Raw genomic sequence first — 57671 nt, forward strand, 5'->3', positions numbered from 1 at the left:
GAGCACCTTTCTTCATGTACGACACCAACTCCGAAGGAATTACCGTGAAAGCGGCAGGTTAGTACAGGCGCTCATCGATTCGGACCGGCGACGATTCCGAACCTTGATCAGTCAGCTGTACAAGCGAACTGAGGCCGACCGCTTGTCGAACATCGGCCCTGGTGCGAATACCTCGCCTGCGGACTCGGCACGGGCATTGTTCGAGTTGGAAGGCATGGACGACCGCCCACCGACAGTGGCGGTCACCAGCGTCACAAACCCGGCGACAGGGCACATCTTCATCCGCTCACTGCGCCGACGCTCATCGACGACTATGGCGGCGGCAGGGCACGACACATGCATCTTCGAGGGGACCAGCCTGCAATTCTTGCGCCGAGTGCACGACCGTCCGTCGGAGATGATCTTCGTTTCTCAGGACTTCCTGCAACTTCCTCGGCCATCCACGCGATCCGACGGGACGTACGCCATCGTCACGGTCCGCGACGAAGCAATGATCCCGTGGTTGCGAGCATCCGCACGCGTGGGATCGGGGATATTCGCCGGCCTCCATACCGACCAACAATTTCCGGATCTCGTCACTGTTCACACCGAAACCGACGACGGCATAACGATGACGTCGAGGGTTTCGCACCACGCAGATACTGTCTTCGCCACGACGTGCGTGCTAAAAGACGAGACGGCAAAACGACGAGGACGCGTACCTGAGCGAATCGTCGCCACCACCCAGCCGACTCCGATCAAGAAGTGGTTCGCAACGACATATGGCGCCCTTGTCACTGTGTTCGCCCGATCTGCAGTGCGCGATCAGCCGGTTCGGTGGACGTCTGAATTCGTAGACGAGACAGAGGATTAGAACGATGGGACTTGACGCGCACGTGAGCTGCCGGTGCTGGCAAGACGGGCTTACCACGACGCCCCCGCCCGCACCGGTCGAATTCGACGAGGGTTTCGTCTGCTCAGTTGACTGCAAAGACTGGGAGCTTGTTCTCGATTGGACGGAAACTGCCGGCACCTGCCCGCACCACGGCATGGACTATCGACACGAGAGCATAGGCAATTGGGGCGCCGTGCGCGACATTGAAAAGCTTTTGATCCGCGTTGGTAGATCGATGTTTCCCACATTGCTCAGCACCATGGCGTCGATCTTGAACGGTGGCACAGTCGAAGTCGACCCCTGCAAACGGTGCATAGCTGAACTGGACCTACTCGAATCAGGTGTCATCGGAATGACGCGATGGGACATCGTCGACCAGCTCAACGGAGACATTGTCAGCTGGGCCGACGAAGTCGACATTTGGGGCAGCGGTTGGTATGGGCATTGCGTCGGCGGAGGCTTCTACCTTTCCGAGCTGGATGGACCTATTCAGCTTCGGAACGCCGGGCCGATCGAATTAGAGGCGTTCGAGTTCACCCAGATTCCGACCGGGCACGTCGACACTCTCGGCCGGCCTATCTACATAGTCCGATCCGTAGATTCTTCGCCCGAGGTTGCGCGAGCCTGGACTTCGTACCCATGCAAGGCATGGAATTCCGAAGCTGTCCCTGAACACCTAAAAATCCAACGGTCGTGGATGCCAGCGCGTGAGCACCGCGATTGGACCCGCGCAGCACTTCGCAATATCTTCACGGCCGCGGTCGAGGTCGGCAATCCTGTGGCGTGGACGTAGGAACGATCACATCTGTGCCAAGATTCAGACGAAAGGGAGGGTAACGACGTGGCGGGCAACTTCGACTTCTTGCAGACCGAGTGGCCGGCGCTACATGTCGAAGCGAGAGCAGCAGAACGCGATGCTCTATTTGATGCACGGACGACATGCTTCTATGCACGTCGCACAGTCGAGCACACTGTCGCCTGGATTTACCGCGTCGAGGGGATCCCCGAGTCGTACAAGACTGACCTCGCTGCCCGACTGCACCACGGCGCATTCGTAAACCTCGTTGGCCATTCCCTGCAGCGCAAGATGGATCTGATTCGCAAGCTGGGCAACGCAGCCGTACACGAGAACAAGCCGGTGCCGAAGGACAAGAGCATCGTCGCGCTGCGCGAATTGTTCCATATTCTGTCGTGGCTCGGGCGTACGTACGGCAAAAACGTTGCCAGCAGGCCCGATCCAGCCTTGCAATTCGACCAGAACCTGCTGCCCCGACCTGCCGGCCAGATGATGGCCAAGTCGGTTGCGCAGATAACGAAGCTGAGTAACGACCTTAGCGCGAAGGACGCCGCTCTCGAGTCGGCGACAGCGCAGAACCTCACCCTCACAGAAGAACTCGCACAGGCCCGTGCTGAACTTGCCGCCGTCAAGGCTGCGAACCTCGCGATGCCGGATACGCACAACTACAACGAAGCGCAGACGCGTACCGAGTTCATCGACGCTGACCTGCTCGAGTCGGGTTGGAGGTTGGAGGACAAGCGTGATCGTGAGTATCCGGTTGTCGGTATGCCCAACGATCGAAAGGGCTACGTCGACTACGTGCTTTGGGGTGCCGACGGCAAGCCCCTCGCCGTGGTCGAAGCCAAAAGCACTCAGCGCGACGCCAACGCGGGCAAACAGCAGGCCAAGCTGTATGCCGACTGTCTCGAGAACATGTACGGCCAGCGACCGATCATCTACTACAGCAACGGATTCGAGCACTTCATCTGGGACGACACGCGATACCCAGCGAGGGCAATTCAGGGATTTCACACCCGCGACCAACTGGAGTTGATGATCCAGCGGCGGACAACTCTGAAGACGCTCGCCGATTTGGAGATTCCGAAGCACATCGTGGATCGTCCCTACCAGGAGCGAGCGATCCGACGTGTGACCGAACGGTTCGAGGTCGAGAATCAGCGTGAAGCTCTACTCGTCATGGCAACTGGGTCAGGCAAGACTCGAACTGTGATCGCGTTGGCCGACATACTTGCCCGCGCCAATTGGGCGAAGCGGATCCTGTTCCTCGCTGACCGAATCGCGCTGGTCAATCAGGCGGTCAACGCCTTCAAGACTGTCTTGCCAGATTCGGCACCGGTCAACCTGCTGACTGACAAGAACACCGATGGCCGTGTCTACGTCGCCACCTACCCCACAATGATGGGGCTGATCAACGAAACCGACGACAGCAGAAGACGATTCGGTCCCGGTTACTTCGATCTGATCGTGATCGACGAAGCCCACCGCTCGGTTTATCAGAAGTACCGCCATATCTTTGCGCATTTCGATTCGTTGCTGCTGGGACTCACAGCCACACCCAAGGACGAAGTCGATCGAAACACCTACCGACTGTTCAACCTCGAAGACGGCGTGCCCACAGACGACTACAGCCTCAATCAGGCGATCGCCGACGGCTACCTGGTGCCGCCGCGCGGAATCAGGGTCGATCTGAAGTTTCCACGCGAAGGCATCCAGTACGACGATCTCACCGACGAAGAACGCGATGAGTGGGATGCCGCAGAATGGGGCGAGGATGACGACGCCGCTCCGGCAAGCATCGACCCCGAAGCAGTCAACAAGTGGCTATTCAACATAGATACGGTCGACAAGGCCCTGAAAGTCCTTATGACCCAGGGCCACCGCGTCGCCGGCGGCGACCGACTCGCGAAGACGATCATCTTCGCCAAGAACAACAACCATGCGAACTTCATTGCCGAACGGTTCGATAAGAACTACCCCGAGTACCGCGGCGACTTCGCGCGGGTGATCACCTATCGCGTCGACTACAGCCAATCGCTGATCGACAGCTTCACGCAGGAACTGAAGGCGCCCCACATCGCCGTTTCGGTGGACATGCTCGATACCGGGATCGATGTGCCCGAAGTATCGAACCTGGTGTTTTTCAAGCCTGTTCGGTCGAAGTCCAAGTTCTGGCAGATGATTGGGCGTGGAACGCGACTGCGCCCAGATCTATATGGGCCAGGGCTCGACAAGAAGGACTTCTTCGTTTTCGATCTGTGTGCCAATCTGGAGTTCTTCAACGCGGACATGAGCGAACCGGCGGGCGCCCTAGCAAAGCCGTTGTCGGAGCGGATCTTCGCGACTCGCGCCGAACTCGTTGCAGCACTGGACAAGCGCGACGCTTACCCCGACCTTCGTCGCGACACCGCCGATATCCTGATCGACCATGTTCAGGGAATGCGGCTCGACAACTTCATCGTCAAACCGAAACGCCAAGTGGTGGAGAAGTATCAGGAGCGCAAGAACTGGGAGTCGGTCGCCGAGCAGAGACTCGCTGAAATCGTTTCTGAGATCGCACCTCTGCCCACAACGGTCCGCGATACGGACGAATCCGCAAAGCGATTCGACCTCATGATCGTTCGGAGCCAACTCGCGATATTGTACGACGATCCGATCATTGCGCAGCGAACAGCGATTCAGAGCATCGCCGATGGGCTTCTCGAGCAGTTGCGAATTCCCGAGATCCAGAAGCGCGAACAACTGCTCCGCGAAGTGGCCGAGGACGAGTGGTGGGTCGACGTCACTCTGCCGATGCTCGACGACGCGCGCAAGAAATTGCGTTCGATTGTGGGACTTCTCGAACGGTCCAAACGGCCGGTCATATATTCGGATTTCGAGGACACTCTTGGCGATGTCAACGAAGTCGACATGCCGACGATGACGACCGGCACCGACATCGAGCGATTCAACGCGAAAGTGCACGACTTCCTTGTGCAGCAGCCCGACAACCTCGCACTTCGTAAGCTGCAGCGAGCACTCCCCCTTACCGACGCAGACCTTTCGTCGCTGCAGGAGTTGCTGATCCGAAGTGGCGTCGGCGGAGAAGCCGAGTTTGCGAAGGCCATCGAGAATGCGCGAGGACTCGGCCGATTCATTCGGTCGCTAGTTGGCTTGGACCGACAAGCTGCGACGGACGCTTTCGCGGAGTTCCTCGAAGGACGCACCGCCAACGCCAATCAGATCGAGTTCGTCGACCTGATCATCAAACACCTGACGCGCCACGGCAATATGTCGCCCAAGCTCCTGTTCGAACCTCCTTTTACAGACCGAGCACCCCGCGGGCTCAGTCAGATCTTCGAAGTCGCCGACGCGAATCGAATTGTCGCCGCGCTCAAGCGAATCAACGACTCGGCTGACATCGCCTGAACCAAGCCGTCATGCCGCCCAGATGATTTGGACCAACTTGTCTTCGACCGACCAGCTGTCGACGATGTCGATGTTGTGGTGAGGCAACGGTTTCGGCAATGCCGGCGCGGTCGAGCGGAAGTGATGCCCGGTCGGGGTGGTGATCCGGTAACTGTGCAACTCACCCGATTGATTCTTGTCGGGTGTTGTCGTCCAGCCGTCGGCTTCTTTGGCGTAGTTGCACGCTTCGCAGAGTCCGGCACTGTTGTCGAACGTCGTGTCTCCGCCGTTCGCAACCGATCTGACGTGATCACCGTGCCGGATCGGTGCGCCACACCACGGGGTCCGGCATATCTTGTCCCGGAACTTCGTCATCCGCAGTATCCCGGTCGGGAAGCCTCGGGATTTCGATTCCATCGCCGTCAACGCCCCGGTCTCGGGGTTGGCGTAAAGGCGGCGTAACTCGTTTTTGGCGTCGTCGTCGTGCAGCCACCGGATGACCAGATCCGTCGGAACGGGTCCGTAGCCCTCGACCTCGGCCGGTTCGGACCCGGTACCGAGCAACGCTTCGTCGGACAGAACCACATTGACGGTGACCGGAACCGCCGTCGCGGTGGACAGTCCGGTGACCCGTTCGACGAGCAGGTCGGCCATGATCTGACTTTTGGTTCGTTCGTCGCCTGCACCGAGGATCGCGGCACTGTCCCGCATCAGTGTTGCGTGCACACACACTGCTTGTTTGACCGGCAGCAACGCCGACAGATACGCCATCGTGTCCGGAGCAGGTCGGGAGGTGACGCGACGGTCGCCGACGGCCTTGCTGGCACGGCGGACGAGTGCTTCGGCATCGATCCGCACGACCGCAGCGCGAGCGGTGGCGGACACCTGACTATCGCTCTTACCCCTCAATGTGGCCGGGTCACTGCACAATTCGCGGTCGACGAGTGCCCGATCTTCACGGGAGAGTCCGAAGGTGTCCCGCACGATGACGGTGGCTCGCCATTCCGAGAGATCCCCGCACGCGAGTCGTGCGAGGGTGTTGGGCATTTCGTCGACCAATACCCGCGCGAAGCCGAGGTGACGGCCGCCTTTGTTGGCTGAGTCGCGGCGTGCCAACCCGATTTCGGACGCGACGCCGATGTCCCACTGCCGTTTCGGTAAGCCTTTCGCGGCGCGTTCGGCGCGACGCGAGGTGTGCAGATCGGCCGTCGCAACCGCTTGCGTCGCCGCACTTGCCGATTTCACCACTTCGAGTGCGGTGATGACGTCGGCCCTCGTGGTGTCGGTGAGGTCGCGCCTGATTTTTGCGATCTGGCCGGCAGTCTGCAACAGCCAGGCGACTTCCGTGTTGGACGATGTTTCTTCGATTTCCCCGGTATCGAACATGCGTTCTAGTTTACCAGAATGATCATGAAAGGCAAGCAGAAATATGCGTCTGAGCTGGGATGATTCCAGTTCTAGACGATTTGCCAATCAGCGCCGGTCGGGCCGCGTCGCGCGTTGTATCCGGCGCCTGAGTACAGGGTTATCGTCGTGGTTATGGAGATCGGTGAGGTTTCTACCGAGTGGGTCCCGACTGCGTGCACGCTTCCGACCGTGGACCAACCGCTGCGGGTAGCGGAGTTCGATGCTCTGTTCGCACAGGCAGTCAGCGAGGTGAGCAGACCAGAGCCGGAACGACTGGAGCTGACGATTGCCGCGAGCGACGAAGAATGGGCGCGCGAACTGAGTGCCAAGGAAAGTGCCTGCTGCTCATTCTTCTCGTTCGCATTCACACGGACGGATGCCGGCTCGCTGTTGAGCATTTCGGTTCCTCCGGCATACGTCGATGTGCTGGACGCACTCGCCCGACGGGTGACGCTGCTAACCTGAATTCGGGCGCGCAGGAACGCCCGATGTCCGCTCGAAGAGGCTCAGCCTCCCTGCTGTGGTTGTGTCCCGTACCGACCTCTTCTCACGCCTGACTTCGCGGACGCCAGGTTTATGAGAGGAGGCCGTCATGGCCAGCAGTCTGCCGAACAATCCCTCAATCGATCGCCTGCGCGACGATGCGCGCAAGCTTCAGCGCGGGGTCACTGCGTCGACAAGTCGAGCGATCAATATCGTTCGCCGCTACCACCCCCGCCCCGACGTCGCACTCGCCAACGCACCCGACCGGTTCGCGCTGCACGATGCCCAGCTCACCGTGGCGCGCGGCTACGGCTTCACCGGCTGGCCCGCGCTCGTCCATTACCTCGAGATTGCCAAAGCCATCAGCTTCGACCCGGACACCGTCGCCGAGGATTCGCTCGACTCGGCCGATCGGTTCTGCACCTTGTCATCGCTGTACTACAGCCAGTCGGACGCGCCGCCACGACGACAAGCGGCCGCAGACCTGCTGGCCGCCGACCCGAGATTGGTCGAGCAGCACGTGTGGGCTGCCGCAGCCGCGGCTGACCAGAATGCTCTAGCCAGCCATCTTGCTGCGCGCCCCGAACTGGCGACGACTCGCGGGGGTCCTTTCGGCTGGGTTCCGTTGCTGTACTTGTGTTTTGGACGCGCCCAGGTCCACCAAACCCAAGACGGGGTACTTGCCGCAGCAACGCTGTTGCTCGACGCGGGCGCCGATCCGAACTCGGGCTACCTCTGGTGCGGTCTGTCGACCCCGTTCACCGCGCTGACCGGTGTTTTCGGTGAGGGTGAACAGGGACCACGCAGGCAGCCTCGACATCCCTTCGCGTCCGCGCTCGCCACCCTGCTGTTGGAACGCGGAGCACATCCGGCCGATCAGCAGTCGCTGTACAACCGGATGTTCCGCCCCGACGACTCGCACCTCGTGTTGCTGTTCGCGCACGGCCTCGCCGATGCGGGACCAAGCCCGTGGGAGACGAAACTCGGCGAGGCAATGGAGTCCCGTGCGCAGATGTGGAAACGCCAGCGCGACTGGGCAGCGGCGCACGGATTCACCGACCGGCTCGAACTACTGGCGCGGCACGGAGTCGACGTCGCCGGCGTCGAGGTCGTCGTGCCTTCGATCCCGGACGACCCGAACCATCGCGACGAACGAGGCGCCACTCCCCTGCACCACGCGGCGTGGGCCGGCGATCTCGAACTGATCCAACGACTCCTCGACGCCGGAGCAGACACATCGATCACGGATCGACAGTTCGACGCAACGCCTTTGGGATGGGCCGAACACGCCTACCAAACCGAAGCCGCCGACCTGCTACGCGCGCTCGAGCTAACGTAATCGTGAGGCCGTGACTGGCGCTGAGGTGGACAACCACCGGGAAGCGGGCTCACCAACATCGGTTACGCCGTGCGCCTGGGCAATTCGTTCGAGTTACCTCGGGAGAAGCCATGCCCTCAGCGCAAGCCCAACTGATGAACGGAACCGATCTCGCACGCGCGCTCATCGACGACACCGCGCGACGTGCGGCTGCCCTCACCCGCGACCGACACGTCGTGCCAGCCCTGGCGACCGTCCTTGTCGGTGACGATCCAGCGTCGGTGACCTATGTCCGCATGAAGCAAAAGCGTTGTGAGCGTGCAGGATTACGGTCCGAACACGTGGCACTTCCGGCGTCGACGAGTACAGCGCAACTCGTCGACGCCCTCGGAGTGCTGTCTGCTGATCCCCGAATTCACGGCATCCTGCTGCAGCATCCGGTCGGCGAGCACATCGACGAACGTGCTGCCTTCGACGCAATCGCTCCGGAGAAGGACGTCGACGGCGTCACGTCACAGTCGTTCGCTGCAATGGCGCTCGGCAGCAAGGGCTTTGCATCATGTACGCCCGGCGGAATCATCCGACTCCTCGACCACTACGCGGTTGATCCAGCAGGTATGCACGCCGTCGTTGTCGGCCGTAGCCCAATTCTCGGCAGGCCGGTCGGGATGCTGCTACTCGGACGCAACGCCACCGTGACGTACTGCCACTCGCACACTCGCAACCTTGGCTCGATCGTCAGTGCGGCCGACCTGCTCGTCGCGGCCGTTGGGAAACCCAACTTCATTGTCGGAGAGGACATCAAACCAGGCGCAGTTGTGATCGACGCCGGCTACAACGCGGGCAATATCGGCGACGTCGAGTTCTCCAGTGCGCGAACCCGAGCGAGTCTGATCACGCCCGTTCCCGGTGGCGTCGGACCGATGACGATCGCTACCTTGCTCGCACAGACCCTCGACGCCGCGGAGCGCCAAACTACGGCAGGGGAATGATCGCCATCTCGAGTTCGGAGACTCCGGGCAAGCGCAGTCTCGTGACAGTTTCCTCGATTCCAGCGCCCGGCCATCCGGCGGCGATCGCCAACTCGTCGCTGTCGACGGATTCGAGAACGAACACCGATTCCTTGTAATACCGGTCTTCTGTGTTTCCTTCGCCTCGCCCGCCGTAGGGCATAAGCAATGTGACGGTGTTGTCGATTACGCGGAACGAAAACGGACCACCGTGTCCTCTCTGCATGGCCTCGGCGTAGATACCGACACCGACGACAACGACGGACAGGTGCAGCCCGGACGAATACAACACAGCCGAGCGCAAACCGAGGAAGCGGCCCCTGGCCTCCGAAAGGACCACCGGACCGTGCGCTATTGCGCCGAGCTCAGCCACTGTCAGCTGCTGATTCTTCGGTGCACGTGCCATTCCCGGAATATAGCTAGCTAATATCCTTCGATGATCAGAATGCGCGGAGCGGTCGGTTCCATAGCGTCGGTAGCTGCGGTACTCGTCCTTGCCGGATGTGGCCAAGACAGCGGCGGCGACGCGCAGACATCGGAAGCCGCCCCACGACCTGCGGCGGCGCCGTGCAGTCTGCTCGATGCCGCGGCAATCGAAGATCTCGCAGGTACTGCGCTGGAAGGTAGCGCGAACACAATTAATGGCACCGACTTGGCTGCATGCAGATACGGGAACTTGTCCGAGGTCGGAATCCAGGTTGCTCGGGTTCCCGCGAACGAGTGGGCCACCGCACTGCCTGCGGCGGTCGACGCGCTCAAGAAAATGCCTGCCGGCGCCATCCCACCAGGCGTAGTGACGCAGTTGGAGGACGCCGCCAAGCTCATCGACGAGGGAAAGTCCATTCCGGCCGACGAAGCGTGTGACTACTTCAGCACGTTACTCGAGGTGCAGAACCAGCCGCCGGGCTCGACCAAATCCGTAACGCTCTATCCGAGCGCCCGAGCGCCCAAGACGATCAACGGCCAGCAATGCGTGGACAACACCTACACGACCATCACCGTCGGCCGACCGGACATCGCAACAACGCCCGACCTGAAGACGAAGGTCGAGACCATCCTCGATCAGCTGAAGTAAGTCAGCCGAGCGTCAGATGATGCGACGCTCGCGCTGCCTTGCTGCGTAGTGCGCGGACCGCAGCGGCCGGATCGCTCGCGCCGTATACCGCCGAACCCGCGACGAAGCAGTCGACTCCCGCTTCGGCCGCTGCTTCGACGGTGTCGTCGTTGATGCCGCCGTCGATCTCGACGAGCAGCGTCAATTCACCGGAGTCGACGAGCTTGCGCACCGCACGGGCTTTGCTGAGCACCTCGGCGATGAACGACTGCCCACCGAAGCCGGGTTCGACGCTCATCACGAGCAACGTGTCGAACTGCTTGAGGATTTCGAGGTACGGCTCGATCGGGGTTCCCGGCTTGATGCTCAGACCGGCCTTCGCGCCTGCCGCGCGGATGTCGCGGGCGACGGCGACCGGGTCGTCGGACGCTTCCGCGTGAAATGTCACGTTGTGCGCGCCCGCCTCGGCGTACGGCGGCGCCCACCGAGCCGGGTCGTCGATCATCAGATGGCAATCGAGCGGGATATCGGTCGCCTTCAGCAGGCTCTCCACGATCGGAAGGCCGAGCGTGAGGTTCGGTACGAAATGCGCATCCATCACGTCGACGTGCAGCCAGTCCGCGCCTTCGACGGCTTTCGCCTCGTCAGCGAGTCGAGCGAAATCGGCGGACAGAATCGATGGGGCAATCATGGGTGCGGACACAGCGGGACAGTTTACGTGCACACACGAGCATGCTTAATCCCAGACGACTGTCAGCTCCTCGCCGGCAACATCGGCTACGCGCTGAGCGCTCTCCTCTGCATCGGTGCGATGCCGAGCAGCGACCTTGGAACGGCGCGATCGTCAACGTCTGGTCGTTGCGCCGGTACCGGCACACACCTGCCACCTCACCGTCGATCAGCAGCGCGCCGGGCCCTGATACGGCCTTCCACACCTGTTGTCGCAGCTTGCTGTCGCTGACCAGCAACGTCCGATCGACCTGCCGCAGGTACGCATCGTTCGGCGGGACGAGGACAACTCCCTCGGCGCGTGGCGCGTTCGTGACGTCGTCGACGAGCCTTTCGGGAAGGTCGAGACGCTTGTTGTCGACCTGCACTTTGACCACGTCTTCCAACTGGCCCCACTCCTGCGCCACGCCCGCCGTGCTGCCGCCGACCCAGTCGCGGAACAGCGTCTTCGAGGTCGGACCGTTGACGCGGAAGAAGGTGGTGAGCAACGTCAGGCGCGGATTGTCGATCGTTACCTGCGACGCCTTGGGAGTCGGCTTCAGCATCGTCGTCCGGCTGTCGTCGCCGAGCACGAGCTGCGCTTGGCGGCCGGCATCGCGGAACAGGCCGTCGGGGACGTGGTCTGCTCCGCAGCGTTCACACCACGTGACCAGCGACTTCGCGACTATTTGTGTCACCTCGGAACTTGCGTCCGATTTTGTAGTCGGCGATGTCACGACCTTCGTCAGCGCCGCTGCCACCTCGTCGACCGCCTCGACGTATGCGGCGCCACCCTCGTCGCAGTCCCGCGGCGCCAGCGCGTCACGGACGAAGTCGAGATGCGACGCACGATGGGTGTGCGGCGCCCCGCGAACGGACCACATCGACACCAGCCCGCGCGCAGGAGCTTTGCCCGTGCGCTGTCGCTGCGACTGCTCGGCACCGGACTGTCGACTGTCCTGAAACCCGAGCAAGAGCAGGTCGTCCAGGACCGCGTCGCGGTCACCGAACCCATGCCCCTGCCAGCGATAGCCGAGCCACTGTTCCCTACCGACCTCGATCGCGGCTGCCATACCGAGTCAGGTACCCGACTCGTCGAGTTCTCGAACCAGCTTCTTGGTCGCCTTGATGCGCCACGACTCTTCGATCAGCTCGACAAGCTGTTCTCGGTCGATGCGATCGAGGTCGACGAGGATCGCGCCGTAGCCGTCGTAGTGCGGCGTCGTGTAGAACGCGGCGTCGCCGGACGCGAGGAGCGCTTCCTTCTCCTCGATGCTGCACATCAGGACCAGGCCGCCCTCCGCTTCGGATCGCAAGCGCGCGAAGCCTTTACCTGCGACCTTCAACGACGGCGTGTTGTACCAGGTCGATTCCTCTACCGACGGTAGAGCGGTGCCGAGCGCCACGACCTCTTCCCAGGTGATTGCCATGGCAACAGTCTGCGACAAGAACAGACCTGCGCCTTGCACAAATGAGAACTCGTGCGAGTCAACTACATGGGCTTGCGGAGCGCCGCCATGAACATCGCATCGGTGCCGTGCCGGTGCGGCCACAACTGCACGCTCGGCCCGTCACCGAGGTCGGGCACGCCTGGCAGCAGTTCGCGGGTGTCCAGTTGCGTCACACCGAATCGGCGCACCGCATCGGCCACAACACCGACGGTCTCCGAAAGGTGGGGCGAACACGTCGAATACAGCACAACCCCGCCGGGACGCACCAGTCCGATCGCAGCCTCCAGCAACTCGCGCTGCAGGCGGACGAGATCGGCGACATCGGAAGCCGTTCGCCGCCAACGAGCTTCGGGTCGACGGCGCAGCGCGCCCAGACCGGTGCACGGTGCGTCGACGAGGACGCGGTCGTAGCCGGGAGCGAGTCCGGACTCACGACCGTCGGCGACGTGCACATCGACAGGTAGCTCGCGGGTCGTCTTACGAACGAGCTCGGCCCGATGTTCTGCGGGTTCGACCGCGTCGAGTCGCCACCCTTCGATACCGGCAAGCGCACCGACCAGTGCCGCCTTGCCACCCGGACCAGCGCACAGATCGAGCCAGCGTCCATCGTCGGCACCGTCGAGCGGTGCCAGCGTAAACGCGCGCGCGACAAGCTGACTGCCCTCGTCCTGCACACCGGCAAGCTGTTCGCGGACCGGCTCCAGTCGACCCGGATCGCCGCCGTCGAGATAGACGGCGTACGGCGAGTACTTCCCGATCTCACCACCGGTGATCAGCGCGAGTTCGTCGGCAGAGATCTCACCCGGACGCGCGACGAGATGAACGACCGGACGAGAATCGTCGGCCGCCAATACATCTCGCAGTTCGCCCGCCTTCGGACCGAGCGCGTCGGCAAACGCCTGCGCGATCCATTTGGGGTGCGCGAACTCGAACGCGAGATGACCCACAGGGTCTTTCGACGCGTCGGGGGCCAGTTCGGCCACCCACTGTTCAGCGGTTTTCTCGCTGACTCGACGCAACACCGCGTTGACGAAACCCGCCTTGCCGCTTCCGGCTTCGATGCGCACCAGATCGACCGACGTCGCGACCGCCGCGTGGGCCCCGATTCTGGTGCGTAGCAACTGATATGCGCCGAGGCGCAGTACGTCCAGCAGCGGACCGTCGATCTCGCCGATGGGCCGACCCGCCGCGCTCGCGATCACCGCGTCGAGCAGACCTTGCGCACGGCAGGCGCCGTACGCCAACTCCGTCGCAAGGGCGGCATCGCGTCCCGAAATTTTGCGTTCGCGTAAGAGGTTGGGCAGCACGAGGTTTGCGTAAGCATCACGTTCGCGTACCGCGCGAAGCACGTCGCGGGCGACCGATCGAGGTGCGTCGACAGCACCGACCGACGCTGGATTCTGCGGCCGTTTCGGTCGTCGTGATCTGTCGCCGGGGCGGGACCCCGCCGACTTCGAGGGCCGTCGGGATTCGTTCACTCCACCACCGCTTCCGGTTCTAGCCGTGCCCCACGCGCCCAGTCGAGCGCGCGCATCATTTTCTTTCCAGGTGGCTGAACCTGTTCCAGCACAATCGCATCGGTCACTGTGCCGATGAAGACGCCCGTCTTGGTGACCTCGATGCGACGCGGCGCGACGGCATGATCGGCGACCGACGCCTTGCCGACCTTGACCCGCGCTCCGCCGATCGTCGTCCAGGCTCCGGGGGCAGGTGTGACCGACCTGATGTGGCGATCGACCGCAAGGGCCGGTTCGTCCCAACGAATTCGGGCGGCCTCGACCGTCACCTTCGGCGCGTAGCTGACCCCGTCGCCCGACTGCGGTACCGGCCGCAACGCGTCGGCCGCGATGCCGTCGAGCGTCGATTCGAGCAGTGCTGCGCCGCCATCGGCAAGTCGGGCAAGGAGGTCACCGGTTGTGTCCGTCGACCGGATACGTTCGGTCAGCACGCCGAACACCGGACCCGTATCGAGCCCTTCCTCAAGCAGAAACGTTGCGGCACCGGCAAACTCGTCGCCCGCGTTGATGGCGGCCTGCACCGGCGCCGCGCCGCGCCAGGCGGGAAGGAGGGAGAAGTGGAGATTGATCCAACCGAAGCGCGGGATATCGAGCACCGACCTCGGCAGCAACGCACCGTAGGCAACGACGGGGCAGCAATCGGGTGCAAGGTCACTCAGTTGGGCAACGAACTCCGGTTCCGACGGTTTCCGCGGTGTCAGAACCGGCACGCTGTATTCGTCGGCAAGCAACCCAACGGGCGACCGCGAAACCTTGCGGCCACGCCCAGCAACCGCATCCGGCCTCGTGACGACGGCGACCACCTCGTGGTGTTCGGATTCGAGCAGACGCTGTAGCGACGGCACAGCAGGAGCGGGCGTACCCGCGAACACGATCCGCACTTCAGCGACCCAGCCCATGCAGACCGAGCGGGTTCGCCTTGACCACCGGCGGTGTAGCGCCGAACCAGTCGGACTCGCGAATGAATCGCATCGCTTCCTTTCGCGCGGCGGCGTCGAGTCTGTCGACGAACAGCACGCCGTCCAGATGATCGATTTCGTGTTGGATGCAGCGCGCGAGCAAATCGCTGCCTTCGACGACGATCGGCTCGCCGTGCATGTCGAAACCACGAGCAACGATGCTCATCGCTCGCAGGCAATCGGCGCGCAGTTCCGGGATCGACAAGCAGCCCTCGGACCCGAACTGTTCTTCGTCCCCGACGACCTCGAACGACGGATTCACCATGTGCCCACTGAAGTCGCCGACGTCGTAGGCGAACACCCGCAAACCGACACCCAATTGCGGTGCCGCAATGCCCGCACCGCCCTGCTCGTGCATCGTGTCTTCGAGATCTGCGACCAGTTTGTGCAGTTCCCGGTCGAAATCGGTGACCAACGCTGCTTTCGAACGCAGAATCGGGTCGCCGAACAGCCGGACGGGTTGCACGGACACTGGTTACTCCATGAGATCGAGAGACAATCGGGCAGCGACCAGTCTAGGGTCGGGGCTTGGTCGGCTCCAACGAGAACGGCCCTACCGGCACGACGTCTATGGAGGTTCACGTGGCAGGCATAGCGGACAAGTTCGACAAGGCATACGAGACTAAGCCCGTCGAAGAACTCGCGGCGGCACCCGTCGCTGCACTACAGGGCATCAGCGACGCCAAGGCGGAGCTCCTGACACAGGCGCTCGGCGTCAAGACGGTCGCCGATCTGGGTACCAACAAATACTTCCTGTGGGCTCAGGCAGTCGCAAAACTGGCCGAATAACTGCAAATGGCCGGGTGGGGGTTCATCGAGCCCCCCCGGCCTTCGCTTGTCCGGTTATTGCCGTATCCGGTTGTTACCTACTACGAATGCGCGGCGCCGACGACCTCGGGAATACCTGTGCCGAGCGGAACGGCAACGCATTGTGGCTGCTTCGCGGCCGCCGGATCGAGTGCATTGACGACCAGTTGCAACGCGTACGGATCGTAGGCGAGCTGGAAATGGCCGCTCATGTTGATCGGGCACAGGTCCTGCAGCACGAGATTCGTCGCGTTAGGTCCGTGCAACGCCATGTTCGTGAACGGCTGGATCATCTCGTCGACGTTCGAGGAGACGGTCGTGTAGTTGACACCGGCGACGGTGTCGCCACCACTGTTGAGAGCCGTCAGGAAGCTGGAGCCCTGCATCTGCTGAACTACAGCTGTCGTCAGGGTCGGCGTCAACATATCGACGGCACCTGGCACAGCCTGCGCTGCCGGACCGAGTCCGTAGAAGACTCCGCCGTAACTCGGTGATGCCATGCCGACCCAGTTGCTCACGTACTGCGCTCCGCCGAGTCGGTTGATGAAGTACCGCGACACGGTCGCGCCCTGCGAGTAGCCGACGATGTCGACCTTCTCGGCACCGGTCGCTGTTCGGACCTGCTCGACGAAGGTGGCGACCTGCACACCGCTGATCGCCATGTCTTCGGTTCCGTACGTTTGCCGCGCCGGGTCGCGTCCGAAGTTGAGCGCGAATACGCAGAACCCGGCATCGGCGAGCATCGGCGAAAGAGCGGCGTAGTCGGAGTATGCGCTGGAATCGGTCCCGTGTACCAAAACCACGGGTCTGGGGTGCGCTTCGGTTGGCCGGCAACCGAAATCGTTCGCCCCGACGGGCACGGCATCGAGATTCTTACGGACGTACTCGGTGGCGTAGCCGTGGACCGTTTGCACCGGGCCCGGCACTGTCGGCACGGACCACACGCTGACCGGACTCGCAGTGGCCGTCGACTGGGTGAAAATTTGTGCGACGCCGGTGACACAGAATGTCAGGAGAACGACCGCCACACGCCCCGGCCGACTCTTTCGAGAACGTTTCATGACTACTCATCAATCTTGTGACTCAAAACGTTTCGGTCTCGAGGTTACAAGATTGGGTCGATCGGATGACAGGTCAGCTCTGCGTGTCTTCGTTCGGCGCCACGTCGTCTTCGGCAAGGATCCGATAGAGCGACCGCCGCGCTTCGGTAAGCACAGCGCTGGCCTTCTCCGCCTGCGCCGGAGTGCCCGATTGGGCGACCTGAGCTGCGGCTGCCATCAGCTGACCGATCAGTCCGCGCAGATCGAGGGCTTGATCGCCGACCTCTGCGTTGATGTCGGCCCAAGGATCGCCGAGATCGTCCCTGTTCGCTTCGATGTACTCGCGGCCTGCGTCGGTCAGCTTGGCAGTCTTGCGACCGACAACCTTCTCGATCAGGACGAGACCTTCGTCTTCGAGCTGCGCAAGTGCCGGGTAGATCGAGCCTGGGCTCGGCTTCCAGACGCCGTTGCTGCGCTGCCGGATCTGTTGGATGAGTTCGTACCCGTGCATCGGGTCGTTTTCGAGCAGGAGCAAGATCGCCGCTCGGACATCGCCGCGGCGGCCACGGCCACCTCGACCTCGCCCGCGACCGAACTGAGCGTCCGGTCCGAAACCGCGACCGAAGCGAGCCTCCGGCGCGAAACCTCGCGGTCCGTGGCGGTGCTCTCGGCGGCGATCTCGACGATCGCCTGGCGATTCGGGCCTATCTTCGGAATCCATCGGACTCCACTGTACGAATGGGGCTCCGCGTCCGTGTGAACGCCTCCCCCGCATTCCGTGTTCGGCAGGTATGCCTTCCATGATTGCCTCCTATGGCTTAACTGGTTGAACACTATCGACGATATATCGGCAATGTGTCGACGTCAAGAGTCTTTCAGCGGATCTTCGAAGTGAGGTGCCACACTGGCTCCCATGATCCGGCTAGCTCGCACTTCCGACGGTCCCCGTCTGCGTCAGATCGAGGAGGCCGCGGGCGAGCCGTTCCGTGAGCTCGACATGGCCAGAATCGCCGACGACACTCCCCCGACGCTCGAAACCCTCGCGGTCTACATCGACGACGGCCGCTGCTGGGTCCACACCGAGGACGAGGTTGTCAGCAGCTACCTCATTGCCGACGTCGTCGACGCATACGCCCACGTAGAGCAGGTTTCGGTGCATCCCGACTACAGCGGCCGACGAATCGGCGCCGCGCTGATCACGCAACTCGACGGCTGGGCGCGCGACCGCGGACTAGCAGGTTTGACGCTCACGACCTATCGCGACGTGCCTTGGAACGCGCCCTACTACAACCGCCTCGGCTTCGAAACCGTCGACGAACCAACCGATGGGCTCGGCGCCATCCGACGCCACGAAGCACTGAACGGGCTCGACGAGTGGCCGCGGGTCGCGATGCGCAGGGCATTCACCTAGCCGATATCGACAGGATCTATCTGCACTCGCACCGGCAGGTCGTTTTTACGCGCGCTGCGGTTGGCCTGCGCATCAGCGAGCGCTCGTGAGAGGGCAGCACCTGCCGACCTCGGCACCCGCAGCAGCATCCGTTCGACTTCGATCGGCTCGACGGCGTCTCCCGCGAACGGTTTACGAGCGCCTTCCGGCAGTGGAACGGGTCCGAGTTGTTCGGTGTCCGTTGGTAGTTCGGCAATCTCGAGCAGGGCGGCGATCGCCGACGCACTGCCGTCGACCGCTGCCACCCGCACAGCCGGTGGCAGCCGCACTTCCGCCCGCTCGGCGAGCTGAGTTTGCGCGTGCCCGACCGGATCCCAGCGAACCAGTGCCTGCACGGTCGGGATACCTGGATCGGCGACGACGATCACCCGACCGCCGTCCGCGCCGGAGCGCACCAAGGCAGCTGCACTCATCCACCGCCGCAACGCTTCTTCGGTCGCACGCAGATCGGCACGGCTCAGCAACGCCCAACCGTCGAGCAGCAGAGCGCTGCCGTACCCGCCGACCGCGACGGGTTCGGCACCCACCGTCGCAACCACAAGCCGCGGACCAGCTTTCACCGTGTCGACGACCTCGGACCCACCCGAATTGACGACGACGACGCCAGGAAACGCCCTGCCGAGTTCTTCGGCGGTTCGGCCCGCCCCGATGACCAAGGCGCGCAACGCACGTGAACCGCACACCTTGCACCGATAGGACGGATCGGCGATCCCACACCACCGGCAGGTCGGGCTGGACGCGACATCGTCCCCACCCGACGGCAACGCCAGCGGACCGTTGCACCGCCGGCATCTGGCAGGTGCTCGACACTTCGCGCACGCCAACGACGGCAGATAGCCGCGCCGCGGAACCTGAACGAGCACAGGATGTCCCGCATCGAGCGATGATCGGACCGCCGCGAAAGCAACCGCAGGCAGCCGTGCCTGTGCCGCGGTCGGATCACGCTCCAGTGCGTGGTCGCTGTCGCCGGGGACGGTGATGTGCGGCGAGCATTCGCGGACCGTTCCGCGCGCGGCGACAAGATCGTGCGCCCAGCCGGATTCGACGAGCGATTGCACCTCGGCGGTCCGCGCAAAACCACCGGCAACAAAACCGCAGCCGGCTTCGTGGGCACGGAGCAACGCGACTTCCCGCACATGCGGATAGGGAGCACGCAGTTCGGCGTTGCTGTCGTCGCCGTCGTCCCAGACGACGACGAGACCGACGCGAGGCACCGGAGCAAAGACCGCGCTACGGGTGCCGACGACAATCGCCGCAGTCCCACGCAACGCCGCCAACCAACGGCGATAGCGGGCCGCGGGACCAAGACCAGCCGCAAGAGCGACTGCTCTGGATTTGCCGACCAGGTCGACGGACGCGGCATGCACACGATCGAGATCCCGCTGATCGGGCACGACGAGGACCGCTTGTTCGCCACGTTCGACGACCGTCGCAGCCAACTCGGCAAGACGTCGCGGCCAGTTCTCTCCCGGTAGCGCCTGCCACGCTGCTCGGGGCGCTCGCCCGGCGGCGAGCGCTTCGACAAAGGCCGAGCCGTGCGAATATCGGTCCCACGCCGCCGTGTCGATCGAAGTGACCTCCGCCGCCGGGACAGGCGCTTGTTCCTCGTTTTCCGTCCGCGCGTGTCGGGGCGGAATTGCAAGACGCAGAACATCCGAGCGCGTTCCGGCGTAGCGGGCCGCGACCAGCGTCGCCAACGTGGCGATCTCCGGCGTCAGCACCCGCTCCGACGAGACGACACGGTCGAGCGAACCCAGTTTGCCCTGATGGTCGCTCGACGGCACACGTTCGAGCAGGTAACCGTCGACCAATCTGCCCGCGAAGCGAATTCGAACCCGCACACCGGGTTGAGCTGCCTCGTCGAACTCCGCAGGAACGAGGTAGTCGAATTCCCGATCCAGGTGCGCGAGCGGAAGCAACGGCAGCACCCTGGCGATGGGTAGCTGCTCGGCGTTCACCCGTGCATGTTTAGCAGAACCAGGTGACGTCAGAGACCGGCCGCTGAGCGCAGCTTGTCCGCGCGGTCGGTGTGCTCCCACGGCAGATCGATGTCGGTCCGACCGAAGTGTCCGTACGCAGCGGTCGGCGCATAGATCGGACGCAGCAGGTCGAGGTCACGGATGATCGCGCCGGGACGCAGGTCGAACACCTCGATGATCGCCTGCTGAATCTTGGCAGGATCGGTCTTCTCGGTGCCGAACGTCTCGACGAACAGACCGACCGGTGCTGCCTTGCCGATGGCGTAGGCAACCTGGACCTCGATGCGGTCGGCGAGGCCGGCAGCAATCGCGTTCTTCGCAACCCAGCGCATCGCGTACGCGGCCGAGCGGTCCACCTTCGACGGATCCTTGCCGGAGAACGCACCGCCACCGTGGCGAGCCATGCCGCCGTAGGTGTCGACGATGATCTTTCGGCCGGTCAGACCGGCGTCGCCCATCGGTCCACCGAGAACGAAGCGGCCGGTCGGATTTACGAGAAGTCGAACATTCGACGTATCCAGCGACGGCAGATCCAGATCGCCGAGCACCGAGCCGAGGACCTGGTCACGAATGTCCGGGGTGAGCAGGTTGTCGAGATCGATGTCGGCAGCGTGCTGCGTCGAGATCACGACGGTATCGAGCCGGACCGCGGCGTCACCGTCGTATTCGATGGTGACCTGCGTCTTTCCGTCCGGGCGCAGGTAGGGCAGGATGCCGCTCTTGCGGACCTCGGTGAGGCGGCGAGCAAGCCTGTGTGCCAGCGCGATCGGCAACGGCATCAGTTCCGGGGTCTCGACGGTGGCGTAACCGAACATCAAGCCCTGGTCGCCTGCACCCTGGCGGTCGATCTCGTCGTCGGACGCACCGTCTACCCGTGCTTCGTGCGAGTGGTCGACACCCTGCGCGATCTCGGGCGACTGCGCGCCGATCGCGACGTTGACGCCACACGAATTGCCGTCGAAGCCCTTGGCCGACGAGTCGTACCCGATTTCGAGAACCTTGTCGCGCACGATCTTCGGGATGTCTGCATACGCCGAGGTCGTGACCTCGCCCGCGACATGTACCTGACCGGTCGTCACCAACGTCTCGACGGCGACCCGGCTGTACGGATCCGCGGTCAGCAGTGCGTCCAGAATCGAATCACTGATGGCGTCACAGATCTTGTCCGGGTGGCCTTCAGTCACTGACTCGCTGGTGAATAGGCGGCTTCCGGACTTGCTCACAGATTTCCCTCTCGGTATGCGGCTCTCGGTATGCAACTCTGGCTAACTGGCGGACTTACGACCTTAACGAGCGCAGGCGCTGTGTCCAGTGTTGCCATCAGGGTATTCGGTAAACCCCGCTACTTGGATGGGCGGTTCAGCAAGATGGTCAAGGCATCGAGCACCCGGCTGGCCATCAGAGCCTTGGAACCGTGGTCGAGCGCCTGTTCGCGGCCGTCGGCGGTCAGCAGCCAACCGTCGTTGCTGTCGACCTCGAAAGCCTTGCCGTCACCGACCGGATTGACCACGAGCAGGTCGCACCCCTTTCGTGCCAATTTGGCCCGTGCATGGGTCAGAACGTCGCCGTTCGCGTCGCCGGTCTCGGCGGCAAAGCCGACAATCGCTGTGGCAGCAGGCAAAACGCCATCGCGGCGCGCCTGCACGAGACCCGCGAGGATGTCGTCGTTGCGAGTGAGCGGGATCGTGTCGGGCTCGTCGGCGCCCTTCTTGATCTTCGACGTCGCAACGGTCGTCGGACGGAAGTCGGCAACAGCGGCGGACATGATGACGGCGTCCGCTCCGAGTGCCTGCTTGTCGACGGCTTCACGCATCTGCTCGGCGGTCTGGACGTGCACCACGTCGACAGCCGCCGGGACTGCGACGCCGGAGGTGATGCCAGAGATCAACGTCACATCCGCGCCGCGCTGCGCGGCGAGTCGCGCGATCGCGTACCCCTGCTTTCCTGAACTGCGATTACCGAGAAAGCGGACGGGATCCAACGGTTCGCGGGTACCGCCTGCGGAGACGACGACGCGGCGACCGACGAGGTCGCGCGGCAAGGCGTCGGACCGTTCGATCAGCAACGAGGCCAACGCAAAGATTTCTTCGGGTTCGGGCAACCTGCCCGCGCCGGTATCCGAACCGGTCAAACGCCCGGACGCGGGTTCGACGACGGTCGCACCGCGTTCACGAAGCGTCGCAACATTGGCGACGGTGGCTGGGTGCTCCCACATCTCGGTGTGCATCGCAGGCACGAACATCACCGGACAGCGCGCGGTCAGCAGCGTCGCCGTCAACAGATCGTCGGCGCGTCCACCGACGGCACGGGCCATCAGATCGGCTGTGGCGGGGGCAATCACGATCAGATCGGCTTCCTGCCCGATCCGGACGTGTGGCACCTTCGGAACATCGGTGAAGACATCGGTATGCACCGGATTACCGGACAGCGCCTCGAAGGTCGCCCGCCCGATGAATTCCAGGGCCGATTCGGTCGGGATAACGCGTACCTGATGTCCGCTCTCCGTGAAACTGCGGATGAGCGAGCAGCTCTTGTACGCGGCAATGCCGCCACCGACTCCGACGACGATTCGTTTCGCCGACGGCGTCCGCGTCACGGCAGTTGTAGGAGTCACCGCGGGGACTTTTCTTCGGTCACTCGCCTTCGGTGTGCTCGAGCAGGTCGCCGTGGATCTCGCGCATCGCGATCGACAGCGGCTTCTCCTGCAGGCCCGGCTCGACCAGGGGACCCACGTATTCGAGGATGCCGTCGCCGAGCTGGTTGTAGTAGTCGTTGATCTGCCGCGCGCGCTTCGCCGCGTAGATCACCAAGGCGTACTTGGACGACGTACGTGCGAGCAACTCGTCGATCGGCGGGTTGGTGATGCCGAGCGGGGTGTCGTACGCAGGCAGAACTCCACGGCCTTCGGCGTCGGACACTGCTGCTGAATTACTGCTCACTCGGTTGCTCCTGAGGAAGTGTTATCTGGTGTAGTAACTAGGGACCGACCGACTGAGACGGCCGTCCAACCAACAAGGATACCAACTCCTCGCAGGACTTTTGCACCTCGTCGTTCACTATGACCGCTTGGAACTCGTCCTGAGCGGCCAATTCGACCCGTGCAGTCTCGAGCCTACGCTCGATGACCGCCGCCGACTCGGTGCCACGCGAGGTCAATCGTGCGACCAGTTCGTCCCAACTCGGCGGCGCCATGAACACCAGCACCGCTTCGGGTAATGCGGCTCGCACCGCACGAGCGCCGGCGAGATCGACTTCGATCAGGACCGGCTTACCTGCACTCATCGCAGCCTCGATCGGTTTCGCGGGGGTTCCGGATCGCTGCAGGCCACCATGGATATCTGCCCATTCGAGCAGCTCACCCTCGGCGATCATCCGGTCGAACTCGGCTCGCGTCACGAAGGTGTAGTCGACACCGTCGACCTCTCCGGGGCGCGGCGACCGCGTCGTAGCGGACACACTGAACGTCAGGTTGGGTACCTGCTCGCGAACGCACCGGACGACGGTCGACTTGCCGACAGCTGAGGGGCCGACCAGAACTACCAGCCGGCCCCTCCGCACATCACTCACATTCGACGGTCGGCCATCACTGGCCACGTTGATCGTCAGGAGTCGAAATCGAACCTGGCGAGCAGCGCCTTGCGCTGCCGATCGCCGAGGCCACGCAAGCGGCGAGTCGGAGCGATCTCCAACTCGGTCATGATTTCCTGCGCCTTTACTTTGCCCACCTTGGGCAGAGCTTCGAGCAGTGCCGACACCTTCATCTTGCCGAGGATCTCGTCCTTCTCGGCGTCGGTGAGCACCTGCTTAAGGTCGGTGCCACCGCGCTTCAGGCGCTCCTTGAGCTCAGCCCTGGCGCGACGAGCGGCAGCCGCCTTCTCCAAAGCAGCAGCACGCTGCTCAGCAGTCAACTGGGGAAGGGCCACGGTTCCTCCGTCTCATCGTTTGCATTTGGTCTACGCCGCTGGCTCGTCGAATGATTTCGCCAGCAGCCTTTGCGACCGTACCCACGGCGAGCGGCGATTGCGAACCCACCCCCCTGGTCAGGCGGCATTTCCGGTGTGTTGTCCCGGCGAGTCGGCTCCCCGCGATACCCGATAATCCGACCCGAAGTTGGTTTTCGAAGCAGTTGAAACCCGTCGCCTCCGTGTCCAAACCCAGCGCTCTGACGTGGGCTTTCAGGCGTTACCGCGGCTGCGCGGGCGAGCCGGGCGAGCGGCCGAAGCTCACGGCGCGGGTCCCTGTCGCAACCATTTTCGAATCCCGCTCAGATGCGACACCCCGACTGACATCGCGACCTGCAAAATACGACGGTCGGCGCAGGTCGCGGGCGCGTCGCGGGGCTGCGGAGCCCGGCTACGGCGATCGGGGGCAGGTGACTAGCCTCGAATTCACCGAAGTCGGCCACCATCGAAAGGCGCAACAAATGAAGATCGGCGTGTTCGTGCAAGAGGGTCGGATCGACAAGGCGGTCGAGCGAATTCGCGACGCCGAGGAGCGCGGATTCGCCCGCGCGTGGATGCCGCAGATCTTTGCGATCGACGCCATGACGACGCTCGCGATCGCCGGTCGTGAGGTGTCCCGCATCGAGCTCGGTACGGCGGTCGTTCCCACCTACCCTCGGCATCCGACGTCGATGGCCATCCAGGCACGGACCGTCCAGCAAGCGTCGGGTGGACGATTCACCCTCGGAGTCGGGCTGTCGCACAAGGTCGTCATCGAGGGAATGCTCGGGATGAAGTGGGGCGAAGTCCGACACCTGCGCGAATATCTTTCGATCCTGCTGCCGCTGGTCCGCGGTGAGGCTGCGGAGTTCGAAGGCGAAACGCTGACCGGAAAGATTGCCCTCGACGTACCGTCGGACCCTGTTCCCGTCCTCGTCGCCGCCCTCGGTCCGAAGCTGCTTGACCTGGCAGGCCGCCTGACCGAAGGAACGACGACGTGGGTCACCGGGCTGGAAACCCTGCGTAACCACGTCATACCGTCCATTCAGGCGGGCGCAACCGCCGCTGGACGCCCGCAACCGCAGGTTGTTGCCGCGCTCCCCATAGCCGTCACCGACGACCCCGATGCCGCACGCGCCGTCGCGGCGAAAGCGTTCGCGGTCTACGGCCATCTGCCGTCGTACCGGGCCATGCTCGATCGCGAGAATGCCGGAGGTCCGGCCGACGTCGCGATCGTCGGCAACGAGGCGACCGTCAAGGACCGCATCGAGCAGTTCGCCGAAATCGGCGTCACCGAGTTCGTGGTCGTTCCGTTCTTCGAACAGGAAAGGACGCTCGACTTCGCTGCGACCCTGACCTGAGCAGGCACTTACTCCTGCAAGAACGCGAAACTGTCCGTTGTCCGCGCCAGCGCGTCGCGTAGTGCGGTCACCGACGGTCCCTCGCGCAGGATCTCGCGCGATGCACTCGGCACCGCGGCACGACCATGTGCGCCGACCAGTGTGCGGACCTCGTCCGGTCCCCCGCCCTGCGCGCCGACGCCGGGGAGCAGGATCGGACCGTTCAGCTCGGTCAGATCGGGCGCACTGGCAAGTGTTGCGCCGAGCACGATGCCGACCGACCCGAGTTGCTCGCCGACGTTGCACGCCGCGACCTCGTCGACGATCGTCTGGCTGACGCTGCGACCGTCGATGTTGCGTGCGAGCTGCACCTGCGCGCCCTCCGGATTCGACGTTGCCGCGAGGACGAACACACCGTGGTTGTTCCGACTTGCCAGGTCGAGCGCAGGCTCGAGTGATCCGAAGCCGAGAAACGGCGACACCGTGACCGCGTCGGAACACAGTGGCGATTCGTCGTCGAGCCACGTCCTGGCGTAGGCCGCCATCGTCGATCCGATATCGCCGCGCTTCGCATCCGCGAGCACAAGGGTCCCCGAGGCCCGCAGCACGCTGATCGTGCGCTCGAGCACCGCGATCCCCTGTGATCCGAAAGCCTCGAAAAACGCGACCTGCGGTTTGACGAGTGCAACCAGTCCGTCGAAAGCCTCGACACAGATCTCTGCGAACTGCTCGAGACCTTCGGCGGTGACCGGTAGCTCCCACGCTTGCATCAGTTCGGGATGCGGGTCGATGCCGACACACACCGGTCCGAGCTCGGCCATCGCGGCCTGCAAACGCGGTCCGAAGGTTTTCATTTTCCGACCGGCTCCCGGAGTTCGGCGTGTTGTTCCTGCAGCGATCTGACGCCGATGTCGCCACGTATCGTCGCTTCGATGCCCTGCACCGCCGCCGCGGCGCCCTGCACGGTTGTGATGCAGGGAATGTTCACCATCACTGCGGCACTGCGGATTTCGTAGCCGTCGATGCGCGGACCCGAGTTGCCGAACGGTGTGTTGAAGACCATGTCGACCTCGCCGTCCTTGATCTGGTCGACGATGTTCGGCTCGCCGTCGGGCAGCACGTCCGACACCTTGCGAACGTTCTCACACGGTATTCCGTTGCGCCGCAACATTTCCGCGGTTCCCTCTGTGGCAAGGATCCGGAAACCCAAGTCTGCCAAGCGTTTCACGGGGAATACCATCGACCGCTTGTCCCGATTGGCGATCGAGACGAACACCGCGCCTTCGACGGGTAGCGACCCGTACGCGGCGGTCTGCGATTTCGCGAACGCCCGACCGAAGTCGGAGTCGATACCCATGACCTCGCCGGTCGACTTCATCTCCGGGCTGAGCAGCGAGTCGACATTGCTGCCGTCGGCGCGGCGGAACCGGTTGAACGGCAGGACCGCTTCCTTGACCGCGACAGGCGCGGTCGCTGCGACCTGACCGCCGTCACCCGTCGCAGGCAGCATGCCGTCCGCGCGGAGGTCGGCGATGGTGGCGCCCATCATGATTCGAGCAGCAGCCTTTGCGAGCGGCACCGCGGTGGCCTTCGAGACGAAGGGCACGGTCCGCGAGGCACGCGGGTTCGCCTCGAGGACGTAGAGCACGTCGTCCTTCAGCGCGTACTGCACGTTCATCAGGCCCTTGACGCCGATGCCCTTGGCGAGGGCTTCGGTCGAGCGGCGGACCGCATCGATGTCGCTGCGGCCCAACGTGATCGGAGGCAGCGCGCAGGCGGAGTCGCCGGAGTGGATACCGGCCTCCTCGATGTGTTCCATCACGCCGCCGAGGTAGACCTCGGTGCCGTCGCAGAGAGCGTCGACGTCGATTTCGATCGCGTCTTCCAGGAAGCGGTCGACCAGCACCGGATGCTCGGGCGTTATTTCGGTTGCCCGCGAGATGTAACCCTCCAGCGACGCCTCGTCGTAGACGATCTCCATGCCGCGGCCGCCGAGCACGTAGGACGGGCGCACGAGCACCGGGTAGCCGATCTCGGAGGCGATCTTCTTGGCCTGGTCGAACGTGGTCGCCGTGCCGAACTTGGGCGCGGGCAGCCCGGCTTGGGCGAGCACCTCGCCGAACTCGCCGCGATCTTCTGCGAGATCGATCGCGGCCGGGCTCGTTCCGACGATCGGGACGCCCGCATCGGCGAGTCGCTGCGCGAGCCCGAGCGGGGTCTGCCCGCCGAGCTGCACGATCACCCCGACGACGCCCGGTCCACCCCGACCCGATTCGGATTCGGCGTGATAAACCTCGAGCACGTCTTCGAATGTCAGCGGTTCGAAGTAGAGCCGGTCGGCGGTGTCGTAGTCGGTGGAGACGGTTTCCGGGTTGCAGTTGACCATGACGGTCTCGTAGGCGGCCTGCGACAACGTCGTCGCCGCATGCACACACGAGTAGTCGAACTCGATGCCCTGTCCGATGCGGTTCGGGCCCGAGCCGAGAATGATGACCTTGCCGCGTTCGGTCTGCGGTGCGACCTCGGACTCCGCTTCCGGATCGAGCTCGTAGGTCGAATAGTGATAGGGCGTCTTCGCTTCGAACTCCGCCGCGCAGGTGTCCACCGTCTTGTAGACCGGCCGGACGCCGAGCCGGTGCCGCAGTGTTCGCACCCCACCCTCGCCAGCCAGCTCCGGTCGCAGCGCGGCGACCTGACGATCCGACAGCCCGGCGTGCTTGCACCGCCGCAGCAGCGCCTCGTCGAGCACCGGCGCGTCGAGCAGATCCTGCCGCAACTGCACCAGACCGTTGACCTCTTCGACGAACCACGGATCGATGCCGGACGCCTTTGCGACGGCCTCGACGTCGGCACCGAGGCGCAAGGCGCGCTCGACCTGATAGATCCGACCCTCGGTCGGCGTACGCAGGTCCTCGAGGATCGCTTCGGCTGCGGCGACGCGGGCGCTGTCGGTGTCGTCGGCGGGCGCCCACTTACCGTCGCCTGTCGTCCAGAACCCGGTCGACTTGGTTTCCAGCGACCGCAGCACCTTGCCGAGAGCTTCGGAGAAGTTGCGGCCCAACGACATTGCCTCGCCGACGGACTTCATGGTCGTCGTCAGCGTCGGGTCGGCACCGGGGAACTTCTCGAACGCGAACCGAGGTGCCTTAACCACGATGTAGTCGAGTGTCGGCTCGAAACAGGCAGGAGTTTCCTTGGTGATGTCGTTGACGATCTCGTCGAGGGTGTACCCGACAGCGAGCTTGGCTGCGATCTTGGCGATCGGGAAACCCGTTGCCTTGGAAGCCAATGCGCTCGACCGCGAGACTCGCGGGTTCATCTCGATGACGATCAGTCGACCATCGCTCGGGTCGATGGCGAACTGGATGTTGCAGCCACCGGTGTCGACGCCGACCTCACGCAGAATCGCGATACCGAGGTCGCGCATCTTCTGGTATTCGCGGTCGGTGAGCGTGAGAGCCGGTGCGACAGTGACGGAGTCGCCGGTATGGACGCCCATGGGATCGACGTTCTCGATCGAGCAGACGACGACGACGTTGTCGCGGCTGTCCCGCATGAGTTCGAGTTCGAACTCTTTCCAGCCGAGGATCGATTCCTCGATCAGCACGTTCGCGGTCGGCGACGCGGCGAGACCACCACCTGCGATGCGGTCGAGATCGTCGTCGTTGTAGGCCATGCCGGAGCCGAGGCCACCCATGGTGAAGCTGGGTCGAACGACGACGGGGAAACCGAGTTCGGCGACCGTCTTGTGGACCTCGTCCATCGTGTAGCAGACCGCGGACTTGGCGGACTCGCCGCCGACCTTGGCGACGATGTCCTTGAACTTCTGGCGGTCCTCGCCACGCTGGATCGCGTCGAAGTCGGCGCCGATGAGTTCGACGTTGTACTTCTCGAGAATTCCCCGCTCGTGCAGTGCCACAGCGCAGTTGAGTGCCGTCTGGCCGCCGAGGGTGGCCAGAATCGCGTCGGGTCGCTCCTTCGCGATGACCTTCTCGACGAACTCGGCCGTGATCGGCTCGACGTAGGTGGCATCGGCGAACTCGGGGTCGGTCATGATCGTCGCCGGATTCGAGTTGACCAGCGAGACTCGAAGACCCTCGTCGCGAAGGACGCGGCAGGCCTGGGTTCCCGAATAGTCGAACTCGCACGCTTGGCCGATCACGATCGGACCGGAACCGATCACGAGGATGTGCTGAAGATCTGTGCGCTTCGGCATTACTTGTGTGCCCCCTCGAGGATGCCCGTGAATCGATCGAACAGGTATGCGGCATCGTGCGGTCCCGCTGCGGCTTCCGGGTGGTACTGCACCGAGAAGGCGCGGTCGTCGAGCAGTCGCACACCTTCGACGGTGTTGTCGTTCGCACAGGCGTGGCTGACCACCGCGCGACCGAACGGGGTGTCGAACTGCTCCCCCGGTTCGCCTTCGAGCGCGAAGCCGTGGTTCTGCGCGGTGATGGAGATCCGACCGGTCTCGTGCTCGATGACCGGGATGTTCATCCCACGGTGACCGAACTTCATCTTGTAGGTCTCGCGCCCGAGCGCGCGGCCGAGGATCTGGTTGCCGAAGCAGATGCCGAAGAGCGGAATACCTTTGTCGAGAACACCTTTGGTGAGAGCAACCGCCCCGCCCGCGGTCGCCGGGTCACCAGGTCCGTTCGACAGGAACACACCATCGGGTTTGTATTCGAGGATCGCATCGAGGTCGGCGTTCGCCGAGACGACGTGGACCCTGATCCCGCGGTCGGCGAACATCCGAGGCGTGTTCGTCTTGATGCCCAGGTCGACGGAAACAACGGTGAAGCGCGCCTCGCCGACGGGCTCGATGGTGTAGCCGGAGGTTGTGCTGACCTCGGTCGCGAGGTCGGCGCCGAGCATCGAAGGCTGGTCCTGCACCCGCTGGACGAGTTGCTCACGCTCGGCAAGTGCGTCACCGGAGAAGATGCCTGCGCGCATGGAACCGCGCGTCCGCAGATGCCGTACCAGTGCCCGCGTGTCGATATCGGAGATGCCGACGACGTCTTGGCGGACCAGTTCGTCTTCGAGCGATCCGGTGGCCCGCCAGTTCGACGTGCGGCGGGATGGATCCCGGATCGCGTAGCCCGCAACCCAGATCTTCGACTCTGCTTGGTCACCGGTCGGACCGACCGATTCGTTGTCTTCACCGTTCCAGCCGGTGTTGCCGATCTGCGGTGCGGTCGCGACCACGATCTGGCGGTGATAGCTGGGATCGGTCAGCGTCTCCTGGTACCCGGTCATGCCGGTGCAGAAGACGGCCTCGCCTAGGGTCTGGCCAACCGCTCCGAATGCGGAGCCGGTGAAAACGCGGCCGTCCTCCAGGACGAACGCAGCCGGGGTACGGCTCATTCGAGTTCTCCGTTCAATACGACCGGGTCGACGACCCGATCGTTGGTGTCGGTGACCGTTGCGGTCCAGTTCGGGTAGACCGACTTGTCGTCGGCGCGGAAGCCGGTGTCGATCTCGGTGCCGGTCGGTAGGACCCAGCGGATGACGAGCAGGCCGTCCTTGGTCATCACTTTTCCGGCGAGCGCCCGATCGGTGCGTATCGCCTGGACCGACTTGGCCGGTATCCAGATGTTCGATGCTCCGGTGCGCTCGAGCAGCACGCCGTTTTCGAATCTCGTTATCTCGGCAGTCGAGCGAAAGCCGAGGTCGCCGACCGCAATTCGGTCCTGCCAGCTCGGCGCGATCGTGCTGCCGACGTAGAGACCCGTTGTCGGCTCCAGAAGTTGTGCGCCGAGGTCGCGCGGCACGGCGGGAAGTTCGCCGAGCAGCGGTGCCTGGCGGGCCGCTCGATTTTTCCAGCCTCGGTACATCAGCCAGAACAGGAACACACCGACTGCGATGCACGCGAGAACAAGCAGTGTTCTTTCCATGTCAGTCCCTCTTTCGAACTTGCCCGGCCTGCGCGGTCACCCGACCGCGCAGAAACGTCGCTGTGACCCGCGCTGGAAGCGTCATCGATTCGTACGGGGTGTTGGCGGAAATGCTTGCAAGGTCTTTGCTGGTGACGGTCCAGCTCGCGTCGGGGTCGACCAGAACGAGGTTCGCCGGCTCGCCGACATCGATCGGTCGGCCCTGATCGGGCAGTCCGACGATCTCGGCGGGCCGTTCGCTCAGCACCCGCGCGACGCCCCGCCAGTCAAGCAGGCCGGGAGCGACCATCGTCTCGACAACGATCGAGAGCGCTGTTTCGAGGCCGAGCATGCCCGGCCGTGCGACCGCGAATTCGCAGCACTTGTCCTGTTCGGCGTGTGGCGCGTGATCGGTTGCGACGCAATCGATCACACCGTCGGCGAGGCCTGCGCGCAACGCAGCGACGTCGGCCGCCTCGCGTAGTGGCGGATTGACCTTGTTGACGGCGTCGTAGGTCTGCAGCCTGGAATCGTCGAGCAGCAGGTGATGCGGGGTGACCTCGGCGGTGATCGAAATGCCTTGACCCTTGGCCCATTTCACCAACTCGACGGTCCCTGCCGTCGAGGCGTGGCAGATGTGGACCCGGGTGTTCGCATCCCGCGCGAGCAAGGCGTCACGCGCGACGATCGACTCCTCGGCAGCGCGCGGCCAGCCTGCGAGGCCGAGTTTCGCGGCGGTCGGGCCTTCGTGTGCGACGGCACCGACGGTCAGCCGCGGTTCCTCGGCATGCTGCGCGATCAGGACGCCGAGCGAACTCGCGTACTCCAGCGCCCGCCGCATGAGCAGCGGATCGTCGACGCAGTGCCCGTCGTCGGAGAACATCCGCACGGCACCGACACCGGCTGCCATGGTGCCCATTTCGGCGAGTTGCTTGCCCGCAAGACCCACCGTGACCGCGCCGACCGGATGGACGTCGACAAGTCCGACTTCCTGTCCGCGCCGCCACACATGGTCGGTGACGACAACCGAATCGGCGACCGGGTTGGTGTTGGCCATGGCGAATACCGCGGTGAATCCTCCGAGAGCCGCAGCCGCCGAACCTGATTCGATCGTCTCGGTGTCTTCGCGGCCAGGCTCACGCAGATGGGTGTGTAGGTCGACGAAGCCTGGCAGCAGCACCTGACCGTCGGCCTCGATGATCTCGTCGTGCTCCTCGGCATCGAGTCCGGTGCCGATGGCGACGATCTCGCCGTCCGCCAGTCTCAGGTCGACGTTGTCGCCCTCACCGTACGGACGAGCATTTCGAATGAGCACCCCGCTCACGCGACCACCTCGTCCGTGCCGACGAGAAGGCGGAACAGGACCGCCATCCGCATGTGAACTCCATTCGTAACCTGTTGCAAAACAGCAGTTTTCGATGAATCAGCGACCGACGACGCGATCTCCATGCCGCGCAGCATCGGGCCGGGGTGCAGCACGACCGCATGTTCGGCGAGTTGCCCGAGTCGCTTCTCCGACAACCCGAAGCGCACCGAATACTCGCGCGGGGAAGGAAAGAAGCCCCCGTTCATCCGCTCGGCCTGTACTCGCAGCAGCAGTACGGCGTCGGCGCCGGGCAACTCTGCGTCGATCGACGACGACACCGTCACCGGCCAGGTGTCGACACCGTTCGGCAGCAGGGTCCGAGGTGCGACGAGCACAACCTCGGCGCCGAGTTTCGCAAGCAGAAACGCATTCGACCGCGCGACGCGACTGTGCAGGATGTCGCCGACGATGACGACCCGCTTGCCTTCGATGCTGCCGAGCCGCTGCCGCAGCGTCAGCGCATCGAGCAACGCCTGGGTCGGGTGTTCGTGCGTGCCGTCACCGGCATTGATGACCGAGGGTCCGTTGCCGTCGACATTCGTCCACGCCGCGATCTGGTGTGCGGCACCCGATGCGGGGTGTCGCACGATCAGCGCGTCGGCACCTGCAGCGTGCAGGGTCATCGCGGTGTCGCGCAGTGATTCGCCCTTCGACACCGAGGAACTGCTTGCGCTGACGTTGATGACGTCCGCACTCATCCACTTGCCGGCGACCTCGAAGGACACTCGGGTTCGCGTCGAGTTCTCGTAAAAAACGGTCATCACGGTGCGGCCACGCAGGGTCGGCAACTTGCGCACCTCGCGACCGAGGAGTGCCTGCTCGAAGCGCTCGGCGTCGTCGAGTAACGCCGTCGCACTGTCGCGGGTGAGGTCTGACACGGAAAGTAGGTGTTTCATGCCTGCGTGTCCTCGACGGACTTTGCGCCGTGGATCAGCACCGCGTCGCGCCCGTCGTGCTCGCTGAACAGCACCGATACGTCTTCGCTTCGGGAGGTCGGGACGTTTTTACCGACGTAGTCGGCGCGCAACGGCAGCTCACGGTGACCGCGGTCGACCAGCACGGCTAGCTGTACAGCCCGTGCTCGACCGAGGTCCCGCAGCGCGTCGAGCGCGGACCGGATGGTCCGACCGGAGAACAGGACGTCGTCGACGAGGACGACGAGCGCGTCCTCGATCCCGCCCTCCGGCACCGAGGTCCGTTCGAGCGGACGGTGGGGTTTGTTGCGAAGATCGTCGCGGTAGAGCGTGATGTCGAGGGATCCGAGAGCTGGCCGCACGCCGGCGAACTCTTCGATCTTGTTCGCGAGCCGAACCGCGAGTGTGGTTCCGCGAGTAGGGATTCCAACCAGAACAACGCGGGCGACAGCTGGATCGTCGGAATCGAGTGCAGTCTTCTCGATGATCTGGTGCGCTATCCGCGCGACGGTCCGTGCGACATCTGCCGAGGACAGCAATTCGCGGGCAGACGCTGCCCATTCAGGACTGTGGCGAGTCGACGAATCGACCGCTCCCGCATGTTCGGAGACCGATTTATCGGGCATACGCATTCTCCGACCTCCTTCTCCGCCTCACTGGACGGATCGTTAAAGGATGTCTTATCGGCCATAACCTTAGCAGCGCGGGGCGCATGTCCAGATATCCTGGTCTCGACGCCGGCGCGAGGGGGAAGATTGACAGCGGTTCTGATCGCATGTTTCGCCGTAGGCGTCGTCGCGCTCGCGGGGAGCCTGGTCGTCGGGGAGTTCGGTGGCGACCACCAGATCGGTGCAGGCGGGCACGGCGACGGCATATCGTTTCTCAGCCTCACGACGATCGCCACGGCGATCTTCGGCTTCGGTGCGGGCGGCCTCGGCACAAAGTTTGCGGGCGGCAGTGACGCTCTGCAGATCTCGGTCGGCGCGGCCGCGTCGGTCGGCCTTGTCGCCCTCTTTCGCGGATTGCTACTCCCCTACCTGCAGCGCCAGCAGTCGAATTCGCACTTCGGGCGCAGTTCCTACATAGGTCTGCTCGGCCGGGTCGAATTGTCGATTCCCGTCGACGGCTGGGGTGAAGTGTCGTTCGTCGATCCCGACGGCAGCCGCGTACGAGCCAAGGCCAAGAGCGCCGAACCCAACGTCCTACCCACCGCGAGCCGGATCTACATAACCGACGTCGACGACGAGTTCGTCCACGTCGTCGCTGTTCCGGAGATCTAGCCGTACCGGAGCTCTAGCAGTTCCAGACCTCACCCGAAGGATCAACGAATGCTGACGATCGTCATCATCGCCGCCATCGCGGCCCTCATCATCTTCGTCGCTCTGCCTTTGATCTATGTGAAGAACTACATCAAGGTGCCACCCAACGAGGTCGCCGTGTTCACCGGCCGTGGCACCCCGAAGGTTGTGCGTGGCGGCGCCCGCCTGCGGATCCCTGGCATCGAACGGGTCGACAAGATGTCGCTCGAACCGTTCAACGTGAACATCAACCTGCAGAATGCGTTGTCCAACAACGGTGTTCCTGTCAGCGTCGAGGCAGTCGGACTCGTCCGAATCGGCTCCAACGACGAAGCGGTCCAGACCGCGGTGCAACGCTTCCTCACCGCCGACCTGCACGAATTGCAACGTCAGATCAACGAAATTCTGTCCGGAAGCCTGCGCGGTATCACCGCGACGATGACCGTCGAAGATCTCAACTCGAATCGGGACACCCTCGCGCGCAGCGTCGTCGAGGAAGCAGGCAGCGACCTCGCCAGGATCGGCATGGAGGTCGACGTTCTGAAGATCGCCGGAATCTCCGACAAGAACGGCTACCTGGAATCACTCGGCCAACGCCGAATCGCCGAGGTCCGACGCGACGCCATCATCGGAACAGCCGAAGCCGAGCGTGATTCGCAAATCCAGTCGGCCCGCGCCCGCCAAGCAGGTTCGATCGCCCAGGCGGAGGCCGACACCGCCATCGCGACTGCCAACCAACAGCGCGATGTCGAACTCGCACGGTTGCGTGCCCGCACCGAAGCCGAAAACGCCGAAGCAGACCAGGCCGGTCCACTGGCGCAGGCGACCGCCGAAAAGGCTGTCGGTATCGCGAAGGAACAGGCCGAAGCCGCCCGCGTCGAAGCACGAACAATCGTCGAGCAGAAGCGCGCGCAGCAGGCACAGGCAGCACTGCAGGCCGACGTGATCGCTCCCGCCGAGGCCGAACGTCAGGCGGCGATCGCACGCGCCGAAAGTGAACGTGGATCGTCGATCCTGCGTGCCGAGGCAACAGCGGAAGCCGCACGACAGACCGGTGCGGCCGAAGCAGACGCGAGAAAGTTCGCCGCGGAGGCGCTGCGGGCCGAACGCCAGGCAGAGGCGGACGGTTTACGGGCACGCCTCGAAGCGGAGGCGGCAGGCAAGAAGCAGGTCGCCGAAGCCTTGAATACGTTCGGAGCCGAAGCAGCGCGCCTGCAGATACTTCCGGACGTGCTGCGGACACTCGTGGATGCGACGACGGCCGCTGCCGCGCAGGTCGGGCAGATCGAGAGCATCTCGATCGTCGGCGGCGGCGACGACGCTCGCAACTCGATCGGGTCGATCCTCGGCGTATCGCCGCAGGTGATCGCAAGTGTCATTGCAACACTGGAGAATTCGGGTGTAGACATCACCACGATCCTGAACGGTCTCGGCAGGAACGGAACCGAACCGAAGTTGGATCTTGTTCCTGACACGACGGAGTGACTACCACTCCCGCTAAGCTCTGCTGAGCTTGTAAACGCCCAGGGGCAAGGGAGATTCGGTGGACGAGACGCCGTTCGGTCGATATCGCCTTCGGGAGTTGATCGGCGAAGGCGGTATGGGCCAGGTGTACGAGGCCTACGACACCATGACCGACCGAATCGTCGCATTGAAGGTCCTGCCGCAGCAGATGGCCGCCGACAAGGAGTTTCGCGAACGGTTTCGGCGCGAGGCACATGCCGCAGCGGGTCTCCGCGACCCACACGTCGTTCCCATTCACGACTTCGGCGAGATCGACGGTCGCCTGTTTCTGGATATGCGCCTCATCGAGGGGACGGATGTCGGAGCCATGCTGCGGGCGAGCGGGCCGATGCCACCTCGGTTCGCGGTGTCGGTCATCGATCAGGTCGGCTCCGCGTTGGACGCAGCGCACGCGGAAGGCCTGGTCCATCGCGACGTCAAACCGTCGAACATGCTGGTCACGCCGAAAAACTTCGTCTATCTGATCGACTTCGGTATCGCCCGCTCGGTCGGGGACACCAATCTGACGAGCACCGGCATCGCTATCGGAACCATGACCTACATGGCGCCCGAGCGCTTCACCACCGGGCAGGCCGATGCCCGAGCCGACGTATACGCACTCGCGTGCGTCCTGCACGAATGCCTCACAGCGTCACGACCGTATCCGGGAAAAAGCCTGGAGCAGCAGGTCGCAGGCCACCTCAACACACCACCGCCGAAGCCGAGCGCGCTTCGTTCGAGCGTTCCGACCGCATTCGACGAGGTTGTTGCACGCGGGATGGCGAAGAACCCCAACGACCGCTACGACACAGCGGGAGAACTCGCCGCCGCCGCCTATCAAGCACTTCGCGCGGTACCCGGTCCCAGACTGCCGACTCCCCCGCCACCTCCTCCCGATGAGCCGACGATCGACTTCAGCGAGACGAGAGCCAACGCGACCCGGCACGAGCAGCCGCAACCGACCCGCCGCGAGACGAGCCGGCAAGCACCGCCACCGACGATGGCTGTGAATCCGCGGACCGCGGAGACCTCGATTGCACCTGCTGTTGCCCCTCCGCCTGCACCGCCGCCCCGCCGGCAGAATGGGCCGCCGCCAGTTCCTCCGCTGTCACGGCCGCCGACTCCGTCGCGGCCACAACCGCAGGCGCCCAAGTCCAGACGCTGGATCTTCGTGGCTGCGATCGTCGGAATACTCGCTGTGGCAGGCGCTTTCGCAGCTTGGCAACTTGCCGGCTCGGACGACAAGTCCAAGGAGTCGACCGCAAGCAGCTCAGCGGGTGAGACCACCGAGCCGGAGGTAGCCATCGCCAACGGGCCCGCCGCCTCGATCGCCACGACGATTCCGGTGGGGACCACACCTGTCGCCGTCGTCATCGAGGCCAATCTGCGCAAGCTGTATGCAGCCAACGCCGACGATTCGTCCATCAGCGTCATCGACGTCGACTCCGGTGCAGTCACCACCTCGATCGATGTCGGCACGACACCCGTCGGTCTAGCGGTCGATTCGGATACGCAGACGCTTTATGTCGCGAACATCGGCGACGGCACCCTGTCGGTCATCGACGCCTCGACAGACTCGGTCACTGCGACGATCGACATCGGCAAGGCGATCGCGCGTATCGCCGTCGACCCTGGCACGTCGTCGCTGTTCGCCTCGAACCCGGACGACGGCACCGTCATCGTGGTCGATACCTCGACCCGTGAGGTCGTCGACACCATCACGGTCGGCGCGTTCCCGTGGGGAGTCACGAGCGACCCGTCGAGTCAGACCGTCTACGTTGCGAATTCGCGCGACAACACCGTATCGGTCATCGACTCGTCCACACGCGCGGTGCGTGCGACGATTCCGGTCACCGACAAACCCGCTCGGATCGGGATCGATCCGGCGTCACAGACCGCGTACGTCACCCACGAAGACGCGAACGTGGTCTCGGTGCTCGACACCAGCTCCGACACCGTCGTCGCGACCGTCGCCGTCGGCGCCTTTCCGGTCGGCGTCGTGGCAGATACCGACCTCGCGGTCGTCTATGTCAGCAACATCAATGACAACACGATTTCGGTCATAGACACGACCTCGCGGTCCGTGGTGAACACGATCACCGCAGCCGACGGACCTTCGGGTATGGCGGTCGATCCGATAACGCACGTGCTCTACGCGGGTAACGAGTACGACGGCACGGTCTCGGTGTTCGCGCCGGCCCCGAGCTGACCGCTCAGGCCTCCGGCCGATCGGCAAGAGTGGCTGCCGCCGCTGCGCGCACCTGGGGTGCGACGAGCACGACCTGTCCGAGAACGCCGTTGATGAACGACGGTGAATCGTCGGTCGACAATTCCTTCGCCAACTCGACGGCTTCGTCGACGGCAACCACCGGTGGTACGTCGTCGGCGTGGAACAGTTCCCACACGGCGATTCGCAGGATTGCACGGTCGACTGCTGGCAAGCGGTCCAGCGTCCAGTCCTGCAGGTACGACGCAATGGTCCCGTCGATGCGATCGAGATTCTCTGCAACGCCACGCACGACGGTCACCGCGTAGGGGTTCACCGGCGCAACAGCGTCGTCGCTGATCGCGAGTTGAACCCGCTCGTCGGCCATGTCGACAGGATCGACGTCACGTGCCTCCGCCTCGAAGAGCAGGTCGACAGCGCGACGCCGAGCCTTGTGCCGGGCACCGAGCTTCTTCTGCGCTGGCTTGTCCGAAGGGCCCACCGGATCCTGGGAGTTCGAACTGGACGACGCCACGACTACTTCCTGTCCCGTCACTCGACCGGTCAGCTGTTCACGCGGCCGAGGTAATTACCGTCGCGCGAGTCGATCTTGAGCTTGTCGCCGGTGTTGATGAACAGCGGAACCTGCACCTCGGCGCCCGTCTCCAGCGTGGCGGGCTTGGTGCCACCGGTCGAGCGGTCGCCCTGCAGACCGGGATCGGTGTGCTTGACCTCGAGCTCGACCGTGACCGGGAGTTCGACGTAGAGCGGTGCGCCGTCGTGAATTGCGACCTGCGCCGTCATGTTTTCGAGCAGGAAGCGTGCGCTGTCACCGATCGTCGCCTCGCTGATGGAGTGCTGATCGTAGGTGTCGCCGTCCATGAACACGTAGTCGCTGCCGTCGTGGTAGAGGTACGTCATATCGCGGCGGTCGACGGTCGCGACCTCGACCTTCACACCCGCATTGAACGTCTTGTCGACGACCTTGCCGGAGAGCACGTTCTTGAGCTTCGTCCGCACGAACGCGGGACCCTTGCCTGGCTTGACGTGCTGGAACTCGATGATGTTCCAGAGCTGTCCCTCGATGTTCAGGACAAGGCCGTTTTTGAAATCACTGGTTGAAGCCACTTGCTTCGCGTCTCCTCAATGCGTCTGTCTCGACGCGTTCATCGTGATGTTGTTCGTACCCGCCCCTATACGACGGTCAAGTCTTTGCTGGTGAGGGTGAGCAGTTCCGGGCCCTCGTCGCGCACCACAAGAGTGTCCTCGATTCGGACGCCTCCGCGGCCGGAGAAGTACACACCAGGTTCGACGGTCACTGCCTCGCCGGAGAGAAGTGTACCCGTGCCGAGCTTGCCGATTCCCGGCGCTTCGTGGATCTGCAGCCCGACACCGTGGCCGAGTCCGTGGAGAAACAGCTCACCGTGACCTGCGTCCTCGATGACTGTGCGTGCCGCCGCGTCCACCTCGACGACATCTGCGCCAGGATGCAGTGCAGCCCGACCGGCTGCTTGCGCGCGTGCAACCAGGTCGTAGACGTCGATCTGCCAGGCCGCCGGGGCGTCGAGAACGTAGGTCCTCGTCATGTCCGAGTGGTATCCCCCGACAATTGCGCCGAAGTCGATCTTCACGAAGTCGCCGCGCGCCAGCAGTGCATCGGTAGGACGGTGATGCGGGATCGCCGAATTGGCACCGGCCGCGACGATCGTTTCGAACGACACGCCTTCGGCACCATGCTCGAACATCAGAAACTCCAACTGCCTGCCGACCTGACGTTCTGTTCGGCCCGGCGCGAGGCCGCCCGCTTCCAGCAGCGCCGCGAGCGCTTTGTCCGCTGCGGTGCAGGCCGCGCGGAGCAACGCGACCTCGTGATCGTCCTTGACTCGGCGCAGTTCCTCGATCAGCCCTGGCGTCCGAACCAGATCGAGTGCCGTGCTGAGCTCGGTCCACCCGCGGAGTTGGTCGACCGTCGCGATATGACTCTCGAACCCGATCCGCCCGACGTCCGTCTCGAGCGCAAGCTCGACCAAACGGCGCGCGCTGGCGCGCGCAATCTCTGCACGTAGGTCCGGCACCTGAGCTGCGACCTGGGCCAGGTAGCGACCGTCGGTGCAGATGACGGTGCGATCCTCGGACTCGCGTGAATCGCCTGTATGAACAAGCAACGCGGCATTCGACCCGGTGAACCCGGTGAGATAGCGGATGTTGACGAGATCGGTGACCAGTAACGCATCGACGTTGTTGCCAACAAGAAGGCATCGCAACGCTTCGCGTCGAGCACCATGATCAGCGGACATTTCACAAACCTACAGGCGGGCAGCCCACGGCTGTGGTTACCTCTATTTATGAATTCTTGGTTGCTGCGTGGTCTGGGTCTTGCGCTGGTGCACGTGGTCATCAGGGTCGTCCTCGGATTCGCGATCGCGCAGTGGCCGTTGCACGGTTCCATCGCTCGCTTCGCCCTGTTCGCCGTCGTCGTCGTTGTCGCAGGCGTGTGGGGATACGCCGACGCCAAGGCAGATCGACGCGACTTCCCGAGCGGCAGAGGCGGCGCGGACCTGACCATCGGTTGGCTCTGCGCGAGCGCACTCGGCGCGGTCGCTGCCGGGATCGTGTGCTGGGTCATCGGTCATTTCGCGAAGATCGACACCGGCGGCGAAGGGCTCATCTTCGAGCTCACCTCGGGCGCGGCGTGGACCCTGTTGCTGATTTTCATCCCCGCAATGATCGGCATCGGAATCAGCCACTTCCTGGCGCGCCGACAGGAGAACCACGATTCGGAGCGCACCCCCGCATCGGTTTAAGGCAGCTCCCACGCCTTCTGCACTGCCAACGGCGTCTCGGCCTGACTTCGGTCGGACAGTGCGTCGATCTCGGCGTTGGTGAGCGGCGTATCACCGCGTGCGAGCAGCAGATTCTCCAATGCGACAGCCTCTGCGGTCTTGACTTCCGCACTCTGCCAGATCGGGACCACCACCAAAGACATGGTCGGCGCAGCTGTCGCCGCGAAGATCAGCGCCGCAACTTTCTTCGGTGTGAACGGCAGCCATGGCCAGTTGGTCGGCATACCGTGCGAGCGCTCGAAGATCGTCCAGACCGCGGCAGCGATCCAGTTGAACACCCAGTAGGCGACGAGACCGATCGCGGCGACGATCGTCACCGGCAGCACTGTGATCACGCCGAGCAGAAAACCACCGACGAGTTGCAGCAGCTTGATCGGCAACGACGGACCGTCGATCCCGAACCGCCCGTGCACGACGGCGTTGGTGCGAACACCCCACCACATAAGTCCCCTGGTGAGCGCAGGCATACCTGTCTCCCGCAGCGCACGTCTGAACAGACCATCGGCGTTCCAGGGATCGATCCGGCGAACGTCCTTCGGCTCCTGCGACTCTCGCCAGACAGCATCGTGCAGGACAGCAGCCTCGGAGTTGCCGCCCGAACTGTCGAGCAACCACGCGATCGGCTTCGGGATCGACGCGAAGTCGGTCTCGAACCCTGCCTTGATGACGTAGTAGTCGCGTTTGCCCTTGTATACCAACGGCGCGTTGAGCCTCCACGTCTTGCCCAAGACATGAGACACCGTCAACGTGGTCACAAACATAGGAACACCCCCGAACTCGAACCCACCCGCATCGACCTGACGCCGTGCGCGAAGTTTAGTGCGAGGTACCGACATTTCGATTCGCCGTGCTCTCTCGGCCTCGACCGATGAACGTCTCGAACTTGACAGGGTCTGCACTCTTCTCGAGGATCGGGGTGTGCCAGCCGAAAGCCTCGTATGGTGAACATCCGCGGCATCTCGTACCTCGTCGACGAGATGGCGCTCGAGGACATCCAGCGCGGTCTGACGATCATTGCCGAAGACCTGCAGTGCAATGCGGTGATGCTGATTTGCCGTGACACAACACAGCTGATCCTGGCCGCCCGCTTCGCCTTGGATATCGGCTTGAATGTCTACCTCCGTCCCGACGCCACCGATCGGACGCAGTCGTGGATGCTGGCGAACCTGGCCGAGGTCGCCGAAGCCGCGGAGACACTCCGTCGTCACCATCCCGATCGCGTCACGCTCCTGGTCGGCAGCGAGTTCTCCCACACCGTGCCCGGCGTCGTCCCAGGACCGAAATCGTTCGCGCGGCTGTGGCTCATCATTCGGTACCGCAGAGTGCTGCGTCGCAGGATCGACCGACGACTGCACAAGCTCCTGACCCGGACCGTCGCCGTCGCGAGGCACCGCTTTCACGGCCCGATCACCTACTCGGCCGCCGCTTGGGAAAACCCGGACTGGTCCGCTTTCGACCTTGTCGCCGTCAGTCTCTACCGCGCCGCACGCAACCACTCCACCTACGGGGACCGGTTACATGCCCTGGCACACGACCACGGCAAGCCCATGGTCGTCTCCGAGTTCGGTTGCGGCGCTTTCACTGCCGCCGACCAGCGTGGTGCTGGTTCCTTCCAGATCGTCGACTGGTTCGCCAACCCGGCGCGCATTCGCGGCGACCACCCACGCGACGAGTCGGTGCAAGCCCGCTACCTCACCGAGTTGATCGACCTCTACAACGCCGAAGGCATACACGGCTACTTCGTCTTCACCTTCACGATGCCCGATTTCGTGCACCGCGCCGATCCGCAGTTCGACCTGGACAAAGCCGGCTTCGCAGTCATGGCTGCACTCGAAGACGGCACCTACCGGCCCAAGCAGGCCTTCCGTGCCATCGCCGACCGCCACAATGGTGCGACCTGACTCTCCCCCGCTACAGCAGGACCGCACCACCCGGTTTCGCATCGCGGGCAACGGCCGAATATGCCGCAGCAAGGAGCGACGGATCCGGACCTTCGAGTCTGCCCGGCTTCGCGAGCCCGTCGAGCACGACGAACCGCAGAATGCCGGCCCTGCTCTTCTTGTCGGTCTGCATACCTTCGAGCAACTGTCCGAGTGCATCTGCGTCGTAGGTGGTCGGCAGCCCGACGCTTTCCAGAACCGCGCGATGCCGATCGGCGGTCGCGTCGTCGAGGCGACCGGCAAGGCGACCGAGTTCGGCAGCGAACACCAGGCCGACCGACACAGCCGCACCGTGACGCCACTTGTACCGCTCGCGGCGCTCGATGGCGTGGCCGAGTGTGTGACCGTAGTTGAGGATTTCGCGCAGATTCGACTCGTGCAGGTCGGCGGCGACAACTTTCGCCTTGACTTCGACGGACCTGCGAATCAGTTCCGGAAGGACCTCGCCGGTAGGATCGAGCGCAGCTTCGGGGTCGCGTTCGATCAGTTCGAGGATCACCGGATCGGCGATGAAACCGGCCTTGATGATTTCTGCCATACCGGCGATGATCTCGTTGCGCGGCACCGTTTCCAGAGTTGCGAGGTCGATCAATACGGCGGCCGGTTCGTGGATCGCGCCGACGAGATTTTTGCCTGCTTCGGTGTTGATACCGGTTTTGCCACCGACCGCGGCATCGACCATCGCGAGCAGCGTCGTCGGGACATGCACGATCTTCACGCCGCGCATCCAGGTGGCCGCGACGAAGCCCGCGAGATCGGTTGCCGCTCCCCCGCCGAGACTGACGATGGCGTCGCTGCGGGTGAGGCCGATACGACCGAGCACCTCCCAGCAGAATCCGGCGACAGCGAGATCCTTACCGTCCTCGGCATCGGGAATCTCGATGCGGTGCGCGTCGATTCCCTTCTCGCTCAACGCCGCACGCACCGCTTCCGCGGTTTCCGCGAGCGGTGGCTGATGGAAGATGGCGACCGTTCGCGTTCCCGACAGCTCGGCAACAAGGTCGCCGAGCAAACCACGCCCGATGATCACCGGGTAGGGCCGCGCTGTGCGGACTTCGACTCGTACCGGCTCGGTCACGTTGTTGGCTCCGATTCTGTAGGGCGTTCGGTATCTGGTTCTGTCACACCGAGTTTGGCGAGGATCTGCTTGACGACGCGGCCAGGGCTGCGGCCGTCGGTCCGTACTCTGATCGTTGCGACCTCACGGTAGAGCGGTCGGCGTCGACGCATCAGTTCTCGATACTTCGCGGCCGGATCGGCCCCGGCAAGCAACGGCCGCGACTTGTTGGAACCCGTGCGGCGCAACCCTTCCGCCACACTGATCTCGAGATAGACGACCTGCCGACCTTTGAGTGCCTGCCGCGTCGACCTCGACAGGATCGCACCGCCGCCGAGCGACACGATGCCCTGCTGCTCGGCAACAGCCTGCTTCACGACGCGTTCTTCGATCTTGCGGAACTCGGGTTCGCCGTCGGTCGCGAAGATCTCCGAGATGCTGCGGCCTTCGTCGCGCTCGATGGCGGCGTCGGTGTCGAACAACTCGACGCCGAGCGCGTTGGCCAACCGACGACCGATCGTCGACTTACCCGCTCCCGGCGGTCCGACCAGCACAGCGCGCGGCGTCGCCGCTACGACGCGAGCACGTCGGCTCTGAGGTATCACCGCGGTACGCGGGCCGATGTGCCCTTGATGTATCCGGTGATGTTCGCGACCGTCTCACCGAGCGAGTCGCCCCCGAATTTCTCGAGTGCCGCCTGCGCAACCACAAGTGCCACCATGGTCTCCGCAACAACTCCGGCCGCGGGTACCGCACACACATCCGAGCGCTGATGGATGGCGACGGCCTCTTCACCCGTGCTCATGTCGACGGTCGCAAGCGCCCGCGGCACCGTCGAAATCGGCTTCATCGCGGCGCGCACGCGCAGCGCTTCGCCGTTGGTCATGCCACCTTCGAGACCACCTGCTCGGTTGGTCGAGCGCAGCACACCGTCGGGGCCGGGGCGCATCTCGTCGTGCGCCTGACTCCCCCGACGACGTGCGGTTTCGAAACCGTCCCCGACCTCGACACCCTTGATCGCCTGAATACCCATCAGTGCGCCGGCCAGCCGGGAATCGAGGCGGTTCTCGCCACTGGTGAACGAACCGAGACCGACAGGAAGACCTTCGACAACCACTTCGACGACGCCGCCGAGCGTGTCGCCGTCCTTCTTCGCCGCCTCGATCTCGGCGATCATCGCGGCTTCTGCTTCCTTGCTGAACGCGCGGACCGGGCTTTCGTCGATCGCGGCGAGGTCGGTCGCGGTCGGGACGAGTCCGTCCGTCGACGCTGCGGACCCGATCGACACGACGTGCGAGATCACCTCGACGCCGAATGCCTGACGGAGGAACGCCCTTGCGACCGTGCCGACCGCGACGCGAGCGGCCGTCTCACGAGCACTCGCGCGTTCGAGCACATTGCGCGCATCGTCGAAGCCGTACTTCAACATGCCGGAATAGTCCGCATGGCCCGGCCGGGGTCGCGTCAACGGTGCGTTACGCGCCAGATCCGCGAGTTCGGCCTCGTCCACCGGATCCGACGACATAACCGTCTGCCACTTCGGCCATTCGGTGTTGGCGACCTCGATGGCGATCGGACCGCCCATCGTCTTGCCATGGCGAACACCACCGATGATGGTGACCTTGTCTGCCTCGAACTTCATCCTCGCGCCGCGGCCATAGCCGAGGCGGCGGCGGGCAAGCTCTCCGGCGATATCTTCAGTCGTCACCTCGACCCCTGCAACCATCCCGTCGAGCAGAGCGACGAGGGCGGGACCGTGCGATTCTCCTGCGGTTATCCAGCGCAACACGGTGTCCATCCTTCCATGTCCGACGGACTGCCGATCGACGTGGCTACCCGGCGACGAGCGCGAACACGGTTGCGGCACACATGAAGGGTCCGTGCGGAACGACGGTCCGGCCGGTTCGGCGGCGGCGAACGATCAGTACGAGCCCGGCGACCGCGGTCCCGAGTGGTGCGAGCAACGCCGCAAGCACCCAGACCTCGCCGCCGCCGAGTGCCGCCGCTGCGCCGACGCCGATCGCGAGTTTCACATCGCCCGCACCCATTGCGGTCGGCGCGAGTAGATGGACTATCAAATAGAGCGCTCCGAGGAGCAGACCGCCGATCACAGCGACCGAGCCACGTCCGGTCGCGACGCTGTAACCGAGAACGGCTACCGCTCCGAGCAGGGTCGATGTATTCGGCAGCCGCAGCGTTGCGAGGTCGACGGCCGACAGGGCTGCACACCACGCGGTGAAGACAAGGAAAGGGATCGAGTCGGGCACCGATCCAGCCTGCCCGACCGGAACCGACCTGCACGCGAGGAATTTCGCAGCCTGTGGATAGACGCGAAGTTGTCCACAGCCTGTTCTGGAATCAGCAGGTCAGTGAACGCGCACGGCCTCGGCCATCGCCACGTGCGGTGCCGGCATTCCGGTGAATTGCTCGACCTGGCCGTAAGCCTGGTTGAGAAGCATCTGTAGTCCGCTGACGACGGTTCCACCGGCGTCGAGGACTGCTTGTGCAAGCGGTGTCGGCCAGGGGTTGTAGATCGCGTCGAGGACCACGGGCGCCTGCGCGACCGCACCGGCGATCGGCTCGACCGCCGCGGGTGGAACGGTACTGACCACAGCTCGGCTCTGGGCACACGCGGCGCCGACGAGTTCGGCGGAGAAGTCGATGACACGAGCCGACATTTTGAGCGCACCCGCCAACTCGAGCGCGCTCTGCGCCCGACCGGCGTCACGGGCCACGATCGTCACCCGTGTCACACCGAGTTCGGCCAGTGCCAGCAAGGCGGGCCGCGCCGTGCCACCCGCACCGACAACAACTGCGTCGGCACCGGTCAGATCGGTCACGCCACCGTCGAGCAGGGCGCCACGGACGCCATCGACGTCGGTGCAGTCCGCACGCCAGCCGTTGTCGATCCGGACCAACGTATTCGCCGACCCGACCAGTACCGCCCGTTCGGTGCGTTCGGTTGCGAACTCGAGGGCCTCGACCTTGCCGGGCATCGTGACAGACAATCCGACGTATTCGATGCCGAGTCCGCTGACGAGCAAAGGCAGTGCCCCCGAAGGGCATTCGATCCGCTCGTAGGTCCAGTCTTCGAGCCCGAGCGCCCGGTAGGCGGCCAGGTGCAGATCGGGAGAACGCGAATGCGAGATCGGACTGCCGAGCACCGCAGCCTTGCGAGGTGCGCCCGGTCGGTCAGCGGCCTCCATCAGCGGCCACTGTCCAGGATTCCACTCTCCAACGCTCGCTCGATACTGCGCAAGTGCTCTTCGTAGGTGTCTGTGAAGACCGTCGTTCCTTCTTTGTCGACCGTCACGAAGTACAGCCAGTTTCCGTCAGCTGGGTTCTCCATCGCTTGCAGCGCTGCGATGCTCGGGGACGAAATCGGCGTCGCAGGTAGACCAGGCATCGCATACGTATTCCACGGTGTCACGGCCGCACGGTCGGCATCGGTGGTTGCGACTTCGGTCGTGTCGAGCGAGTAGTTGACAGTCGAATCGAACTGCAACGGCTGATTCACCTTCAGGCGATTCAGGATCACCCGAGCGACTTTTCCGAAATCCTCGGGCTTGGACTCACGCTCGACGAGCGACGCTGCAACGAGCAGCTCGTACGGCGAGAGGTTTCCACTCCCCGATTCCAGGATGCCGGTCGCTGTGTACGCAGCGACGCTGTCGGTGACAAGCTCACTGAGAATCTGGGTCGGCGTACCGGTCGGGTCGAAATCCAGGCTCCCGGCCGCCAACAGACCTTCGAGCTGGCGATCACGATCGGGGACCTTACGAACACTGTCCTGCGCCCACTTCGGAACTCCGAGCGAATCCAGATCGGATGCAGCGCCGGCTTCGTTGAGCTGATCGTAGGTGACGCACTTGTCCTCGATGCAGCTCGCCGTCGCGATCTTGGTGTAGATGCCTTCCTTCACAGCATCGGTGTTGACGTCACGTGAATCGTGCAGTTGACGACCCTCGGAGATGACGAGAGCACCGACGCGACTAGCGGGATCGACAACCTTCGTCACCGCTTCGGCCGCTGGAATCTGGGACGGCATCGCGTAGTAGCCAGGCATGACGCTGCCCATGTCCGGGTTGGCGACCGCAGCCTCGTAGAACGCTTCCCAACTCGCGACGACATCCTTGTCCGCCATTGCCGTGGCGATCTCCCGGGCGGTATCACCCTTGGCGACCTCGACGACGACAACAGCGCCACCGGGTCCGGCGTAGTCGTCGGCGATAGCAGGCTTGTCGATCACCTTCTTGTAGAAGACGAACCCCAACGCCAGGATCAGAATCACAACGACGCTGCCTGCAAGCAATGCGACGGCGCGGCCACGCTTACGCCGTGCTCGAGCCTCTCGCGACTTGCGGCGACCCACCCGACTCGGCTGAGCGCGTGCCGGGTCCGGGGTCCAGCCTTCGCTCACAAATCTCCCCCGGATTCGGTCTGGCCTGCTGCATGCTTTGCCGCCAAGGCACTTCTCCGTTCGTCGAGCCAACTCTGCAAGATCGATACCGCTGCGGCCTGATCGATCATGGGCCGCTGGCCTTTCGCGCGGACTCCACTTTCTCGTAGGGCCCGCGTTGCAGTCACCGTAGTCAACCGTTCGTCCGCCATGCGAACCGGTACTGATACCAACCGCTCGCGCAACCGATCGGCAAACTTCGTTGCCAACTCCGCTGCAGGTCCGTGGTTACCCCGCAATGTTCGCGGCAAACCGACGACGATTTCGACTGCCTCATACTCCCGCACGATCGCCTCGATCCGACGCAGATCCGACGCATTCGGCGAATCGTCCTTCGACCTTGCGACGGTTTCCACCGGGGTTGCGATCATGCCGTCGGGGTCGCTCGAAGCGACACCGACGCGCACGCTGCCCACGTCGATGCCGATCCGCCGGCCGCGTCCCGGGTCGTCGTTGCCTGGACGGTCCGGTGCCTTGTCCACTGTCAGCTGTTTCCGGCAAGCTCGACGACACGGTTTCGAACAGCATCGAGCCCGGCATCGATGCCTGCCGGATCCGAGCCCGCGCCCTGTGCCATGTCCGCCTTGCCGCCACCACGCCCGGCGATCGACGGACCGAAGCTGGCGACCAGATCGCCTGCCTTGATTCCGAGGTCTTGTGCCGCCTTGTTCGCCGCGACGACGAACGGCACCTTGCCGTCGGCGTTGCCGAGCAACACGACCACAGCTGGATCGGTGCCGAACCGTCCGCGTATGTCGACCGCAAGCGAGCGGAGGTCGTTGCCCGACACGCCCTCGGGCGCACTCGCGGCAACGAGTTTCACCGCGCCGATCCGCTCGGCAGCATCGACGAAGGTTCCCGCCGATGCCAGGACCGCCGCAGCCTTCGTCTTGTCGAGTTCCTTCTCGGCCACTCGAAGCCGCTCGACGAGTTGCTCGATGCGGGCCGGAACCTCGTCGGAGGGCACCTTCAACGACGACGCGATGCCCGCAAGCAGAGCGCGCTCCTTCGCGAGGTAGCGGTAGGAGTCGAGGCCGACAAACGCTTCGACACGACGAATGCCCGACCCCACCGACGACTCACCGAGGATCGTGACCGGACCGATCTGCGACGAATGCTGCACGTGAGTGCCGCCGCAGAGTTCCATCGAAAACGGTCCGCCGATCTCGACGACTCGAACCTCGTCGCCGTAGTTCTCGCCGAACAGGGCGAGGGCGCCCATTTCCTTCGCCTTGGGAAGATCGGTGACGAAAGTGTTCACCTGGAAGTCGGCACCGACGGCATCGTTGGTGACCGTTTCGATCTCGTCGCGCTGCGCGTCGGACAACCCGCCCTGCCAGTTGAAGTCGAAACGTAGATAGCCGGGTTTGTTGAGCGATCCGGCCTGAACCGCGTTGGGCCCGAGCACCTGTCGCAGTGCGGCGTGCACCATGTGCGTGCCCGAGTGGCCCTGGGTCGACCCGTGCCGCCACTGCGGATCCACCTGGGCAAGGACGACGTCGCCCTCGGTCAGCTGACCTTCTTCGATCTTGACCTTGTGCACCCACAGCTTCTTGGCGATCTTCTGCACATCGTTGACGCGCACCCGCAGTCCGGTCGCGCTCAGCGAGCCCTTGTCCGCGATCTGGCCACCGGACTCCGCATAGAGCGGGCTGCGATCGAGCACAACCTCGACGTCCTCGCCCTGCACTGCGGTCGGGACCCGTACGCCACCCGAGATCAACGCGAGCACATTCGCCTCGGTTGTCAGTTCGGAGAAACCGGTGAACTCGGTGGGTCCGCGGTCGACGAGTTCCTTGTATACCGACAGGTCGGCGTGCGCATGCTTGCGCGACTGCGCGTCTTCTTTTGCGCGTTTGCGTTGCTCGGCCATCAGCGACCGGAAACCGTCCTCGTCGACGGTAAGGCCTGCCTCCGCAGCCATTTCGAGGGTGAGATCGATCGGGAAGCCGTAGGTGTCGTGCAGGGCGAATGCCTCGGTACCCCCGATTACGTTGCCGCCCTTGGCCTTCACAGCGTCGGCCGCGTTCTCGAAAAGCTTCGAGCCCGACGTCAGGGTGTTGCGGAATGCTGTTTCCTCACCGACAGCAACGTTTTCGATGCGCTCGAAGTTCGTTGCGAGTTCCGGGTAGGACGGCGACATCTCGTCGCGGACGACCGTCATCAACGCACCCATGGTCGGCTGATCGGCGCCGAGAAGCTTGGCGGAGCGCACGATTCGTCGCAGCAATCGACGCAGCACGTAGCCACGACCGTCGTTGCCGGGGTTGACGCCGTCGACGATCAGCATCGCAGCGGTGCGCGCGTGGTCGGCGATCACTCGGAAGCGGATGTCGTCCTGGTGATCGACCCCGTACTTACGTCCCGTCAGTTCCTCCGCCTTGGTGATGACGGGGCGAACGAGGTCGGTTTCGTAGACATTCGCGACGTTCTGCAGCAGGAACGCCACCCGCTCCACACCCATGCCGGTGTCGATGTTCTGCTTCGGCAGCGGACCCAGGATCTCGAAGTTGTCCTTAGAAGTACCCTGACCGCGCTCGTTCTGCATGAACACGAGATTCCAGATCTCGATGTAGCGGTCCTCGTCAGCCTCGGGTCCACCGTCGGCGCCGAATTCCGGACCGCGGTCGTAGTAGATCTCCGAACACGGTCCACAGGGACCGGGGATTCCCATGGACCAGTAGTTGTCGGCCATGCCGCGCTTCTGGATGCGCTCGTCCGGCAGCCCCGCGATCTCCTTCCACAGCGAGATCGCCTCGTCGTCGTCGAGATAGGCTGTGGCCCAGAGCCGTTCGGGGTCGAAGCCGTAGCCGCCGTCCTCGACGCTGTTGGTAAGCAGACTCCACGCGAACGCGATCGCGTCTCGTTTGAAGTAGTCGCCGAACGAGAAATTGCCGGCCATCTGGAAGAACGTGTTGTGCCGCGTCGTGATGCCGACGTTCTCGATGTCGAGGGTCCTGACGCATTTCTGCACGCTCGTCGCCCGCACGAACGGAGGCGTCTGCGCACCGAGAAAATACGGCACGAACTGGACCATGCCCGCATTGACGAACAAAAGATTCGGGTCGTTGAGAATCAACGACGCACTCGGCACTTCGGTATGCCCGGCCGCGACGAAATGGTTCAGAAACCGACGGCGAATCTCATGTGTCTGCACAGCAGTTCAGGTTACCGGTTGTGGACAGGTCTTTTTCAGAGCATCGCAGTTACCAGTTCAGGACAGCCGGGTAACCGTCGCGGTCGCCGCGGTCACGCCGTTGGCAAGCAACCACATCTGCAACTGGTCGCCCTCCCGTCGACGGCGAACGGTCAACGCGATGGTGTCCGGCGAAATCGGCCGCAGGTACTCGACTACAGCGCGGTGTCGCGTGGCCGTCAGATCGGGATGGTCGACGAGTTCGTCCTCGACCGCAGCCCAGTAGGCCGCGTTGTTCATGTGCTTGAACGGATCGAAGTCGGTGCTGCGCAGGACATGCTGCCGATCGGCGGGTGCGCCTGTGTGCGTATCTGCCTCCGAAGGCAGATCCGGATTCATCGACTTCCACTTCAACCGATGCACGTCGTTCATCGAACTGAGCAGCGCGAAGCCACCGTCGCTGATCCGCGCGGGCAGACCCTGCTGGTTCACGTTGATCCAGAACGCCTCGGTTTCCACGAGGCCTGCCGGACGTTGGGTCGGATTGAACAGGTTCGTCTCGTGCTCGGCCGTCATCCGGACCCGCATGTTCGTCCATCGGGTCGACAACGCGCCGCACCACCGTTGGGCAGTGACTGTGCCGGGCCAGCTGATCGGCTCGATCACGTCGATCACGGTCCTACGCACGATCCAGAACGGGTCGGTGTGAGCGAAGTCGGTCGCTTCGAGGTTGTCGTTCGCAACGTCCTGCAGGGTCCGAGCCATACCGTCGAGGCGCAAGCGCATGTCCTGGTCGACGTCACCGGTCCGCAGTCGGTACTTCGCCTCGAAGAACAGGGCCCCATCGCGTCGGTCGGCGAGCGGTCGACGGAAATCCTCCGACGGCGAAATGCCTTGCATTGTCTTCCTTTCGATTAGGGCGCTGCGCGCCTCGTGAGTCCTTTTGGAGGGCGGGCCCGCCGAAAGGACTCACGAGCGGCGAAGCCGCACGATCCGCCGCAGCTTCTCGACACGGCGTCCGATCTCTCGTTCCAGGCCGTGGTCGGTCGGCGTGTAGTAGTCCACGCCGACCAGTTCGTCCGGCGGATATTGCTGCGGCAGTACACCGTCGGGGTCCTTGTGCGGCAACCGATAGCCGATGGCGTTGCCCATTTTCTGCGCGCCCGCGTAGTGACCGTCGCGCAGGTGTGCCGGCACCAACCCAGCCTTGCCTGCCGTGATGTCGGCCATCGCAGCGCCGAGACCAGAGGTGACCGAACCCGATTTCGGCGCGGTCGCAAGATGAATCGTCGCCTGCGCCAACGCAAGTTGGGCTTCCGGCATACCGATCATCTGCACGGCGCTCGCCGCTGCGGTCGCCGTCAACAACGCTGTCGGATCCGCCATGCCGATGTCTTCGCTGGCGAGGATCACCAGCCGCCGTGCGATGAACCGGGGATCCTCCCCCGCGGTGATCATCCGGGCCAGATAGTGCAGCGACGCATCGACATCCGACCCACGCATCGATTTGATGAACGCGCTGGTGACGTCGTAGTGCTGGTCGCCGTCGCGGTCGTAGCGAACCGCCGCCCGGTCGATGCTGGCCTCGACCAGTTCGAGGGAGATCTCCGACGACGGTGCCGCCTCGGCCGCGGCTTCCAGAGCCGTCAACCCGCGACGCGCATCACCTCCCGCGATCGCAACGAGGTGCGCCATCGCATCGTCGGTCACCGTGTATCGATCATCGAGGCCGCGCGGATCGGTGAGTGCCCGCCTCAGCAGCGTCGTGATGTTGTCGTCGGTCAGTGGTTGCAACTGCAGGACGAGAGACCGCGACAGCAGCGGCGAGACGACGGAGAAGGACGGGTTCTCGGTGGTTGCCCCGACCAGCAGCACGATTCTGTTCTCGACGGCAGCGAGCAGCGCGTCCTGTTGCGTCTTCGAAAAGCGATGTACCTCGTCGATGAACAGGACGGTCTGTTCGCCTGCAGTCAGGCGGCGGCGGGCGAGGTCGATGACCGCGCGCACCTCCTTGACCCCGGCGGACAACGCGGACAACGCCTCGAATCGACGGCCCGTGCTGTGCGAGACCAGCGACGCGAGGGTCGTCTTTCCGGTGCCCGGCGGACCGTAGAGCAGGACCGATGCCGCACCCGACCCCTCGACGAGACGTCGAAGCGGCGCGCCCGACCGCAGCAGATGCTCCTGCCCGACGACCTCGTCGAGGTTGGCGGGACGCATCCGCACCGCCAGTGGGGCGCCTGGTCTTGGCCGCTCGAGTCGCGGTTCCGACTCCCCCGACGCAGCATCGCTCGGCGCGTCGAACAATCCGTCGCCGTCTTCGTCCATACCGAGCTGCTGCACGTTTCGACGTTACCGTCTGACGAATATCGGAAAACCGTCGATCTGGTCGGTGCTCGTTCGACGTGTAGTCACGGGCCGCGAAATGCGGTCCACCGATCCGAAAGGAATTCCAGCAATGCGCTACATGATCGTGCACAACACCGAGGTCTACTACGACAGGGCGACGCCACCACCGGCCGAGTTGATGACAGGGATGGACGCGCTGCTCGGCGACATGAACAAGGCAGGCGTTCTGCTCGCGGCCGAGGGTCTGCGCCACCCGGATCACGGCGTCAAGATCACCTATTCCAAGGGCACCCGGACCGTCACCGACGGACCGTACGCGGAGGCGAAGGAGGTGGTCGCCGGATTTATGATCGTCGATGTCCGATCGAGAGACGAGGCGATCGAATGGGCGAACCGGTTCGGAGCTGTTTTCGACAACATATTCGACGAGATAGTGGTCGAGGTTCGCCCCGTCGGTGAGCGTTCAGACTTCGAATAGCAGCGTCGGACCCGTGGCGTAGCCTGCATTTCTGTGACGGCACCCCGGACGACAGCCGACGTCAACGCCAGCATCGACGCGGTCTGGCGTATCGAATCCGCGCGCCTGATCGCGGGGCTGACGCGAATGGTCCACGATGTCGGGCTCGCCGAAGAACTTGCACAGGACGCGCTTGTCGCGGCGCTCGAGCAATGGCCGGAATCAGGTGTCCCCCGCAACCCTGGCGCCTGGCTGATGGCCATCTCGAAGCGCCGCGCCATCGATCGGTTCCGTCGACAGGAACGCCTCGATCGCAAGCATCAGGAAATTGCGCACGACCTCGAGATCGATCAGGGGTCGAGCGAGTACGACGACGTTCTCGACGACCGCATCGAGGACGACCTCCTGCGGTTGATGTTCATCTCGTGCCACCCGATCCTGACCACGGAGGCGCGCGTCGCGTTGACGTTGAAGCTGCTCGGCGGGCTGAAGACGGGCGAAATCGCTCGCGCCTTCCTGGTGTCGGAAGCGACTGTCGCACAAAGGATCGTGCGCGCGAAGCGGGCACTCGCCGACGCCGACGTACCGTTCGAGGTACCGGGCCGTGACGAACTGCCCGCGCGCCTGGCGTCCGTTCTCGAGGCTGTCTACCTGGTGTTCAACGAGGGTTATTCCGCGACCGCGGGTGACGACTGGATGCGGCCCGAACTCTGCGCCGAAGCACTTCGCCTCGGCAGGTTGCTCGCAGGTCTGATGCCCGAGGAACCCGAGGTGCACGGTCTGGTGTCGCTGATGGAGATTCAGGCATCGCGGACAGCAGCGCGAACGACGCCTGCCGGCGAACCTGTGCTGCTGCTCGAACAGAACCGCGCCAAATGGGATCACCTGCTGATCCAGCGCGGTCTGGCGGCACTCGAGCGCGCCGAGTCGCTCGCCCCGACCCGCGCGAAGTACACGCTGCAGGCAGCTCTCGCCGCCTGCCACGCCCGTGCCCGAACCGCGGACGACACAGACTGGGCTCGGATCGCGAGCCTCTACGAGGAGCTCGCAGTTCTCGAGCCGTCGCCCATCATCGAATTGAACCGGGCGGTCGCATTGTCGATGGCCTTCGGTCCGCAGGCAGGGCTTGACCTCGTGGATCAGCTCGTCGACCTGCCGTCGCTGAAGAACTACCACCTGCTGCCAAGCGTGCGTGGCGACCTGCTCGCGAAACTCGGCCGTGGCGACGAAGCGCGAACCGAATTCGAGCGGGCGGCCGGAATGACCCAGAACGAACGCGAGCGGGCGTTGCTGCTCGATCGTGCCGAAGCTGCGGGCGCATGACGCCGGCGCCGCGTTTGCCAACTGTTCATCGAGCCGATTTGCCTTCCGTGGTCCGACTCGGATGTGATCGTCACCGTGCCTGAATCCCTGTCGCGTCGGTCTCTGCTCAAGGGCGGTGTCGCCGCAGCCGGAATAGGTGCGGCCGCGACGGTCCCGTCGACGTTCTTCGCCACGAAGGCTCAGGCCACGTCGGCGACTTTCCGGCACGGGGTTGCCTCGGGCGACCCGCTGCCGAACGGGGTCATCATCTGGACCCGCATCGAGTCCGGCGGCAACGACGTCGACGTGCAGTGGGAGGTCGCAGGCGACGACCGGTTCGACTCGATAGCAGCGTCCGGAACAGCAACGGCCACAGCGTCTTCCGATCACACCGTCAAGATCGACGTCACCGGACTCGCGCCTGCTACCAACTATTGGTATCGCTTCACAGTTCAGGGGACCAACCAGGTATCACCGACAGGCCGCACCCGAACCGCACCGGCCGCCGATGCCGACCTCGATCGACTGCGTTTCGGCGTCGTGTCGTGCTCCAACTGGGAGGCAGGCTTTTTCAGCGCCTACCGCCACCTTGCAGCGCGTACGGACCTCGACGCGATCGTGCACCTCGGCGACTACCTGTACGAGTACAAGCGCGGCGAATTCGGCGGTCGCGACGGCGTCGTGCGCCAGCACGACCCCGCGCACGAGATCGTCTCGCTCGCGGACTACCGAACGCGGCACGCGCAGTACAAGACCGACCCCGACCTCGCTGCCCTGCACGCCCGCCTGCCGTTCATCTGCACCTGGGACGACCACGAGACGGCAAACGATGCCTACCGCGACGGCGCGGAGAATCACACTCCCGCAACGGAAGGCGATTGGCACGCCCGCCGCGCAGCCGCGATGCAGGCCTATCTGGAGTGGATGCCGGTGCGGGCAAGCGGGTCGGGGCGCGATGCGCGGCTCTACCGCCGGCTCCGCTTCGGCACGCTTGCCGAACTTTCGATGCTCGACCTACGCAGCTACCGCAGCGAGCAGGTCACACCCGGTGCGGGGTGGCGCAGCGTCGACGCCCCCGACCGCTCGATCACCGGTGCGGCGCAATTGGATTGGCTCACAAAGGGAGTCACGACCGCACCGACCAGCTGGCGACTCGTCGGCAATCCGGTGATGATCGCGCCGCTTGTCGTGCCACCCCTCGAACCTGCGACAACGGCGGCCGTCACAGCCGCACTCGGAATCCCGCAGTCGGGCATCCCGGTCAATGTCGATCAGTGGGACGGCTATACCGCGGATCGGCGACGGCTCTTCGATGCGATCGATACCGACGGTGTCGACAACGTGGTCTTCCTGACCGGCGACATCCACTCGTCGTGGGCAGCCGACCTCCCGCTCGATGCGGCGAGTTATCCGGCAGGCAAAACAGTTGGGGTCGAGTTCGTCGTTC

The 57671-nt window shown here is 64.0% G+C and carries 55 protein-coding genes and 1 riboswitch (1 of these 56 running past the window's edge); of the genes, 18 read left to right on the forward strand and 37 right to left on the reverse strand.

What is annotated here, in order from left to right; translation table 11 throughout:
- Positions 1–103 precede the first annotated feature (103 nt).
- The 3 genes from ACHIRB_RS00070 (at position 104) to ACHIRB_RS00080 (ending at position 5078) form a co-directional block, all read left to right on the forward strand.
- Entirely contained in the window at positions 104–853 is a 750-nt protein-coding gene (locus ACHIRB_RS00070) for a hypothetical protein (protein WP_395124440.1), read from the forward strand.
- Between the two features lie 256 nt (positions 854–1109).
- The gene (locus tag ACHIRB_RS00075; RefSeq protein ID WP_395124441.1) at positions 1110–1667 is read left to right on the forward strand and encodes a hypothetical protein; all 558 of its coding nucleotides are present in this window, start codon (positions 1110–1112) and stop codon (positions 1665–1667) included.
- 48 nt (positions 1668–1715) lie between these two features.
- Positions 1716–5078 (forward strand): DEAD/DEAH box helicase family protein, encoded by a 3363-nt coding sequence (locus ACHIRB_RS00080; protein WP_395124442.1) that lies wholly within the window; start codon positions 1716–1718, stop codon positions 5076–5078.
- A gap of 9 nt (positions 5079–5087) precedes the next feature.
- Here the strand turns inward: ACHIRB_RS00080 and ACHIRB_RS00085 are convergent, their stop codons facing one another.
- Complete coding sequence (locus tag ACHIRB_RS00085) at positions 5088–6443, reverse strand: HNH endonuclease (RefSeq protein ID WP_395124443.1); 1356 nt, start codon at positions 6441–6443, stop codon at positions 5088–5090.
- 153 nt (positions 6444–6596) lie between these two features.
- Here ACHIRB_RS00085 and ACHIRB_RS00090 point away from each other — a divergent pair, with 153 nt between their 5' ends.
- The 3 genes from ACHIRB_RS00090 to ACHIRB_RS00100 all read left to right on the forward strand — a co-directional run bounded on the left by ACHIRB_RS00090 (position 6597) and on the right by ACHIRB_RS00100 (position 9257).
- Complete coding sequence (locus tag ACHIRB_RS00090) at positions 6597–6929, forward strand: hypothetical protein (protein WP_395124444.1); 333 nt, start codon at positions 6597–6599, stop codon at positions 6927–6929.
- 127 nt (positions 6930–7056) lie between these two features.
- Positions 7057–8286, forward strand: coding sequence for an ankyrin repeat domain-containing protein (locus ACHIRB_RS00095; protein WP_395124445.1), 1230 nt, complete (start codon positions 7057–7059; stop codon positions 8284–8286).
- Positions 8287–8374, forward strand: a riboswitch (ZMP/ZTP riboswitch).
- A gap of 22 nt (positions 8375–8396) precedes the next feature.
- Entirely contained in the window at positions 8397–9257 is an 861-nt protein-coding gene (locus ACHIRB_RS00100; protein WP_395124446.1) for a bifunctional 5,10-methylenetetrahydrofolate dehydrogenase/5,10-methenyltetrahydrofolate cyclohydrolase, read from the forward strand.
- On the opposite strand, the gene ACHIRB_RS00105 is transcribed toward ACHIRB_RS00100, so the two are convergent.
- Positions 9241–9681 (reverse strand): hypothetical protein, encoded by a 441-nt coding sequence (locus ACHIRB_RS00105; protein WP_395124447.1) that lies wholly within the window; start codon positions 9679–9681, stop codon positions 9241–9243. The two genes, ACHIRB_RS00100 and ACHIRB_RS00105, sit on opposite strands and share 17 nt — an antisense overlap.
- 30 nt (positions 9682–9711) lie before the next feature.
- On the opposite strand from ACHIRB_RS00105, the gene ACHIRB_RS00110 reads away from it, so the two are divergent.
- Positions 9712–10350, forward strand: a complete 639-nt coding sequence (locus ACHIRB_RS00110) for a hypothetical protein (protein ID WP_395124448.1) — start codon at positions 9712–9714, stop codon at positions 10348–10350.
- 1 nt (position 10351) lies between these two features.
- Here the strand turns inward: ACHIRB_RS00110 and rpe are convergent, their stop codons facing one another.
- The 6 genes from rpe to def form a co-directional block, all read right to left on the reverse strand.
- Positions 10352–11032 carry a ribulose-phosphate 3-epimerase gene (gene rpe / locus ACHIRB_RS00115; protein WP_395124449.1) on the reverse strand — a complete coding sequence of 227 codons (681 nt, stop codon included), beginning with the start codon at positions 11030–11032 and terminating at the stop codon, positions 10352–10354.
- Complete coding sequence (locus tag ACHIRB_RS00120) at positions 10974–12110, reverse strand: DNA glycosylase AlkZ-like family protein (protein WP_395124450.1); 1137 nt, start codon at positions 12108–12110, stop codon at positions 10974–10976. The genes rpe and ACHIRB_RS00120 overlap by 59 nt, the downstream gene beginning before the upstream one ends.
- Positions 12111–12116: 6 nt before the next feature.
- Positions 12117–12467 carry an MmcQ/YjbR family DNA-binding protein gene (locus ACHIRB_RS00125; RefSeq protein ID WP_395115640.1) on the reverse strand — a complete coding sequence of 117 codons (351 nt, stop codon included), beginning with the start codon at positions 12465–12467 and terminating at the stop codon, positions 12117–12119.
- Between the two features lie 62 nt (positions 12468–12529).
- Positions 12530–13966, reverse strand: coding sequence for an RsmB/NOP family class I SAM-dependent RNA methyltransferase (locus ACHIRB_RS00130; protein ID WP_395115641.1), 1437 nt, complete (start codon positions 13964–13966; stop codon positions 12530–12532).
- A complete protein-coding gene (fmt, locus tag ACHIRB_RS00135) occupies positions 13963–14886 on the reverse strand; it encodes a methionyl-tRNA formyltransferase (RefSeq protein WP_395124500.1) in 924 nt (307 codons plus the stop codon). Before fmt ends, ACHIRB_RS00130 begins: the two co-directional genes overlap by 4 nt.
- Position 14887: 1 nt before the next feature.
- Positions 14888–15436, reverse strand: a complete 549-nt coding sequence (gene def / locus ACHIRB_RS00140) for a peptide deformylase (protein ID WP_395115642.1) — start codon at positions 15434–15436, stop codon at positions 14888–14890.
- Between the two features lie 110 nt (positions 15437–15546).
- Between def and ACHIRB_RS00145 the strand changes: the two genes are divergently transcribed.
- Positions 15547–15753 (forward strand): hypothetical protein, encoded by a 207-nt coding sequence (locus ACHIRB_RS00145; protein ID WP_395124451.1) that lies wholly within the window; start codon positions 15547–15549, stop codon positions 15751–15753.
- An 80-nt stretch (positions 15754–15833) separates the two neighbouring features.
- Here ACHIRB_RS00145 and ACHIRB_RS00150 read toward each other — a convergent pair whose 3' ends face one another.
- Both ACHIRB_RS00150 and ACHIRB_RS00155 read right to left on the reverse strand, forming a co-directional pair.
- On the reverse strand, positions 15834–16706 hold the full coding sequence (locus tag ACHIRB_RS00150) for a lipase family alpha/beta hydrolase (protein WP_395124452.1): 873 nt from the start codon (positions 16704–16706) through the stop codon (positions 15834–15836).
- A gap of 199 nt (positions 16707–16905) precedes the next feature.
- Positions 16906–17532, reverse strand: coding sequence for a PadR family transcriptional regulator (locus tag ACHIRB_RS00155; RefSeq protein WP_395124453.1), 627 nt, complete (start codon positions 17530–17532; stop codon positions 16906–16908).
- Positions 17533–17724: 192 nt separating this feature from the next.
- On the opposite strand from ACHIRB_RS00155, the gene ACHIRB_RS00160 reads away from it, so the two are divergent.
- The gene (locus tag ACHIRB_RS00160) at positions 17725–18222 is read left to right on the forward strand and encodes a GNAT family N-acetyltransferase (protein ID WP_395124454.1); all 498 of its coding nucleotides are present in this window, start codon (positions 17725–17727) and stop codon (positions 18220–18222) included.
- On the opposite strand, the gene ACHIRB_RS00165 is transcribed toward ACHIRB_RS00160, so the two are convergent.
- The 6 genes from ACHIRB_RS00165 to mihF all read right to left on the reverse strand — a co-directional run bounded on the left by ACHIRB_RS00165 (position 18219) and on the right by mihF (position 24163).
- A complete protein-coding gene (locus tag ACHIRB_RS00165; RefSeq protein WP_395124455.1) occupies positions 18219–20219 on the reverse strand; it encodes a primosomal protein N' in 2001 nt (666 codons plus the stop codon). The genes ACHIRB_RS00160 and ACHIRB_RS00165 overlap by 4 nt on opposite strands.
- A 29-nt stretch (positions 20220–20248) precedes the next feature.
- Positions 20249–21463: a methionine adenosyltransferase gene (gene metK, locus ACHIRB_RS00170; RefSeq protein WP_199701089.1), complete on the reverse strand. Its 1215-nt coding sequence runs from the start codon at positions 21461–21463 to the stop codon at positions 20249–20251.
- A gap of 119 nt (positions 21464–21582) precedes the next feature.
- Positions 21583–22854, reverse strand: coding sequence for a bifunctional phosphopantothenoylcysteine decarboxylase/phosphopantothenate--cysteine ligase CoaBC (gene coaBC, locus ACHIRB_RS00175; protein WP_395115647.1), 1272 nt, complete (start codon positions 22852–22854; stop codon positions 21583–21585).
- Between the two features lie 19 nt (positions 22855–22873).
- Positions 22874–23179 (reverse strand): DNA-directed RNA polymerase subunit omega, encoded by a 306-nt coding sequence (gene rpoZ, locus ACHIRB_RS00180; RefSeq protein WP_199701087.1) that lies wholly within the window; start codon positions 23177–23179, stop codon positions 22874–22876.
- A gap of 37 nt (positions 23180–23216) precedes the next feature.
- Positions 23217–23798, reverse strand: coding sequence for a guanylate kinase (gmk, locus tag ACHIRB_RS00185; RefSeq protein WP_395124456.1), 582 nt, complete (start codon positions 23796–23798; stop codon positions 23217–23219).
- Between the two features lie 44 nt (positions 23799–23842).
- Entirely contained in the window at positions 23843–24163 is a 321-nt protein-coding gene (mihF, locus tag ACHIRB_RS00190) for an integration host factor, actinobacterial type (protein ID WP_199701084.1), read from the reverse strand.
- A gap of 500 nt (positions 24164–24663) precedes the next feature.
- Here mihF and ACHIRB_RS00195 point away from each other — a divergent pair, with 500 nt between their 5' ends.
- On the forward strand, positions 24664–25542 hold the full coding sequence (locus ACHIRB_RS00195; protein WP_395115649.1) for a TIGR03564 family F420-dependent LLM class oxidoreductase: 879 nt from the start codon (positions 24664–24666) through the stop codon (positions 25540–25542).
- 8 nt (positions 25543–25550) lie between these two features.
- Here ACHIRB_RS00195 and pyrF read toward each other — a convergent pair whose 3' ends face one another.
- The 7 genes from pyrF to pyrR are packed head-to-tail and all read right to left on the reverse strand — an operon-like array spanning position 25551 to position 34306.
- Positions 25551–26375, reverse strand: a complete 825-nt coding sequence (pyrF, locus tag ACHIRB_RS00200) for an orotidine-5'-phosphate decarboxylase (RefSeq protein WP_395115650.1) — start codon at positions 26373–26375, stop codon at positions 25551–25553.
- Complete coding sequence (carB, locus tag ACHIRB_RS00205; protein ID WP_395115651.1) at positions 26372–29737, reverse strand: carbamoyl-phosphate synthase large subunit; 3366 nt, start codon at positions 29735–29737, stop codon at positions 26372–26374. The genes pyrF and carB overlap by 4 nt, the downstream gene beginning before the upstream one ends.
- Positions 29737–30885, reverse strand: coding sequence for a glutamine-hydrolyzing carbamoyl-phosphate synthase small subunit (gene carA / locus ACHIRB_RS00210; protein WP_395115652.1), 1149 nt, complete (start codon positions 30883–30885; stop codon positions 29737–29739). Before carA ends, carB begins: the two co-directional genes overlap by 1 nt.
- The gene (locus tag ACHIRB_RS00215) at positions 30882–31415 is read right to left on the reverse strand and encodes a PH-like domain-containing protein (protein WP_395115653.1); all 534 of its coding nucleotides are present in this window, start codon (positions 31413–31415) and stop codon (positions 30882–30884) included. Before ACHIRB_RS00215 ends, carA begins: the two co-directional genes overlap by 4 nt.
- A gap of 1 nt (position 31416) precedes the next feature.
- Positions 31417–32718 (reverse strand): dihydroorotase, encoded by a 1302-nt coding sequence (locus ACHIRB_RS00220; RefSeq protein ID WP_395115654.1) that lies wholly within the window; start codon positions 32716–32718, stop codon positions 31417–31419.
- Positions 32715–33656, reverse strand: a complete 942-nt coding sequence (locus ACHIRB_RS00225) for an aspartate carbamoyltransferase catalytic subunit (RefSeq protein ID WP_395124457.1) — start codon at positions 33654–33656, stop codon at positions 32715–32717. Before ACHIRB_RS00225 ends, ACHIRB_RS00220 begins: the two co-directional genes overlap by 4 nt.
- Positions 33653–34306: a bifunctional pyr operon transcriptional regulator/uracil phosphoribosyltransferase PyrR gene (gene pyrR / locus ACHIRB_RS00230; protein ID WP_395115656.1), complete on the reverse strand. Its 654-nt coding sequence runs from the start codon at positions 34304–34306 to the stop codon at positions 33653–33655. Before pyrR ends, ACHIRB_RS00225 begins: the two co-directional genes overlap by 4 nt.
- Positions 34307–34429: 123 nt before the next feature.
- Between pyrR and ACHIRB_RS00235 the strand changes: the two genes are divergently transcribed.
- From ACHIRB_RS00235 to ACHIRB_RS00245, 3 genes are read left to right on the forward strand one after another with little or no spacing between them, the layout of a single operon-like run.
- Positions 34430–34954, forward strand: coding sequence for an NfeD family protein (locus ACHIRB_RS00235; protein ID WP_395115657.1), 525 nt, complete (start codon positions 34430–34432; stop codon positions 34952–34954).
- Between the two features lie 48 nt (positions 34955–35002).
- The gene (locus ACHIRB_RS00240; protein WP_395124458.1) at positions 35003–36457 is read left to right on the forward strand and encodes a flotillin family protein; all 1455 of its coding nucleotides are present in this window, start codon (positions 35003–35005) and stop codon (positions 36455–36457) included.
- A 58-nt stretch (positions 36458–36515) separates the two neighbouring features.
- Positions 36516–38684 (forward strand): serine/threonine-protein kinase, encoded by a 2169-nt coding sequence (locus ACHIRB_RS00245; RefSeq protein ID WP_395124459.1) that lies wholly within the window; start codon positions 36516–36518, stop codon positions 38682–38684.
- A gap of 4 nt (positions 38685–38688) precedes the next feature.
- Here the strand turns inward: ACHIRB_RS00245 and nusB are convergent, their stop codons facing one another.
- The 3 genes from nusB to ACHIRB_RS00260 all read right to left on the reverse strand — a co-directional run bounded on the left by nusB (position 38689) and on the right by ACHIRB_RS00260 (position 40978).
- A complete protein-coding gene (nusB, locus tag ACHIRB_RS00250) occupies positions 38689–39183 on the reverse strand; it encodes a transcription antitermination factor NusB (protein ID WP_395115850.1) in 495 nt (164 codons plus the stop codon).
- A gap of 62 nt (positions 39184–39245) precedes the next feature.
- Positions 39246–39809 (reverse strand): elongation factor P, encoded by a 564-nt coding sequence (efp, locus tag ACHIRB_RS00255; RefSeq protein ID WP_199701055.1) that lies wholly within the window; start codon positions 39807–39809, stop codon positions 39246–39248.
- 65 nt (positions 39810–39874) lie between these two features.
- Positions 39875–40978 (reverse strand): M24 family metallopeptidase, encoded by a 1104-nt coding sequence (locus ACHIRB_RS00260; RefSeq protein ID WP_395124460.1) that lies wholly within the window; start codon positions 40976–40978, stop codon positions 39875–39877.
- A gap of 48 nt (positions 40979–41026) precedes the next feature.
- Here ACHIRB_RS00260 and ACHIRB_RS00265 point away from each other — a divergent pair, with 48 nt between their 5' ends.
- Entirely contained in the window at positions 41027–41485 is a 459-nt protein-coding gene (locus ACHIRB_RS00265; protein ID WP_395124461.1) for a B-4DMT family transporter, read from the forward strand.
- Here the strand turns inward: ACHIRB_RS00265 and ACHIRB_RS00270 are convergent.
- Positions 41482–42279: a DUF1353 domain-containing protein gene (locus ACHIRB_RS00270; protein WP_395124462.1), complete on the reverse strand. Its 798-nt coding sequence runs from the start codon at positions 42277–42279 to the stop codon at positions 41482–41484. The genes ACHIRB_RS00265 and ACHIRB_RS00270 overlap by 4 nt on opposite strands.
- Positions 42280–42462: 183 nt before the next feature.
- Here ACHIRB_RS00270 and ACHIRB_RS00275 point away from each other — a divergent pair, with 183 nt between their 5' ends.
- Positions 42463–43425, forward strand: coding sequence for a glycoside hydrolase family 113 (locus ACHIRB_RS00275; protein WP_395127583.1), 963 nt, complete (start codon positions 42463–42465; stop codon positions 43423–43425).
- A gap of 10 nt (positions 43426–43435) precedes the next feature.
- On the opposite strand, the gene aroB is transcribed toward ACHIRB_RS00275, so the two are convergent.
- From aroB to ACHIRB_RS00325, 10 genes are all read right to left on the reverse strand, one after another.
- Positions 43436–44542, reverse strand: a complete 1107-nt coding sequence (gene aroB / locus ACHIRB_RS00280) for a 3-dehydroquinate synthase (protein WP_199701047.1) — start codon at positions 44540–44542, stop codon at positions 43436–43438.
- Positions 44539–45123 carry a shikimate kinase gene (locus ACHIRB_RS00285; protein WP_395124501.1) on the reverse strand — a complete coding sequence of 195 codons (585 nt, stop codon included), beginning with the start codon at positions 45121–45123 and terminating at the stop codon, positions 44539–44541. Before ACHIRB_RS00285 ends, aroB begins: the two co-directional genes overlap by 4 nt.
- Positions 45123–46310 carry a chorismate synthase gene (gene aroC, locus ACHIRB_RS00290; RefSeq protein ID WP_395115666.1) on the reverse strand — a complete coding sequence of 396 codons (1188 nt, stop codon included), beginning with the start codon at positions 46308–46310 and terminating at the stop codon, positions 45123–45125. Before aroC ends, ACHIRB_RS00285 begins: the two co-directional genes overlap by 1 nt.
- A gap of 43 nt (positions 46311–46353) precedes the next feature.
- On the reverse strand, positions 46354–46788 hold the full coding sequence (locus ACHIRB_RS00295; protein ID WP_395115667.1) for a prepilin peptidase: 435 nt from the start codon (positions 46786–46788) through the stop codon (positions 46354–46356).
- 99 nt (positions 46789–46887) lie between these two features.
- Complete coding sequence (locus ACHIRB_RS00300; protein ID WP_395115668.1) at positions 46888–47727, reverse strand: shikimate dehydrogenase; 840 nt, start codon at positions 47725–47727, stop codon at positions 46888–46890.
- On the reverse strand, positions 47727–48941 hold the full coding sequence (gene mltG / locus ACHIRB_RS00305) for an endolytic transglycosylase MltG (RefSeq protein WP_395115669.1): 1215 nt from the start codon (positions 48939–48941) through the stop codon (positions 47727–47729). Before mltG ends, ACHIRB_RS00300 begins: the two co-directional genes overlap by 1 nt.
- The gene (gene ruvX, locus ACHIRB_RS00310; protein WP_395124502.1) at positions 48938–49468 is read right to left on the reverse strand and encodes a Holliday junction resolvase RuvX; all 531 of its coding nucleotides are present in this window, start codon (positions 49466–49468) and stop codon (positions 48938–48940) included. Before ruvX ends, mltG begins: the two co-directional genes overlap by 4 nt.
- The gene (gene alaS, locus ACHIRB_RS00315) at positions 49465–52137 is read right to left on the reverse strand and encodes an alanine--tRNA ligase (RefSeq protein WP_395124464.1); all 2673 of its coding nucleotides are present in this window, start codon (positions 52135–52137) and stop codon (positions 49465–49467) included. Before alaS ends, ruvX begins: the two co-directional genes overlap by 4 nt.
- 57 nt (positions 52138–52194) lie before the next feature.
- The gene (locus ACHIRB_RS00320) at positions 52195–53016 is read right to left on the reverse strand and encodes an acyl-[acyl-carrier-protein] thioesterase (RefSeq protein WP_395124465.1); all 822 of its coding nucleotides are present in this window, start codon (positions 53014–53016) and stop codon (positions 52195–52197) included.
- Between the two features lie 69 nt (positions 53017–53085).
- A complete protein-coding gene (locus ACHIRB_RS00325; RefSeq protein ID WP_395124503.1) occupies positions 53086–54444 on the reverse strand; it encodes a replication-associated recombination protein A in 1359 nt (452 codons plus the stop codon).
- A gap of 130 nt (positions 54445–54574) precedes the next feature.
- On the opposite strand from ACHIRB_RS00325, the gene ACHIRB_RS00330 reads away from it, so the two are divergent.
- The 3 genes from ACHIRB_RS00330 to ACHIRB_RS00340 form a co-directional block, all read left to right on the forward strand.
- Entirely contained in the window at positions 54575–54943 is a 369-nt protein-coding gene (locus tag ACHIRB_RS00330) for a YciI family protein (RefSeq protein ID WP_395115672.1), read from the forward strand.
- Positions 54944–54976: 33 nt separating this feature from the next.
- Complete coding sequence (locus tag ACHIRB_RS00335; RefSeq protein ID WP_395115673.1) at positions 54977–56245, forward strand: RNA polymerase sigma factor; 1269 nt, start codon at positions 54977–54979, stop codon at positions 56243–56245.
- A gap of 66 nt (positions 56246–56311) precedes the next feature.
- Positions 56312–57671, forward strand: the 5' portion of a protein-coding gene (locus ACHIRB_RS00340; protein ID WP_395115853.1) for an alkaline phosphatase D family protein. The gene runs 287 nt beyond the window's last position; only the first 1360 of its 1647 coding nucleotides appear in the window; it begins with the start codon at positions 56312–56314; its stop codon lies beyond the right edge, outside the window.

Origin of the sequence: Antrihabitans spumae (assembly GCF_043944905.1) — a bacterium.
Classification (GTDB): domain Bacteria; phylum Actinomycetota; class Actinomycetes; order Mycobacteriales; family Mycobacteriaceae; genus Antrihabitans; species Antrihabitans spumae.

Coding starts and splice junctions, on each gene's coding strand:
- ACHIRB_RS00075 (WP_395124441.1), top strand. CDS start 1,110: ATGTTTCCCACATTGCTCAGCACCATGGCGTCGATCTTGAACGGTGGC.
- ACHIRB_RS00085 (WP_395124443.1), bottom strand. CDS start 6,443: ATGTTCGATACCGGGGAAATCGAAGAAACATCGTCCAACACGGAAGTC.
- ACHIRB_RS00090 (WP_395124444.1), top strand. CDS start 6,597: ATGGAGATCGGTGAGGTTTCTACCGAGTGGGTCCCGACTGCGTGCACG.
- ACHIRB_RS00095 (WP_395124445.1), top strand. CDS start 7,057: ATGGCCAGCAGTCTGCCGAACAATCCCTCAATCGATCGCCTGCGCGAC.
- ACHIRB_RS00100 (WP_395124446.1), top strand. CDS start 8,397: ATGCCCTCAGCGCAAGCCCAACTGATGAACGGAACCGATCTCGCACGC.
- ACHIRB_RS00105 (WP_395124447.1), bottom strand. CDS start 9,681: ATGGCACGTGCACCGAAGAATCAGCAGCTGACAGTGGCTGAGCTCGGC.
- ACHIRB_RS00110 (WP_395124448.1), top strand. CDS start 9,712: ATGATCAGAATGCGCGGAGCGGTCGGTTCCATAGCGTCGGTAGCTGCG.
- ACHIRB_RS00120 (WP_395124450.1), bottom strand. CDS start 12,110: ATGGCAGCCGCGATCGAGGTCGGTAGGGAACAGTGGCTCGGCTATCGC.
- ACHIRB_RS00125 (WP_395115640.1), bottom strand. CDS start 12,467: ATGGCAATCACCTGGGAAGAGGTCGTGGCGCTCGGCACCGCTCTACCG.
- ACHIRB_RS00155 (WP_395124453.1), bottom strand. CDS start 17,532: ATGGATTCCGAAGATAGGCCCGAATCGCCAGGCGATCGTCGAGATCGC.
- ACHIRB_RS00160 (WP_395124454.1), top strand. CDS start 17,725: ATGATCCGGCTAGCTCGCACTTCCGACGGTCCCCGTCTGCGTCAGATC.
- ACHIRB_RS00195 (WP_395115649.1), top strand. CDS start 24,664: ATGAAGATCGGCGTGTTCGTGCAAGAGGGTCGGATCGACAAGGCGGTC.
- pyrF (WP_395115650.1), bottom strand. CDS start 26,375: ATGAAAACCTTCGGACCGCGTTTGCAGGCCGCGATGGCCGAGCTCGGA.
- carB (WP_395115651.1), bottom strand. CDS start 29,737: ATGCCGAAGCGCACAGATCTTCAGCACATCCTCGTGATCGGTTCCGGT.
- carA (WP_395115652.1), bottom strand. CDS start 30,885: ATGAGCCGTACCCCGGCTGCGTTCGTCCTGGAGGACGGCCGCGTTTTC.
- ACHIRB_RS00215 (WP_395115653.1), bottom strand. CDS start 31,415: ATGGAAAGAACACTGCTTGTTCTCGCGTGCATCGCAGTCGGTGTGTTC.
- ACHIRB_RS00225 (WP_395124457.1), bottom strand. CDS start 33,656: ATGAAACACCTACTTTCCGTGTCAGACCTCACCCGCGACAGTGCGACG.
- pyrR (WP_395115656.1), bottom strand. CDS start 34,306: ATGCGTATGCCCGATAAATCGGTCTCCGAACATGCGGGAGCGGTCGAT.
- ACHIRB_RS00240 (WP_395124458.1), top strand. CDS start 35,003: ATGCTGACGATCGTCATCATCGCCGCCATCGCGGCCCTCATCATCTTC.
- ACHIRB_RS00260 (WP_395124460.1), bottom strand. CDS start 40,978: ATGTCCGCTGATCATGGTGCTCGACGCGAAGCGTTGCGATGCCTTCTT.
- ACHIRB_RS00265 (WP_395124461.1), top strand. CDS start 41,027: ATGAATTCTTGGTTGCTGCGTGGTCTGGGTCTTGCGCTGGTGCACGTG.
- ACHIRB_RS00275 (WP_395127583.1), top strand. CDS start 42,463: ATGGTGAACATCCGCGGCATCTCGTACCTCGTCGACGAGATGGCGCTC.
- ACHIRB_RS00300 (WP_395115668.1), bottom strand. CDS start 47,727: ATGGAGGCCGCTGACCGACCGGGCGCACCTCGCAAGGCTGCGGTGCTC.
- ACHIRB_RS00320 (WP_395124465.1), bottom strand. CDS start 53,016: ATGCAAGGCATTTCGCCGTCGGAGGATTTCCGTCGACCGCTCGCCGAC.
- ACHIRB_RS00325 (WP_395124503.1), bottom strand. CDS start 54,444: ATGGACGAAGACGGCGACGGATTGTTCGACGCGCCGAGCGATGCTGCG.
- ACHIRB_RS00330 (WP_395115672.1), top strand. CDS start 54,575: ATGCGCTACATGATCGTGCACAACACCGAGGTCTACTACGACAGGGCG.